Genomic DNA, 57523 nt, shown 5'->3' with positions numbered 1-57523 from the left:
CGCCCCGCTGGTCTATGACCGTCAGCACGTCGCGGCCGCCTCGGTGTCCGAGGCCGCCGCCGACACCGTGATCACGCTGATGTCGGCGTCCAAGGGCTGGAACCTGCCGGGTCTGATGTGCGCGCAGGTGATGCTGTCCAACCAGCGTGACGCCGACGCCTGGGACAAGATCAACATGATGCACACCATGGGTGCGGCGACCGTCGGCATCCGCGCCAACATTGCCGCCTACACCGGCGGCGGCGCCTGGCTGGACCGCCTGCTGGTCTACCTGCGGGGCAACCGTGATCACCTGAGCCGGGCATTGCCCGAGGCGGTGCCGGGTGTGCGGGTCGGCCATCCGCAGGCCACCTACCTGGCGTGGGTGGACTTCCGAGCGCTGGAGCTGCCGGCCGAACCGGCCGATCATCTGCTGGCCCATGCGCGGGTGGCGCTGAGCCCCGGAATCCCGTTCGGCGGTGGCCGGGGCTTTGCGCGGCTGAACTTCGGCACCACCCGGGCGATCCTGGATCGGGCGATCGAGGCGATGGCCTTGGCGCTGCGCTGAACCGCTACCGTGGCGGAATGTCCTGCGTGTTCTGCGCTGTGGTCGCCGGTGAAGCCCCGGCGGAGCGGGTCTTCGAAGACGACGACTACCTGGCGTTCCTCGACATCCGGCCGTTCACCCGCGGCCACACCCTGGTGATTCCCAAGCGGCACACCGTGGATCTGACCGATACCCCGGCGGAGACGTTGGCCGGCATGCTCGCGGTCGGCCAGCGGATCGCCCGAGCGTCGCGGGCCTCCGGATTGCATGCCGACGGCAACAACCTGGCGATCAACGACGGGCGGGCCGCCTTTCAGAGCGTGTTCCACATTCATCTGCACGTGGTGCCGCGCCGCAGCGGCGACAAGCTGTCGTTCGCCAAGGGCGTGCTGCTGCGCCGCGACCCGGACCGGGCGAAGACCGGGCAGATCTTGCGGGCGGCACTGGCGGATGCCGACACCGCGCCGTCAGACTGAAGCCATGGACATTGCCAGCTGGGTCGAACAACGGGTCGGCGCGCGACTGCTGCGTCTGCACGACAAGCTGTACCAAAGCACCAACGGGCGCATCGGCCACCGGTTTCCCGGTGTCCCGCCCAGCCTGCTACTGCACACCGTCGGCGCCAAGACCGGTCAGCCCCGCACGTCGACCCTGTCCTACGCCCGTGACGGCGACACCTACCTGATCGTCGCGTCGATGGGTGGCGCTCCGCGCTCCCCGGGCTGGTACCACAACCTCAAGGCGCGCCCGGATGTCGAGATCAACGTCGGGCCACAACGCGTGCGGGCCACCGCGCGGCCGGTACTTCCCGACGATCCGGACTATGCCCGGCTCTGGCGGATCGTCAACGCCAACAACGCCAACCGCTACGAGGTCTACCAGCGGCGCACTTCCCGGCCGATCCCGGTCGTGGTGCTCACGCCCGAATCGTCCACCTAACCGGCCGACTTTCTTCCTTCGGAAAACACTTATCCGTTGTTAAGTGGTTGCTTCGGTAGTACTTTGACTTGACCAGGCTTCCTGTGTGTCGCCTGCCGAGCAGGGTTCGCCCTCGATCCAGACAAGGTGGGGCGATGAGCCGACGACGAAATCCGCAGCCGACGAGCCGGCGCACGGCACGCGCCGCGTTCGGGGCCGTTGTGGCCGCCGGAACCATCGGCGGGGCATTCGGGCTGAGTCCCCTCGCCCCCGCGCCACCGGCGCATGCCGACGCAGACCTGGACTGGCTGGTCGAACTCTTCGCCCCGGCCGCGGGCTTGGCCGCCGGCTCGGACCCGCTCGACGCCCCCGACCTGTTCGGCCTGGACTTCTATACCGTCCTGCACGACCAGGTTCAGTCCTGGATCACCAGCCCGCTGGGCATTCAGATCGACAACACCATCAACCAGTTCGCCGGTGCGTATCTGATCGGCAACGGGATCGACGGGACCGTGGACAACCCCCACGGCGGCGCGGGCGGCCTGTGGTTCGGCGACGGCGGCGACGGATATGACCAGACGCTGGCCGGGGTCGCCGGCGGCAACGGCGGTGCGGCCGGGATGTTCGGTGACGGCGGGGCCGGCGGCGACGGCGGAGCCGGTGCTGCAGGAGGCATCGGCGGGGCCGGCGGGTCGTTCATGGGCAACGGCGGCGCTGGCGGGACCGGCGGCGAGGGTGTGCTCGGCGGAGTCGGGGCGACCGGCGGGGCCGGCGGCGATGCGCTGGCCTGGTTCTTCGGCAGTGGCGGAGCCGGCGGAGCCGGAGGAGCCGGGGCCGCCGGGGCCGCCGTGGGCGCCACCGGCGGAACTGGTGGTGCCGGCGGCGCCGGCGGAGCAAGCCTGACAGCGCAATTCGGAAATGGCGGCCAGGGCGGGACGGGCGGCATCGGCGGGACCGGCGGAGTGGGCCGCGCCGGATCCGACGGTACCGCCGCCACCATCGCCGGTGGTGCCGGCGACCGCGGAGACGACGGTGGCATCGGCGGCACCGGCGGTTCCGGCGGCGTCGGCGGCGCGGGAGGCGCGTCCGCCCACGGCGCCGCGGGCCTGCAGGGCGTCGGCGGTGCCGGCGGGACCGGCGGCACCGGCGGCGATCCGGGTGACGGCGGCCGGGGCGGCGACGGCGATGCGGCCCATCCCGACGGTGGAGCGGGCGGCAACGGCGGCAATGCCGGGGCCGGCGGCGCAGGTGGCGCCGGCGGGGCGGGCTCGACCGCCGGGGCCACCGGGGCGACCGGAGCGGCGCCCACCGGCGCGGCCGGCAACGGCGGTGACGGCGGCAACGGTTACAACGCGACCGTCGCGGGCGCCGGCGGCGGCAAGGGCGGCGACGGCGGAACCGGCGGCGCGCACGGCAACGGCGGCAACGGCGGTGACGGCGGCGCCGGGGCGACCGGCAAGAACGGTGTTGCCGGCAGCAACGGCGGCAATGCCGGTGCCGGCGGTAACGGCGGGGCCGGCGGCGCGGGCGGCAACTCCCTCGGCGACGGCAACGGCGGCAAGGGCGGCGACGGCGGTGCGGCCGGCGATGGCGGCCGAGGCCTGGACCAATCCCAGCTTCCCCCGAGCGCCACCTTGCCCGGCAGCGGCGGCAACGGCGGGCAGGGCGGAGCCGGTGGTGCGGGCGGCAGCAGCGCCACCGCGCACAGCGCGGGTACCGGTAATGGCGGCGCCGGTGGTAAGGGCGGGGCCGGCGGCAACGGCGGCGGCAACGGCATCGCCACCCTGGACGTGGCCAACAGCGTCCAATACGGCAGTGGCGGCGACGGCGGGGCCGGTGGCGCCGGCGGCAACGGCGGCCTCGGTGATCACGGCGCCGCAGGCCCTCACCGCGGCTTCGACGGCGGCAACGGCGGCGCCGGTGGCCAGGGCGGGGCGGCCGGATCGGCCTACCAGGGCAACGCCGCCCAGGGCGAGCACGGCCGCTTCGGCACCAACGGCAATGGCGGCGACGGCGGCAACGGCGGCACCGGCGGCGGTGGCGGCACCGGCGGCACCGGGGCCGGCAGTGCCGGGGGTGCCGGCGGCAACGGCGGCAGCGGCGGGACGGCCGGAGACGGCGGCGCCCCCGGCAGCGGCAACTACGCACAGCCCGGCATCAACAAGGCGCCAGTCGGGATCGGCGGTAACGGGGGCACCGGTGGTGCCGCGGGGGCCGGCGGTTCCGGTGGCTCCGGGGCTGCCGGTTTCAACGGCGGCACCGGCGGCAACGGCGGTGTGGGAGGTAACGGCGCCCACGGCGGCAACGCGACCGGCAGCTTCTACTCGCAGGGCTCCAGCGGCGGCAACGGTGGATCGGGCGGCGCCGGCGGCAACGCCGGTGCCGGCGGGGCAGGCGGTTCGGGTGCGCAAGCCGGCGCCGGCGGCAATGCCGGTGCGGGCGGCCACGGCGGTGACGGCGGCGACGGTGGCACCGCGACGCTGGCCGGGACGAATGTGCACGGCGGGGCGGCCGGCGATGGCGGCGACGGCGGGGCCGCGGGCCATATCGCCGCGGGCGGTGCCGGGGCCCGCGGCGGCGACGGCGGCGACGGCGGAGTGGGTGGCCACGGCGGAACGGTCGGCAGCACCGGCGCCAACGGCGCCGGGGGTGCCGGCGGCACCGGTTCGGGAGGGGCCGGCACTGGTGCCACCGGCGGCCCGGAAGGTCCGGTCAACGCGTCCATTCCGCTGTATCTGGAAAGCGGCGGGATCAGCCCCATCGTCTACATCTCGATCAACGGCGGTCCACCGGTAGCGGTCCAGATCGACACCGGTTCGACCGGGTTGACCATGCTGGGCAACAGCTCGGGCCTCGGCGACTCGGTCTTCTCCGGCAGCGCAAGCTACGCCGGCCTGAACGGACAGAGTTACAGCTACCACACCTACGACACCACGGTGGGCTTCTGCGACAAGGCAGGTGTATGCCCCGACGGTCTGACCACCGATCCCACCGCGGTCAATATCGTCGACCCGGCATCGAACGCTCTCATGACGAGCTACTTCAACCAGTACGGCATCGTCGGCGTGCTCGGCATCGGGCCGAACAACGGCTTCACTGGAACGTCGACGATCATCTCGGCGCTGCCCGGCGCCCTCAACCAAGGTGTGCTCATCGATGAAGCCCGCGGCGAGGTGGTGTTCGGCCCCAACACCCTGGCCCCGGAGATCTCCGTGCCCGGCTCCCCCTTCGCCGACACCATGGTGTCGATCAACGGTGGCGCTCCGGTGGCGGTATCCACCTCGATCGACTCCGGCGGCATGTTGGGCAGCGTTCCGCAGTGGCTGTTCCCCAGCGCAGGGATCGGTACGCAGGTACCGGTCGGCACGGAGATCTCGGTGTACTCCGCCGACGGCCAGACGGTGCTGTACTCCTTCACCACCACCGCGACCAACAGCCCATACGTCTGGTCGAGCACGTCGATGAACTCCGGGTACTGGCCGTTCGCGGACAACCCGATCTACATTGACTACCGCCCCAGCGGTTTCGGGTCGACGGTCTTCAGCGGCTAGAACAGCTCCTTGGCGAGCAGTTCCAGGGTGTGCTCGCGTCCGGGGGCGGTGGCAGGGTCGGTGCCGCGGCGGGCCGAGGCCACCGGGTTGACCATCACTTCGTCGACGTCGAAGTGTTCGGCCAGCGCTTTGAGCTGGTCGGCGGCTTCGGCGGGCGCGCCGACGACCGCGCGCCGCAGCCCGCCGTCGACGATGCGCTGTTCGGCATCCGACACCTGTGCCAGTTGGGCGTCCTCGACCAGGTCGACGGCCCCCAGCGGCCGTCCGGTCCGCAGCCGGGCCATCATCTGCAGGTTCGGCAGCATCAGCGCCGTTGCCTCCTCGCGGGTTTCGGCGACCGCGGCGTTGACCGTCAGAAAGGTGGTCGGTTCGGGACAGAGCGCACTGGGCACGAAATCCGCCCGGTAGGTGGCCAGCGCCTCCTCGGTGCCGTGCCCGGAGAAGTGGTGCGCGAACACGTACGGCAGGCCTTTGGCCGCGGCCAGCCGCGCCGAATACATGCTCGACCCGAGCAGCCACAGCCGCGGCTCGCCGGCAGCGGCCGGGGTGGCCTTGAGCAGGTAGTCGCCGTCGCGCAGTTGGACCTGCACACCGCGGCTGCTCATCATCGCCCGCACATGGTCGAGGTAGTCGGGGAACTTCGCGATCTCTTCCTCGTTGTGACCGCCGCGCAGCATGAACGAGGTGACCGGGTCCGAACCGGGGGCCCGGCCGATTCCCAGGTCGATGCGGCCCGGCGCGGCGGCCTCCAACAGCGCGAACTGCTCGGCCACGGCCAGCGGGGCGTGGTTGGGCAGCATCACCCCGCCGGACCCGAGCCGCAGCCGCGCGGTCTGGGCGGCCAGGTAGGCGATCAGCACCGGCGGGCTGGTGGCGCCGACCGACGGCATGTTGTGGTGCTCGGCCAGCCAGTAGCGGGTGAAACCGAGCCGGTCGGCGGTCTGGGCCAGCCGCACCGTGGCGGCCAGCGCATCGGCGGTGGACTGGTCGGTACGGACGGGGACGAGATCGAGGACGGAAAGACGCACGTTGCTAGTCAACGTCGCGCCTCAGCCGGATAGTCCCGCCAGCGCCGCCGCCTCGGCGAAGACGTCGTCGAGCATCGCCGGAGTCAGCCGGCCGGTGAACATGTTCTGCTGGCTGGGGTGATAGCAGCCGATCAGCCGCAGGCCGGGCCCGAGTTCGGCGACCGCCCGGTGGCCGAACTTCGGTTTCGGTTTGGGCACCCGCTCGGCCGCCAGCCGCAGTGCGACCTGCCAGGCGAAGCCGCCGAGTGCGACCATCACCCGCACATGCGGGGAAACCAGCCGCCACTCGGCGTCGAGCCACGGCGCGCAGGTATTGCGCTCGGCCGTCGTCGGGGCGTTGGCCGGTGGTGCGCAGCGCACGGGGGCGATGATCCGGACCGTGTCGGTGTCCAGGCCGTCGGCGGCGTCGACACTGGTCGGCTGATTGACCAGGCCGGCGCGGTGCAACGCGGCATACAACTGGTCACCGGAGCGGTCACCGGTGAACATCCGCCCGGTCCGGTTCGCGCCGTTGGCCGCGGGCGCCAACCCGACGATCACGATCCGCGGCGTGGGTGACCCCCATCCCGGTACCGGACGGCCCCAATAGGGTTGGTCGGCAAAGGATTTCCGCTTGGTGACGGCGACCTCTTCGCGCCAGCTGACCAGCCGCGGGCAGGCCCGGCACACGCTGATCAGCGCGTCCAGTTCGGGGATCGATTCGGTCTGGTCGGCCAGTTGCACCACGTTCGCGGCGTCGTCGGCTTGCGGGGTCTTGTGCGTCGCCGGGTCCCCCGGCCAGCCGGTACCGGGGGGCACCGGGGAGCCGAACGGCCGGTCGGTGCGCGGATGCGGATGCATCGCTCTACTGTGCACGCCGCCGCGAACGGCTGCTACTCGACGTGGCTCTTGCCGCCGTTGCGTTCCTGCCACAACCGGTAGACGTCGATCGCGCCGTCGCGGGGCTCGTGTCGCATGGGCAGCCGCCGCTGGTCCCACGGCTTGGCGAACTCGTCGTAGAAGGTGTTGAGCTCGAAGTACTTTCGGTCGTCGACGTAATACGGTTCGTACTCCTCGCGGGTGGCCACGAACACGACCTCGTCCGGCGAGCAGTAATACAGCGCACCCAGGCACATCGGGCAGGGTGAGGCCAGCACATAGATGGTGGTGCCGGTCAGGTGCTCGGTTCCCAGCTCCGTGCACGCCTGCCGGATGGCGAGGATCTCCGCATGGGCGGTGGGGTCGTTGGTCTGGGCGACCAGGTTCGGGCTTTCGGCCAGAATCGCGCCGTCCTTGACGATGACGGTGGCGAAGGGCCGGCCGCCCTCCTCGACGTTGCGGCGCGCGAGATCAATGGTGCGTTGCGCGAAGTCCATGGAATCCAGCCTGCACGAATATGGCCACAGCGTCGAATGGCTGCTTCGCTGACGACTGCGACGCTGTGCAGAACTGCCGCCCGGCCACCGGCGAACCCGCAGCTAGGATCACTGCGTGACCGCCGACGCCCTGGCCCAGTTGATCGCCGACCTGCCCGACGGCATGGTCGTCACCGATCCGACGATCACCGCGGGCTACCGGCAGGACAACGCCCTGGACCCCTTGGCGGGCCAACCCCTGGCGGTGGTGCGTCCGCTGCGCACCGAGGACGTGCAGACCGTCATGCGCTGGGCGAGCACGCACCGGGTGCCGGTGGTGACGCGCGGCGCGGGCACCGGGCTGTCCGGCGGCGCCACCGCGGTCGACGGCGGCATCGTGTTGTGCACCGAGAAGATGCGCGAGATCACCGTGGACCCGGTCACCCGCACCGCGGTGTGCCAGCCCGGCCTGTTCAACGCCGAGGTGAAAAAGGCCGTCGCCGCCCACGGCCTGTGGTACCCGCCGGATCCGTCGTCGTTCGAGATCTGCAGCATCGGCGGCAACATCGCCACCAACGCCGGCGGGCTGTGCTGCGTCAAGTACGGCGTCACCACCGACTACGTGCTGGGCCTCCAGGTGGTGTTGGCCGACGGCACCGCGGTGCGCCTGGGCGGGCCGCGTCTCAAAGACGTCGCCGGGCTGTCGCTGACCAAACTGTTCGTCGGCAGCGAGGGCACCCTCGGGGTGATCACCGAGGTGACCTTGCGGCTGCTGCCGGCTCAACCCAAGTCCGCGGTGGTGGTGGCCACCTTCGACTCGGTGGCCGCCGCGGCCGAGGCAGTGCTCGACGTCTCCGGGCGGCTGCGCCCGTCGATGCTGGAGTTCATGGATGCCGCGGCGATCAACGCCGTCGAGGACCAGCTTCGGATGGGGCTTGATCGTGACGCCGCCGCCATGCTGGTGGCGGCCTCCGATGAGCGGGGCCACGCCGGTGCGGAGGACATCGAGCTGATCGGCCGGGTGTTCACCGAGCACGGCGCCAAGGACGTGTTCTCCACCGACGACCCCATCGAGGCGGAGGGTTTCGTCGCGGCCCGGCGGTTCTGCATCCCGGCTGTTGAGGCCAAGGGGCCGCTATTGCTCGAGGACGTCGGGGTGCCGCTGCCGCGGCTGGGCGAGCTGATCACCGGCATTGAGAAGATCGCCGCCGAACACCGGTTGATGATCGCGGTGATCGCGCACGCCGGCGACGGCAACACCCACCCGCTGATCGTGCACGACCCGAACGATCCCGACGAGGTCCACCGCGCCGAGACCGCATACGGCGAGATCATGGATCTGGCAATCGCTTTGGGCGGGACCATCACCGGCGAGCACGGGGTCGGGCGGCTGAAGCGACCGTGGCTGGCCCAGCAGCTGGGCTCTGACGCGATGGCGCTGAACCAGCGGGTCAAGGCGGCGCTGGACCCGCTGAACATTCTCAATCCGGGCTCGGGGATCTGACCCCTGCCGATCCGGACTCTGGCGACGCCGCCCCGGCGCGCCACGTCGTGAATTTCCGTCTCGGGGATTGACAGACGATCAGCCATGTCGTATTCATGAGACATGACGACTGCTTTGTCTCATCCGAAGTTCGAGCTGTGCAACGCTGACACCTGGCCCAACCCCTGGCCGATGTATGCCGCGCTGCGCGATCACGACCCGGTCCACCACGTGGTCCCGGCCGACAAGCCCGACCACGACTACTACGTGCTGTCCCGGCATGCCGACATCTGGGCGGCCGCCGCCGACCACGAGACCTTCTCCTCCGCGCAGGGGCTGACGATCAACTACGGCGAGCTGGAGATGATCGGCCTGGCCGACAACCCGCCGATGGTGATGCAGGATCCGCCGGTGCACACCGAGTTCCGCAAGCTGGTGGCCCGTGGCTTCATGCCGCGGCAGGTCGAGCTGCTGGAGCCGAAGGTTCGCGAGTTCGTCGTCGAGCGCCTCCAACGGCTGCAGGCCGACGGCGGTGGGGACATCGTCGTCGACCTGTTCAAGCCGTTGCCGTCAATGGTCGTCGCGCACTACCTGGGGGTACCCGAGCAGGACCGCGCCCAGTTCGACCGGTGGACCGACGCGATCGTCGCGGCCACCACCAGCGAGGACGGGGTCGCCTCGGCCGGGGACGCGATCGGCGAGATGATGGGCTACTTCACCGCGCTCATCGAACGCCGGCGATCCGAACCCGAAGACGACACCGTTTCGCATCTGGTGGCGGCCGGCATGGGCGCCGACGGTGACATCAAGGGGCTGCTGGCGGTGCTGGCGTTCACCTTCACCATGGTCACCGGCGGAAACGACACCACGACCGGGATGCTCGGCGGCTCCGTGCAATTGCTGCAACGCCACCGCGACCAGCGCCAGCTGCTGGTGGACCGGCCCGAGCTGATCCGCGATGCCGTCGAGGAGCTACTGCGGTTGACCTCGCCCGTGCAAGGACTGGCCCGCACCACCACCCGGGATGTGACCATCGGCGACACCACCATTCCGGCCGGCCGCAAGGCGCTGCTGCTCTACGGCTCGGCCAACCGCGACGAGCGCCAGTTCGGGCCCAACGCCGCCGAACTCGACGTGCTGCGCAAGCCACACCAGATCCTCACCTTCAGCTACGGCGCACACCACTGCATCGGCAACCAGGCCGCCCGCATGCAGGCTCGGGTGGCGCTGGAGGAGCTGCTCGCCCGCTGCCCGGACTATGCGATCGACGAGGCCGGGATCCGCTGGGCCGGTGGCGGTTACGTGCGCCGGCCGATGTCGATTCCGTTCACCGCCGCCTCATGATGGCCGGGCGGTCCTGGTTGTCGGATCAGCGCGGCGAGCTGGCCGCCGAGAAGATCCTCGACGCAGCCGAGACCCTGTTCGCCCAGCACGACCCCGGCTCGGTCGGCATGAATGAAATCGCCCGCGCCGCAGGGTGTTCGCGCGCCACGCTGTACCGCTACTTCGAGAGCCGCGACGCGCTCTACGGCGCCTACGTACACCGCTGGGCCAACACGCTGTATCAGGAGCTGACCCAGCGGCTGGCCGGTATCGACGATCCGGCCGGGCGGCTGGTCACCGGGATCACCGAGTCGCTGGCGCTGGTGCGGGCCAACCCGGCGCTGGCGTCGTGGTTCGCCGAGACCGGGCCGCCGATCGGTGCCGCGATGGCCGAGCGCTCCGAGGTCATCACCGCGATGGTCACGACATTCCTGTCCGCGCTGGGGACCGACGACAGCGACACCCAGCAGCGCGCCCGCTGGGTGGTGCGGGTGATGACGTCGCTGCTGAGCTTTCCGGGCCGCGACGCCGACGACGAGCGGGCGATGCTGATGCAGTTCGTGGTTCCGGTCGTTGTGGCGCCGGATCGGCTCAGGACCTGACCCGGGTGAACCGGTGCAGCAGCCAGGACACCGGAATGGTGACCGCCATCGTGAGCACGAACAGGTTGAGCATCGACCCGGTATAGACCGGGGCTCGTAGCACCTCCACCATCACCACCTCCATCAGCACCAGGTGGACCAGGAAGATCTCATAGGAGATCTCCCCCAGCCACACCATCGGCCTGCTGGCGAGCAAGCGGGCGTACCGACCCTGGTTGCCCAGCGCCAGCGGCGCCACCGCCAGGGTGGCGATCGCAGCGTAGAAGACCGCCTTGACCAGCGCCTCGGAAAGTTTGGTCGGCGACGTGGTGGGTTCCCCGGCGATCGGAGTGGCCGCGACGAGATAACTGATGAGCGCCAACGGAATCGCCACGAAGCCGTAGCAGCGCACACCCATCGCCTGCAGCACCGCCAGGGCCATGCCCCCGACGAACCAGATCAGGTAGGTCGGCGGCCAGATTCGGGCACCGCCGGGCAACAGATCGGGAAGGTGCGCGAGGGTCAGCCAGATCGGGCTGATCGCCGCCAGTACCGTCAACCCGGCCAGCAGGCGCACCGGCCGCCACTGTCGCCGACACAGCCACACCAGCGTGAGGTAGACCAGCGCCGGCAGCGCCACATAGAAGGCGACCTCCACCGCGAGGCTCCACATCTGGGTCAGCCCCTGATGCAGATACCCGCCGTAGGGGTAGGTGCCGTCATAGATCTGGGTCAACGTGAGGTTGCGCAACAACCCGATCCAGTTGTGGCCGGGATTCGGTCCGGCGGTGCGGTAGTGGTAGATCAGGTAGGCCAGCAGCACGGTGACGACGTAGGCGGGCATGATGCGCCGCACCCGGTGCCAGGCGTAGCGGCGCACCGAGGGGGCGGGACGATCGAATGCGGTGGCGCGCACCCAGGGCCGGAACAACAGGAAACCGGAGAGCACGAAGAAGATCGGCACCCCGATCTCCATCCGGGAACCCAGCAGTCCGGCGTAGCCGTGGGTGTACTTGCCGGTGGTGTAGGCCGCGTGCGTGCCGACGACCAGAATCGCGGCCACCGCGCGCACACCGGTCAGTGAGGCGACCCGATCGACGTGACCGACCTGCTCCAGCCCGCCTTGGGCGACCTCCTCCTGCGGCAGCGTCATCCCATCCGTTTCCGGTGCGTCCCGCCCTCCCCGCGACGCTCGGGCTTACCGGACGGCCGGTCACGCTGCAAGTTGATCAGCTGGCCCTGAATGCGGGTCTGCTCAAGCGCTTTGAACGTCTTGCCGGACAGCTTGGCCGGCAGTTCCACCAGCGAGTGGTCCACCTTGATGGTGATGTTGCCGAAGTCGCTGCGCCGCAAGCCACCCTCGTTGGCCAGCGCGCCGACGATCGCGCCCGGGTTGACCCGGTGGCGTTTGCCGACCGCGACCCGGTAGGTGGCGAATCCCTCTTTGGGGCCCGCCCGTTTCCGGTCGTCCCGACTGCCGTCGCGATCCGGCTTGGCGCGTTCGCGTCGCTTGTCCGGGGGCGGTTCCACCATCAGGAACGCCTCACCGTCGCGGGACTGCAGCGCCAGGGCCGCGGCGATGTCGGCCATCGGCACGTTGTGTTCGCGGCTGTAGTCCTCGACCAGGCGCCGGAACAACTCGATGCCCGACGCGCCGAGGTGATTGGTGATCGCGTCGGCGAATTTGGCCACCCGCTGCGCATTGACGTCGTCGACGCTGGGCAGCTCGGACTCGATCAGCTTCTGCCGGGTCACCTTCTCGATCAGTTTGAGCAGGTGCCGTTCCCGCGGGCTGACGAACAGCAGCGCGGTCCCCGAGCGCCCGGCCCGCCCGGTGCGCCCGATCCGGTGCACGTAGGCCTCGGGGTCGTTGGGAATGTCGTAGTTGACCACGTGGGAAATGCGCTCCACGTCCAGGCCGCGGGCGGCGACATCGGTGGCGACCAGGATGTCGAGGTTGCCGCTCTTGAGCGCGGCGATGGTCCGCTCGCGTTGCGCCTGAGCGATATCACCATTGATCGCCGCCGCGGAAAAGCCTCGGGCGCGCAGCTTTTCGGCGACCTCTTCGGTGGCCTGCTTGGTGCGGACGAACACGATCATCGCCTCGAAAGGCTCGACCTCGAGCACCCGGGTCAAGGCGTCCATCTTGCGCGGGCCGGCGACCTCGATATAGCGCTGGGTGATGTTCTCCGCCGTGGCGGTCTTGGCCTTGACGGTGACTTCGACCGGATCGTGCAGGTATTTGGTGGTGATTCGGCGGATCGCGGGCGGCATGGTGGCCGAGAACAACGCCACCTGCTTGTACTCCGGGGTGTCGGCCAAGATGCGCTCGACATCCTCGGCGAATCCCATCTGCAGCATCTCGTCGGCCTCGTCGAGCACCAGGTAGTCCAGGTGTGACAGGTCCAGGCTGCCGCGTTCCAGGTGGTCGATGACCCGGCCCGGGGTGCCGACCACCACTTGGGCACCGCGTCGCAGCCCTGACAGCTGCACGGTGTAGGAGGCGCCACCGTAGATCGGCAGCACGTTGACCCGCGGCAGGTGCGCGCCGTAGCGCCCGAATGCCTCGGCGACCTGCAAGGCCAGCTCCCGGGTGGGGGCCAGCACCAACGCCTGGGTGGCCTTACTGGCGGTGTCGATGCGCGACAGGATCGGAATGGCGAACGCCGCCGTTTTGCCGGTGCCGGTCTGGGCCAGGCCGACCACATCGGAGCCGGCCAGCAACGCCGGGATGGTGGCGGCCTGAATCGCCGAGGGCGTCTCGTAGCCGACGTCGGCGACGGCCTGCAATACCGACGGGTGGATCTGCAGGTCAGCAAAGGTCGCGGCAGGTGGGTGGGAATCGGACCCGGGAGGGGTATCAAGCGAGGTCATGGCGCTTAGCAGTCTACGGGCAACAACGCCTGCCGATCGCCACAGCGGTTCGTGCCTTGCCCGATGCTCGGCCGCGCCTCCCGGAGTTAACCCCGGCACGACGGTACGGTGCCCGGTGTGTTTGCCGCCGCAAGACCGTTAGCCGTGGTCGGCGCGCTGTCCGTGGCGCTGCTGGCCGGGTGCAGTTCCGGCGATTCCACCGTCGCCAAGACCCCGCAGAACACCAGCCCTCCCGCCGCACCCGACGGTACGGCGGGCCCCACCACCTCGTCTGGGGCGACCGGCAGCACGCCGGCGCCGGCCGACCCGTGCGCGGTCAACCTGGCCGCCCCTGCGATCGCCAAGGCCGTCTCGGAGCTGCCCCACGACCCGCGCAGCGGACAACCCTGGAGCCCGGAACCGCTGGCCGGCAACTACAGCGAGTGCGCGGACCTGTCGGCGGTGATCGTCAAGGCCAACACCAACGCCGACCATCCCGGCACCCGGGCGGTGCTGTTCCATCGGGGAGTGTTCCTTCCGCAGGCCGTGCCGGACACCTACGGGTTCAACGGGATCGACCTTGCGCACTGCACCCCCGACACAGTGGCGTTGAAGAACGCCAGCGGCATCGCCGGGCTGACCGGTCTGGCCAAATTCCGGTGGAACGGCACCGGTGTGGAGATCATCGGCAACACCGCCCGGTAGCCGCAGATCCGGGACTACGTGTCGCGGCCGGAGTGCTGCCCGAGCTCGTCGGTGTCGTCGGGGTCGTCGCGGTAGTGCCGGTTGCGGCGCCCCGAGGCCCTTCCGGTGATGCCGAATTTGGCCAGCACGTCGGGCACCGGTGCCCCGTTGACGATCGGGCGGAAGTGCTGTCCCGTCCCGACATGAAAGCCGTTGCGGCTCACCGGCGGCGGCGGCTCCGGCGCCGAGGGTGCCACCGGCGGAAATTCGACGGTCAGCGGCTCGGTGACGGCATCTTCATGCCGGATCAGTTGACGTGCTTCGTGCCGGGCCGGTCGGCGGAAGTGCCGGGCCGGCCGGTGGGAGTGGCGCCGGACCGGCGCGCGGGGCTCCGGCTGGCTGGGCGGCGCGACGATCGGGATCAGCTCGGTCGGCTCGTCGGCCTCGCGGGCCGCGTGCAGCGCCGCGATGTGGCGCGGCAGACTGACCCGTTCTACGACGCGCGCTTCGGCGAGGTGAATCCCGTCGTCGAGTTCGTCGAGTTCGTCGAGGTCCTCGAAGTCGCCGGCATCGTCGGAGCCGTCGAGCTCGTCGAAGTACCGGGACGTCCGGCGGGCCGGCGGGATGACGATGCCGACCAAAAACAGCGCGGCCGCCACGCCGAACAGGGCGATGAAGGCGGGCAGCAGCGTCGACTCCGACATCGCCGCCGCGAACGGCTCGTGCAGGAACTCGGGCAGCTGCCGGGCCCCCGGGTGCGCGCCGCCCGGTATCGGCGGCAGGTTGGCCGAGATCCGCGACGTCATGAAGGCGGCCATGCCGGCACTGCCCAGCACCGCGCCGACCTGGCGGGTGGCGTTGTAGACCCCGGAGCCGGCGCCGGCCAGATGCGGCGGGAGGTTGCGGGTCGCCGTAGCTGCCAGCGGCGACCAGATGAACGCCATCCCGACGCCGACCGCCGCGAACGGCAACACGAGCCGCCAGATCGCGGTGGTGGGCGTCATCTCGATCGACAGCCACGTCAGCGCGATCGCCAGCACCGAGAAGCCGAACCCGACCATAGAGCGCGGGTGAGCCCGGTCGACGATCTTGCCGACCACCGGGGCCAGGACGCCGCTGGCGATCGCCATCGGCGCGGTCAGCAACGCCGATCGGGTCGGTGACATCCCGCATACCACCTGGGCGTAGAACATCACCGGCAGCACCATCGCGGTGGCGGCGAAGCCGATGACGGCCACCCCGAGGTTGGCCAGCCCGAAGTCGAGGTCGCGGAAGATGTGCAGCGGGACCAGCGGCTCGCCTCCGGTGACCGCCTGCCAGTAGACGAAGACCGCCAGGCAGCCGATGCCCCCGACGATCAGCGCCCAGATCCACGGCGCCCACCCCTGCGACTCGCCCTCCTGCAGAGCGAAGACGACCAGGAACATCCCGATTCCCGACAGCGCCACCCCGACCCAGTCGAACCGATGCCGGTGCACCGGCAGGTCCGGGATCAGCACGAACGCCAGGACCAAGCCCAGGACGCCGACGGGAACGTTGACGAAGAAGATCCACTCCCAGCCGAGCCGGTCCACCAGCACCCCGCCGGCCAGCGGCCCGATCAGCGTCGCGACACCGGCGGTCGCCCCCCACACGCTCATCGCCATCCCCCGACGATCGGCGGGGAAGGTGCGGGTGATCACCGAGAGGGTCTGCGGCGTCAGCAGCGCGGCGCCGACGCCCTGCACCGCACGCGCGGTGACCAGCATCTCGATCCCGCCGGCCAGGCCGCACCACAGCGAGGCGCCGGTGAACACCGCCAGCCCGACCAGGTAGAGGTTCTTCGGGCCGAACCGGTCGCCGAGCCGTCCGGCCACCAGCAGCGGCACCGCGTAACCGAGCAGGTAGGCGCTGGTAACCCAGATCACGGTGTCGTAGCCGACGCCGAGCGCCGCCATGATGCTCGGATTGGCGACCGCCACGATCGTCGAATCCACCAGGATCACGAAGAAGCCGAGCATCATCGCCCAGAGCGCGTTCCACGGGTCGGTCGAATCCACCGGACCGGGTCGAGTCCGGCTGCTCGCGGTGCTCACAAGCGCCGCCCCTCCCCTCGCTGCGCTCTGCGGTTCCGGGCATGAAGCCACTTGATGCGACGCTACGGACAGATGTTGTGTTGAACAACTCGCAGCGCCGACACGGTGATTCGCTGCCGGAGGGCTACTGCGCCGTTGAAGCGGGTAAACCCCCACCGGGGCGTTAGCCTGAACATCACGCGAGCCGAACGGGAGGCACCATGGGCATCTTTCGACGACGGCGGTCGGCGCAGGAACCGGCGCCGGCGGCCGGCGCGGAGAAGCCCAGCATGGCGGCCCGGGTGCTGTCCCGGGTCATCGAGCGCAGTGAGCGGGTACAGGGTCCGGCCGTGCGCGCCTACGTGGAGCGACTGCGCCACAGCGAGCCCGGCACCAGCCCGGCGCAAGTGGTGGCGAAGTTGGAGAAGCGTTACCTGGCGGCGGCCACAGCCAGCGGTGCCGCGGTAGGCGCCACCGCGGCGGTGCCGGCGATCGGCACCCTGCTTGCGCTGTCGGCGGTGGCCGGGGAGACCGCGGTCTTCCTGGAGGCCACCGCGTTCTTCGTGCTGTCCGTCGCCGAGGCGCACGGCATTCCGGTCGACAACAGGGAGCGACGCCGCGCCCTGGTGCTGGCGGTACTGGTCGGCGATCAGGGCAAGGGCGCGATGGCCGAGCTGCTGGGCTCGGGCCGCACCAGCGGCGCTTGGCTTACCGAGGGCACCGCGGCGCTGCCGCTGCCGGCGGTATCGGAGCTGAACTCCCGGTTGCTGCGGTACTCGGTCAAGCGCTTCACCCTGCGACGCGGCGCGTTGGCGTTCGGCAAGCTGTTGCCGGTCGGTCTGGGCGCGCTGATCGGGGCCCTCGGCAACCGCATGATGGGCAAGAAGATCATCAAGAACGCCCGCGCGGCGTTCGGTCCCGCCGCCGACCGCTGGCCGGTCACCTTGCATCTGCTTCCGGCCCTGCACGACGACGATGTCAGTCCCGCCCAACCGTCGGCCTGATCAGGGCCGACATTCGGCGGCGAGCCTGGCGGAATAACGGGGAGGGGCTAGCCTTTATGAGGCAGGCGGGCGCGGCGCACATGCCTCGCCGGACGACCAGGAATCGAGGCGAGTAACAGACGTGAGCGGTATGAGTTCACCCTTCGGTCAGAACGAGTGGCTAGTCGAGGAGATGTACCGCAAATTCCGCGACGATCCGTCATCGGTGGATCCGAGCTGGCACGAGTTCCTGTCCGACTACAAGCCCGGCGGTTCAGTGAGCCTCGACGGAGGAGAGGCGAAGCTGGAACCGCCGCATGAACACAGCGGTGACGGCTCGTCCGCAGCGCCGTCCGCACCGACTCCCGCCGCCCCGCCCGCTAAGTCCACGCCGCCGCCCGCCCAACCTGCACCGGCCGCCCAGGCGAAGCCGGCCGCCGCGCCGAAGCCCGCCCCGACCAAGCCTGCACCCGCCAAGGCCACCAAGCCGGCCCAGTCCCAGTCCCCCGCTCCGGCCGACGACGCCGAGGTGCAGGTGCTGCGCGGAGCAGCCGCAGCGGTGGTCAAGAACATGTCCTCCTCGCTGGAGGTGCCGACGGCCACCAGCGTGCGCGCCGTGCCGGCCAAGCTGATGATCGACAACCGCATCGTCATCAACAATCAGCTCAAGCGGACCCGTGGCGGCAAGATCTCGTTCACCCACCTACTGGGCTACGCGATCGTGCAGGCGGTCAAGCAGTTCCCGAACATGAACCGGCATTTCGCCGAGATCGACGGCAAACCCAACGCCGTCACCCCGGCGCACACCAACCTGGGGCTCGCCATCGACCTGCAGGGCGCCGGCGGCAAGCGCTCCCTGGTGGTGGCGGCCATCAAGGGCGCCGAATCGCTGCGGTTCGCCCAATTCGTCGCCGCCTACGAAGACATCGTGCGGCGCGCCCGGGACGGCAAGCTGACCGCCGAGGACTTCGCCGGCGTGACGATCTCGCTGACCAACCCCGGAACCATCGGCACCGTGCACTCGGTGCCGCGGCTGATGGCCGGCCAGGGCGCCATCATCGGCGTCGGCGCGATGGAGTACCCCGCCGAGTTCCAGGGCGCCAGCGAGCAGCGCATCGCCGAGCTCGGGGTGGGCAAACTGATCACGTTGACCTCGACGTATGACCACCGGATCATCCAAGGTGCGGAATCGGGCGACTTCCTGCGCACGGTGCACGAGTTGCTGCTGTCCGACGCCTTCTGGGACGAGATCTTCTTCGAGCTGTCCATCCCCTATGAGCCGGTGCGCTGGCGCATCGACAACCCCGACTCCGTCGTGGACAAGAACGCCCGGGTCGTCGAGTTGATCGCCGCCTACCGCAACCGCGGTCACCTGATGGCCGACGTCGACCCGCTGCGACTGGACAACACCCGCTTCCGCAGCCACCCCGACCTCGACGTGCTGACCCACGGTCTGACGCTGTGGGACCTGGACCGGGAGTTCAAAGTCGAGGGACTGCCCGGTGGCGACATCCGCAAGCTGCGCGAGATCCTCTCGGTGCTGCGCGACGCCTACTGCCGCCACGTCGGCGTGGAGTACACCCACATCCTCGAGCCCGAGCAGCAGCAGTGGCTGCAGGAGCGCATCGAGGTCAAGCACATCAAACCCACTGTGGCGCAGCAGAAATACATTCTGAGCAAGCTCAACGCCGCCGAGGCGTTCGAGAGCTTTCTGCAGACCAAGTACGTCGGGCAGAAGCGGTTCTCGCTGGAAGGCGCCGAGTCGGTCATCCCGATGATGGACGCCGCGATCGACCAGTGCGCCGAGTACGGGCTCGACGAGGTCGTCATCGGCATGCCGCACCGCGGCCGGCTCAACGTGCTGGCCAACATCGTCGGCAAGCCCTATTCGCAGATCTTCACCGAGTTCGAGGGCAACCTCAACCCGGCCGAGGCGCACGGCTCCGGCGACGTCAAGTACCACCTCGGCTCCACCGGGGTGTATCTGCAGATGTTCGGCGACAACGACATTCAGGTGTCGCTGACTGCCAACCCGTCGCACCTGGAAGCGGTGGACCCGGTGCTCGAGGGACTGGTCCGGGCCCGCCAGGACCTGCTGGACAAGGGCGCCTCGGATGGCAGCGGGCAGCCGGCATTCTCCGTCGTGCCGATGATGCTGCACGGCGACGCGGCGTTCGCCGGCCAGGGCGTGGTGGCCGAGACGCTGAACATGGCACTGCTGCCCGGCTACCGGGTCGGCGGCACCATCCACATCATCGTCAACAACCAGATCGGGTTCACCACGGCGCCGGACCACTCCCGCTCCAGCGAATACTGCACCGATGTCGCCAAGATGATCGGCGCGCCGATCTTCCACGTCAACGGCGACGACCCGGAGGCGTGCGACTGGGTGGCCCGGCTGGCGGTGGACTTCCGGCAGAAGTTCCAGAAGGACGTCGTCATCGACATGCTGTGCTACCGCCGGCGCGGGCACAACGAGGGCGATGACCCGTCGATGACCAACCCGTCCATGTACGACGTGATCGGCACCAAGCGCGGCGTCCGCAAGAGCTACACCGAAGACCTGATCGGTCGCGGCGACATCTCGATGAAAGAGGCCGAGGACGCCCTGCGCGACTACCACGGTCAGCTGGAGCGGGTGTTCAACGAGATCCGCGAACTCGAGAAGCACGCCGCGCTGCCCAGCGAGTCGGTGGAATCCGAGCAACAGGTCCCCCGCGGCCTGAACACCGCGGTGGACAAGGCGACGCTGGCCCGCATCGGTGATGCGTTCATGACGATTCCCGACGGCTTCACCGTGCACCCGCGGGTGCTGCCGGTGCTCGAGCGGCGCCGGGAGATGGCCTATGAGGGCAAGGTGGACTGGGCGTTCGCCGAACTGCTGGCGCTGGGTTCGCTGGTCGCCGACGGCAAGCTGATCCGGCTGTCCGGGCAGGACACCCGCCGCGGCACCTTCTCGCAGCGGCACTCGGTGATCATCGACCAGTCCAACGGCGCGGAGTTGTGCCCGCTGCAGCTGCTGGCCACCAACCCTGACGGCACCCCGAGCGGCGGCAAGTTCCTGGTCTACGACTCACCGCTGTCCGAATTCGCCGCGGTCGGCTTCGAGTACGGCTACACCGTCGGCAACCCCGAGGCGCTCGTGCTGTGGGAGGCGCAGTTCGGCGACTTCGTCAACGGCGCCCAGTCGATCATCGACGAGTTCATCAGCTCCGGTGAGGCCAAGTGGGGCCAGCTGTCCACCGTGGTGCTGCTGCTGCCGCACGGCCATGAGGGCCAGGGCCCCGATCACACCTCCGGGCGCATCGAACGTTTCCTGCAGTTGTGGGCGGAGGGCTCGATGACGATCGCGATGCCGTCGACTCCGTCGAACTACTTCCATCTGCTGCGCCGGCACGCCCTCGACGGGATCCAGCGGCCGCTTATCGTGTTCACCCCGAAGTCGATGCTGCGCAACAAGGCGGTCGTCAGCGACCTGAAGGACTTCACCGACGTCAAGTTCCGCTCGGTGCTCGAAGAGCCCACCTACGGCGACGGCGACGGCGACCGCAACAAAGTCACCCGGGTGCTGTTGACCAGCGGCAAGATCTACTACGAGCTGGCCGCACGCAAGGCCAAGGACGGCCGCGACGACGTGGCGATCGTGCGGGTCGAGCAACTGGCGCCCCTGCCCAAGCGCAGGCTGGGCGCAACCCTGGACCGCTATCCGAATGCAGAGCAGTTCTTCTGGGTGCAGGAGGAGCCGGCCAACCAGGGGGCGTGGCCGCGGTTCGGCCTGGAGCTGCCGGAGCTGTTGCCCGACAAGCTGAGCGGGATCAAGCGGATCTCGCGGCGGGCCATGTCGGCGCCGTCGTCGGGTTCGTCGAAGGTGCACGCCGTCGAGCAGCAGGAGATCATCGACGAGGCGTTCGGCTGAGGAACGAAGCCGAACGCTCGAGGAGCATCAGGCACCCACGAGGCGTTCGGTTGAGGAACGAAGCCGAACGCTCGAGGAGCATCGGGCACCGACGAGGCGTTCGGCTGAGGAGGCGCTGGCACGCGCAACTGTGCGCGCTCGCCAGGGCTACCGGACTGCGTGAACACGGTACCGGCGGTACCGGATAGGCTCTAATGGTCAACCGACCGCTGGGAGAGCACATGCAGGGATTTGCCGGGAAAGTCGCCGTTGTCACCGGAGCCGGGTCGGGCATCGGCCAGGCGCTGGCCGTCGAACTGGCCCGCGCGGGCGCGCAGCTGGCGATCAGCGACGTCGACACCGAGGGTCTTGCGCAGACCGAGCAGCGGTTGGCCGCGCTGGGCGTGCGGGTCAAGGCCGACCGCCTCGACGTCACCGAGCGGGAAGCGTTCATCGCCTACGCCGACGAGGTCAAGGAGCACTTCGGCAAGGTCAACCAGATCTACAACAACGCCGGCATCGCGTTCAGCGGCGACGTGGAAGACAGCCAGTTCAAGGACATCGAGCGGGTGATGGACGTCGACTTCTGGGGCGTGGTCAACGGCACCAAGGCCTTCCTGCCACACCTGATCGACTCCGGGGACGGCCACGTCATCAACATCTCCAGCTTGTTCGGGCTGCTGTCGATGCCCGGCCAGGCCGCCTACAACGCGGCCAAGTTCGCCGTCCGCGGGTTCACCGAGGCCTTGCACCAGGAGATGGCCATTGCCAAGCATCCGGTCAAGGTCACCACGGTGCATCCGGGCGGCATCAAGACCGCGATCGCCCGTAACGCGACCACCGCGGAGGGGGTGGATGCCGCGGCGATGGCCGACTTCTTCGATCGGCGACTGGCCTCCACCACCGCAGAGGAAGCCGCCAGGGTGATCCTCGACGGGGTCAGCAAGAGCCGGGCCCGCGTGCTGATCGGAAACGACGCGCGGGCCCTCGATCTGCTCGTGCGCCTCACCGGCTCGCGATACCAGCGACTGTTCGCCTACGTCATCCCCCGGTTCGGACCCCGCTAGCCGCGCTACCGCCCCAGCGGGTGTTCGTCCAAGAAGGCGTCCACCACCGCCTGGGGGTCGACGCCAGCCTCGACTTGGCGGCGCATGTCGGTCAGGGCAGCGGTGTCCAGCACACCGGCCACCTGGTTGATCGCCAGCAGTTGTGATTCGTTCAGCGCATTGCGCCGATACAGCGGGACGACGTTCTCCGCGCGCACCAGCGCCGGCCGGCCGTCGGCGAGCAGCACGACGTCGTCGGGAACGCCGGGATCGGCGGTGCTGGTCCACGCCGCAGTGATCTGGCGGCTACGTAATGCCGCGAATAACGCTGCGTCATCGGGGAATTCGCGTGACTTCGCCGGTGTACACCGGCCCACCGCGGCCGGTGGCCGCCGGCCCGCGACAGCGCCGACGGTCAGCGCGGCGCAGTGTCGTACCAGCGCGCGCAGATCGGTGCCTCCCCAGGCCGTCGCCGTGGCTTTCGTCACGGCCACCGCGGGCTTGTCGGTGGCGGTCATGGCGTAGTCACCGACTGCGATGCCCTCCGGCAGCGCTCCGGCCAGTGCCCAGTAGACCTGCCGGTCCGAGCGCGCGGTGGAATCCGGAGCGAATCCCGCCAGCAAGCGGCCGGTGTAGCCCGGTACGACGGTGAGATCTCCGGTGTCGAGCCCGGCGACCGGGTCGGCGACCGGTGCGACGCGCACCGCGGCGCCGGCGCCGCGCAAAGCACTGGCGTACAGATGGGCGAGAACCTGCGATTGCGGGTCCGGTGAGGTTCCGACACTCAAGGCCGCGGGTTGCGAGTGGCCACCACAACCTGCGATCAGCAGCGCCACCCATGCCAGCACCAGTCGGCGCAGGTGCTGTCTGTGCGGCCGGGGCACCGCGGGCTCAGGACGCTGAGCCGGCGGCAGCCGCGACCGCCGCGGCAACGGCCGGTTCGACCCGGGGGTCCAGTGGGCTCGGCACCACCCGGTCCGGCGCCAGGTCGTCGGCGACGACGGAGAAAATCGCCTCGGCGGCAGCCAATTTCATCGCCTCGGTGATCCGCTGCGCGCCGGCGTCCAGCGCGCCGCGGAACACGCCCGGGAAGGCCAGCACGTTGTTGATCTGGTTGGGGAAATCGCTGCGGCCGGTCGCCACCACCGCGGCATACTTGGCCGCCAACTCCGGGTGGATCTCCGGGTCGGGATTGGACAGCGCGAACACCACACCGCCGGGGTTCATCGACGCGATCAACTCCTCGGGCACCACTCCTCCCGAGGCGCCCAGGAATACGTCGGCGCCGGCGAGAGCCTCGGTCAATCCGCCGGTGCGGCCGTCGGGGTTGGTGCGCTGGGCGAGCTCGGCCTTGACGTTGTTCATGTCGGTGCGCTCGGGGTGCAATACACCCTGCGAATCCAGCACGATCATCTCCGAGATGCCCACCGAGAGCAGGATGTTGGCGCAGGCCACACCGGCCGCGCCCGCGCCGGACACCACCACCCGAAGCGACGTGATGTCCCGGCCCAGCACCTTGGCCGCACCCATCAGCGCCGCCAGCGCCACGATCGCGGTGCCGTGCTGGTCGTCGTGCATCACCGGGCAGTCCAGTGCCTCGATCGCGCGGCGCTCGATCTCGAAGCACCGCGGGGCGGAGATGTCCTCCAGGTTGACCGCACCGAACGTCGGCCGCAGCCGCACCAGGGTCTCCACAATCTCGTCGGGATCCTTGGTGTCCAGCACGATCGGGATGGAGTCCAGGTTGGCGAATGTCTTGAACAGGGCGGCCTTGCCCTCCATCACCGGCAGTGACGCGGCCGGACCGAGGTCACCCAGCCCCAGCACCGCGGTGCCGTCGCTGACCACCGCCACCAGCCGGTGCGCCCAGGTGTAGCGGGCTGCCAACGTGTGATCTGCCGCGATGGCGCGGCTGACCTGCGCCACCCCGGGGGTGTAGGCGATCGACAGCGCGCGCTGGGTGTCCAGTGGGCTCTTCAGGTCCACCGCGATCTTCCCGCCCAGGTGGGCCTCGAAGATCTCTTCATCGCCGATGACCATCGGGGCGTTCTGCGTCGCAGACGAGTTCTCAGACATCGTCAGCAAGGGTACTGCGCCGGTCCTCTGGCGCTTCGGTCGGCCGCATCCGACGAGGCGGGATGAGGTTCCAACGAGCACGGCCGGTCCGTCCAGGAGACGAACCGGCCGCGTCGGCAGACGTTGTGGGCTAAATCAATCCCAGCCCGGTGACCGCTTCGCGCTCCTCGGCCAACTCCGCGGTCGAGGCATCGATCCGGCCGCGGGAGAAGTCGTCGATCTCCAGGCCCTGCACGATGCTCCAGTCGCCGTTCTTCGTGGTGACCGGAAACGAGGAGATCAGGCCCTCGGGCACACCGTAGGAACCGTCGGAGACCACCGCCATCGACACCCAGTCCCCGTCCGGGCTGCCCAGCAGCCAGTCCCGGGCGGCGTCGACGGTGGCCGAGGCCGCCGAGGCGGCAGAGGAGGCACCGCGGGCGTCGATGATCGCCGCACCACGCTTGGCGACGGTCGGGATGAAGTCGTTCTCGATCCAGGCCTGGTCACCGACGACCTCGGCGGCGTTACGCCCGCCGACCTCGGCGTGGAAGATGTCGGGGTACTGGCTGGCCGAGTGGTTGCCCCAGATCGTCATCTTCTTGACGTCGGTGACCTTGGCGCCGGTCTTGGCTGCCAGCTGCGAGATCGCCCGGTTGTGGTCCAGGCGGGTCAGCGCCGAGAAGCGCTCCTTGGGGATGTCGGGGGCGTTGGTCATCGCGATCAGCGCGTTGGTGTTGGCCGGGTTACCGGTCACACCCACGCGGATGTCGGAGGCCGCGACCGAGTTGAGCGCCTTGCCCTGCGCGGTGAAGATCGCGCCGTTGGCCTCAAGTAGGTCGCTGCGCTCCATGCCGGGACCGCGCGGGCGGGCGCCGACCAGCAGCGCCAGGTTCACCCCGTCGAAGATCTTGTTCGCGTCCGAGCCGATCTGCACGCCCGACAGCAGCGGGAAGGCACAGTCGTCGAGCTCCATCACCACGCCCTCGAGCGCCTTGAGCGCGGGCTCGATCTCCAGCAGACGCAGTTCGATCGGCCGGTCGGGGCCCAGCAGCGAGCCACTGGCCAGGCGGAACAGCAGGCTGTAGCCGATCTGGCCGGCGGCGCCGGTGACGGCCACCTTCAGTGGGGTTGTGCTCACGTCAAGTGCTCCTCGAACGGGGTCGGCTTGGCTGGGATTGGTCCGGGTCGAAACTAGCGCACCGCCGGCGGCACGGAAACTCCGGACCCCGACCGAACCGCGCTGACCGGTCACTTTGGCTCTGGGCGCGTAGCATTTCACCGGCACATGTGCCGGGAGGGAGGGCGCCATGACCGCGTTGCGCGACCCGGTTCCCCGGGTGTTGATCGACTGCGGCGTCTATGCCGACGGCGACCGGATTGCCGGCGACTTCACCCCGGCCGGGGCGATGGCCAAGGTGCGCGACGTCGAGGCGAGCGGCCGCAATGCCTTCGTCTGGGTGGGACTGCACGAGCCCGACGAGCGCCAGATGCAGGCGGTGGCGGCGACATTCGACCTGCACGAACTGACCGTCGAGGACGCCGTGCATGCCCACCAGCGGCCCAAGCTGGAGCGCTACGACGAGACGCTGTTCCTGGTGCTCAAAACCGTCAACTACGTCCCGCACGAATCAGTGGTGCTCCCCCGCCAGATCGTCGAGACCGGCGAGATCATGATCTTCGTCGGCAAGAACTTCGTCGTCACCGTGCGCCACGGCGAACACAGCGGCCTGTCCAATGTCCGCAAACGAATGGACGCCGACCCCGAGCATCTTCGCTTGGGCCCGTACGCGGTGATGCATGCCATCGCCGACTACGTGGTCGACCGCTACGTCGAGGTCACCAACCTGATGGAAAGCGACATCGACACCATTGAGGAGGTGGCGTTCGCGCCGGGCACCCGCACCGACGTCGAACCGATCTACCAGATCAAACGCGAAGTCGTGGAACTGCGACGCGCGGTGGCGCCGCTGTCGATTCCGTTTCAGCGGATGCAGACCGACTATAAGGATCTGATCTCCAAGGAGGTGCGGCGCTACCTGCGCGACGTCGGGGACCACCAGACCCGCGCCGCCGAGCAGATCGCCAGCTACGACGAGATGCTCAGCTCGCTGGTGCAGGCGGCGCTCGCGCGAGTGGGAATGCAGCAGAACACCGATATGCGCAAGATGTCGGCCTGGGCGGGCATCATCGCCGTTCCCACCATGATCGCCGGGATCTACGGAATGAACTTCGACCACATGCCCGCCCTGCACTGGACGTTCAGTTACCCGGTGGTATTGGTGGCGATGGTGAGCATCTGCACCCTGCTGTATCGCGCGTTCCGCCGCAACGGCTGGCTCTAAGCGCCCCGGTCTCCCTCGCGAGCAGACATGAAAGCCCCCAATTTGCGCGGCCCAAGGGCGCTTTCGTGTCTGCTCGCGGTTAGGGTTCAGAGGCCCGGCGGTCGGGGTCGAACACGTCCACCCCGTCGGTCCGCCAGGCCTCCCGCATCGCGTCGGCGCCCTTGAGCCGCACCCAGGCCGCCTCGGTCGCGGTGATCGGGGTGGCCGAGAAGAACCGCACCGGTTCGCGCGGCTGCGCCAGCGGCAACTCGGCGATATCGCTGTCGCCCAGCAGCATCGCGGTGAACGGCACCGCCCCCGACTGCCGGGTCCACAGCGGCCCGCCGAGGTCCATCAACGCGTCGGGCGCCAGCACCACGCCCTCCACCACCGGAGCGGCCGCCACCGCGGCGAGGCTGCGGGCCAGCCCGACATCAGAACCCGAAACCCGCAGGCGCAGAACCACTTCAGCGCGCGGGCCGTGCACCGGGTCGGCCAGGATCTGGCCCGGATCGCCCATCGGATGCCGCGAGCAACCCACCGAGACGTAGTGCACCATCCGGTCGGGTCCGGGACCGAACCGCAACACCTCGATGGGCTCGACACCCAGGAACGTCACGCGCGCGGCGTCGGGCTGCGAGGTGATGCCCGCGGCGGTGAAATGCGCCCGCAGGTGTTCGCGCACCCGCTCCAGCTCGTCGCTCACCGGCGGTTCACCGTCCGGCCGGTGCGACGCTGAGGTTCACCCCGGACTTGGCGTCGAACACCACCACCTTGCCGGCGTCGAGGGCCAGCTCGATGGGCTGCCCACCGGCCGCCTTGGATGCGGCGGGAACCCGTGCCACCAGTTCGGTTTCACCGGACGTCCCGGCCGGCTCGTTCGGGGTGAAGTACAGGTACTTGTCGGCGCCCAGCGATTCGACGAGGTCGACGCGGGCCCCGAACGTGACCGCCCGCCCGCGCTGGGCATCATCGAGCAGTCCGGCATCGCCGAGATGTTCGGGACGCACCCCGATGACCACGTCGCCGCCGGCCGGCGCCGGATGCTTGCCGATCGCGTCGCGAGTCGCCGCGTCGAGCGGGACCTCACCGAACGGCAGTCGCGCGCCGGCCGCGGTCAGGGTGCCGGGGAAGAAGTTCATCGCCGGCGAGCCGACGAACCCGGCGACGAACAGGTTGGCGGGCCGCTCATAGAGCTCGTCGGGAGTGCCGATCTGCTGCGCGATTCCGCCATGCATCACCACCACCCGGTCTCCGAGCGTCATCGCCTCGGTCTGGTCGTGGGTGACGTAGACGGTGGTGGTGCCCAGCCGCCGCTGCAGCCGGGCGATTTCGCTGCGCATCTGCACCCGCAGCTTGGCGTCCAGGTTCGACAGCGGCTCGTCCATCAGGAATGCCTTGGGGTGCCGCACGATCGCTCGCCCCATGGCCACGCGCTGACGCTGCCCGCCGGACAGCTGCGACGGCTTGCGGTCCAGAAAGTCGGTCAGGTCAAGGATTTTGGCGACTTCGGCCACCTTCTCGGCGATCTGCGCCTTCTTCATCTTGGCCAGGGTCAACGGGAACGCGATGTTGCCCCGCACCGTCATGTGCGGGTAAAGGGCGTAGGACTGGAACACCATGGCGATGTCGCGGTCCTTGGGGGCGCGCTCGTTGACGCGTTCGCCGCCGATCCGCAACTCCCCCGACGAGATCTCCTCCAGGCCGGCGATCATGTTCAGCGTGGTGGATTTTCCGCAGCCCGACGGACCCACCAGGATGATGAACTCGCCGTCGGCGATGCTCAGCGACAGATCGTTGACCGCCACGGCGCCGTCGGGGTAGCTCTTGGTGACGTGCGAGAGTTCGATCTCTGCCATCGGCCTATCCCTTCACCGCACCGGAGGTCAGTCCGGCCACGATCCGTCGCTGGAAGATTAGAACAAAGATGATGATCGGCACCGTGATCACCATCGCGCCCGCGGCGATGGAGCCGGTCGGCTCCTCGAATTGCGAACTGCCGGTGAAGTTGGCGATCGCCACCGGCGCCGTGACCGAGGCTTTGGTCGCCGTCAGCGACAACGCCAGCAGCAGGTCGTTCCAGGCGAAGATGAACACCAGGATCGCCGCGGTGACGATGCCCGGCGCCGCCAGCGGCGCGATCACCTTGCGGAACGCCTGGCCGGGGGTGGCGCCGTCCATCTTGGCGGCCTTCTCCAGGTCCCACGGAATCTCTTGGAAGAACGCCGACAGGGTGTAGATCGCCAACGGAAGCGCGAAGGTGATGTAGGGGATGATCAGCCCCGACCAGGTGTCGAATAGCCCGGTCGCCCGCTCGATGTTGAAAATCGGTGTGACCAGCGATATCTGGGGGAACATCGCGATCAGCAGTGCGGCCCCGACCAGCAGCCGCTTGCCGGGGAAGTCCAGCCGCGCCACCGCGTAGGCGGCCATTGCGCCGATCACCACCGCGATCACCGTGGTGATCAGCCCGATGCCCACCGAGTTGACCAGCGCCGAGCCGAACACGTCCCCGGCGAAGATGCCGCGGTAGTTGTCCAAGGTCACCGACGACGGAATCAGTTTGCCGTCCTTCACCGTCGAAGTCGGCTTGAGCGACAGCGACAGGATCCACAACACCGGCACCAGTGCGTAGACCACCACCGCCACATCGATGATCAGCCAGGCCGCGCGGCGGCGAACATCGGTCATTTCTGGTCCGATCCCGGCGCCGCGGCGCCGAACACCTTGACGAACACCCAAGCGATCAGCGCGACGCAGACGAAGATCAGCACCGAGATCGCCGAACCCAACCCCACATTGAAGCCCTTGAACAGGTTGTCGTAGCCCAGGATCGACACCGAACCGGTGTTGTTGGAGCCGTTGGTGAGCACGTAGATGTTGTCGAAGATCCGGAACGCGTCCAGGGTGCGGAACAACAAGGCCACCAGTATGGCGGGTTTCATCATCGGCAGGATGACCTTGACCAGTCGCCGCCAGGCTCCGGCGCCGTCGACCTGCGCCGCCTTGAGCAGGTCCTCGGGCACCAACGCCAACCCGGCCAACAGCAGCAACGCCATGAACGGCGTCGTCTTCCACACCTCGGCCAGCACCACGATGCCCAGCGACGGGAGCTGATGGGTCAGCGGCGCGCTGCCGGCCGGCAGCAGGTTCGCCAGGTAGCCGGTGCCCGGAGTCCAGGCGTAGTACCAGCTGTAGGCGGCGGCCACCGTGACGATGCCGTAGGGCACCAGCACCGCGGTGCGCACCATCCCCTTGGCGAACAGGCTGCGGTGCATCACCAGCGCCAGCCCCAGACCCAGCACGAATTCGATGGCCACCGAGACGACGGTGATACCCAGCGTCACCGCGAAGGCGGTCCACCAGTAGGAGTCGGTCAAGGTGGTCTGGTAGTTGGCCAAGCCGACGAACGCGGTGTCATCCGGCGTGGCCAGGTTGTAGCGCAGCAGGCTCAACCAGATCGCGTAGCCGATCGGGTAGGCCGTCACCGCCAGCATCAGGATCACCGCCGGGGCGACGAGCACGAGGGCCAGCCGGCGCTGTGACCTCTCGTCGGCGTGCGCGGTCACGGGATTAATCCTTTGCCGTCGATGGCCTTTTGCACCTGCACGGCAAGCTCGTCGGCGGTGCGCTCCGGGTCGATCGCGGTGATCGGTGCCAGCGTCGCCGAGATGCGGGTGGACACCGCCTGATAGACCGGTGTGGCCGGGCGCACCGCGGCGTGGGTGAGTTGGTCGCGAATCAGGTTGTGGTGCGGGTACTTCTGCTGAAATTGCGGGTCGGAGTACACCGAGGCGCGCACCGCGGGCAGGCCGCCCTCGATCGCGACATATTTCTGGTTGGCCGCGTCGCGCAGGCAACGCACCGCCTCGAACGCCTCCGCGCGATGACGGCTGGTCCTGGCCACCGCCAGGTTCAGCCCGCCCAGGGTCACCTTGGCCGGATGGCCCGGCGAGACTGCGGGATACGGCGCGAATCCGAGCACCTGGCGGCTGGCCTCGTAGGCGATCCGGTACTGCTCGTCGCTGGGCGCGAACGAGCCCACACCGTTGATGCTGCCGGCCAGATCCGGCCGCCGGTCCAGCGGCAGGAACCCCACGCCGCCCTTGACCGCGTTCTCCAGCATGGACGGCAGCACGAACGGCCAGTTGACCTCCAGTGCCGCCTTGCCCTGCTCGAACGCCAGCCGGGCGGTGCCCTCGTCACTCTGGGTGATCGACGGATCAGCACCCGGCGCCCTCGCCACCGCCTGCATGATCCGCAGTGCGGCGACGGTGGCGGCCCGGTGTTCGGCGGTGTCGGTCAGGGTGACCGTCTTGCCGTCGTCGTCGAGCACGCGGCCCCCGGCGCTGGCCAGCAGGGTGTTGAACCACACCACCAGGCCCTCATATTGCTTGGCCTGCACCGCGATCCAGCTCGGCTCGCCGGCGGTGTGCAACCGCACCGCCTCGGCGACCATCCCGTCCCAGGTCGCCGGGGCAGTGCTCATCAGATCTGGTCGGTACCAGAGCAATTGGGTATTGGTGATGAGCGGGGCGGCATAGAGCCGGTCTCGCCAGCGGGCGGTCGCCAGCGGCCCCGGCAGGGTGTCGTCTGCGACATCGGCTTCGGCTTTTCCGGCCGGGTCGGCCGACAGCGGCAGCGCCCAGCCGGCCTCGGCGAACTCGGCGGTCCACACCACATCCAGGCCCATCACGTCCAGCGTGCGGTCGTTCCCGGTGAGCCGACGGGCCAATTGCAGGCGCTGGTCGTCGGCGGCTCTCGGCAGGCTGAACTGCTGAATCCGGTAGCGTCCACCGGTCTGTTCGGTACAGCGCGCGGCGATGGCCCGGAAGGTGGCCGTGTCGTTGGCCGGGGTGTACACACTGATCACCAGGCCGTCACCGGCGTGTCCGGCCGAGCCGCAGGCCGCTCCCGCCGAGGCGACGCTCAGCGCCGCCAGCGCGGCCGCGCCCAGCCGCCGTACGCGACCGCGCCGACTCGCCACCCCACCCGCCTCCCGTTGCCGCTTCGTGCCACGACGGTAAGGCCGCCCGGCCGCGCTACGCAACAACGCGAAGTCAGAGCGTCAGCTTCGCCAACAGATCCCGGCCCTGCTCGGCGCTCTGCGGGTCACACAGCACGTCGTAGCGCCCCGCCACCAATTGCATGGTCGAGCTGAAATCCCTTGTGCCGCGGGCCATCGCGTAGGGCACCGACGAGGTGATCAGACCGAAGAAGACGCCGGCGATCAAACCGGTCACCAGTGCCTGGGTGGGGTTGGCGCTGAAGATGCCCAGCACCAGGCCGATGAACAGGCCTAGCCACGCCCCGGTCAGCACCCCGCCGCCGAGCACCTTGGGCCAGGTGAGCCGACCGGTGACCCGTTCGACCTGCATCAGGTCGACACCGACGATGGTCACCTGGTGCACCGGAAACTGTTGATCGGACAGGTAGTCCACCGCGCGCTGCGCCTCGGCGTAGGTGGGATATGCCCCGATCGGCCAGCCTTTGGGCGGCGTGGGCAGTCGGGCCGCGTCACGCCGGCCCGAGGCTGCCGCCCCGCCGAGCGGATCGGGGGTCTGTCCGGACTGAAAAGGGCTGGTCATGGGACTTCTCTCTCCTCGCACCGGGAAGCGACTGTCGGACAACAGGCCGGTCCCGGCGAATCCGCTAGGTTGAACAGCATGACAGCTCCCGGCGAGGATTCTGGCGAGAATCCACGAGCCAATGCCGATCAACCCTGGGCTGAGCCGGGCCCGTCCGGGCCTGAACAGGGCGGCTGGCCCTATCCGTCGGGCTTCGATGGTTATTCTCCTCCGCCGCCGAATTACCCGCCGAGCGGCTACCCTCCGCCTCCACCGCCGGGCGGCTACCCACCGCCCCCGCCGGCAGGCGGCTACCCGGCTCAGCCGCGCTACGACGCACCGCCCGGCGGCTATCCGCCGCCGCCGGGTTACGGCGCACCGGGCGACTACCCGGGCTTCGGCGCACCCGGCTACCCCACCGGCTACGGCACACCACCGGGCTACCCGCCGGGCGGCTACGGCACGCCCTATCCGGGCGGCTACTTCAATCCGGGCCAGCCGCAGAAGACCAACGTCTTGGCGGTCAGCTCCCTGGTGGTCGCCTTGCTCGGCCTGCTGTTCTGGCCGCTGGGGATCGTCGGCGTGGTGCTGGGTGTCGTCGCGCTCAGCCAGATCAAGCGGACCGGTGAGGCCGGCCACGGCATGGCGGTGGCCGGCACCGCCGTCGGCGCTGTCGCGGTCGTGCTCTCGTTCATCCTCGCGATGGTCGCGCTGCACTGACGGCCTTGGTGCCGGCCGTCCTTCAGGCTGGCGGCTCGAACGGCGGTGCCTCCCGGCGCATTCCGGCCGCGCGGCCCTTGCCGGCCACCACCAATGCCATCTTGCGGCTGGCCTCGTCGAGCATCTCGTCGCCGAGCATCACCGCGCCGCGGGCGCCGCCGGCGTGCGAGGTGTGCCAAGCGTAGGCCTCCAGGATCAGCTCGGCATGGTCATACTCGGCCTGCCTGGGACTGAAGATCTCGTTGCCCGCCGCGATCTGGTCGGGGTGCAGCACCCATTTGCCGTCGAACCCGAGGGCGGCCGAACGCCCGGCCACCCGCCGGAACGCCTCGACGTCGCGGACCTTCAGATAGGGGCCGTCGACGGCGGCGATCCCGTGGGCGCGCGCGGCGACCAGGATCGTCATCAGCACATGGTGGTAGGCGTCGCCTTCGGTGTAACCCTCGGGCTGCTCGCCGACCTCCAGGGTGCGGGTGTTGAGGCTGGCCATCAGGTCGGCCGGACCGAGCACCAGCGCCTGCACCCGGGGCGCGGCGGCGATGGCGTTGATGTTGGTCAGGCCGCGGGCGTCCTCGATCTGGGCGTCGATGCCGATCTGCCCGACCGGCAGGCCGTGCACCGTCTCCAACTGGGTCAACAGCAGGTCGAGGGCCTGCACGTGGGAGGCGTCGGACACCTTGGGCAACACCACCACATCCAGGCGGGACCCGGCGGCGCCGACGGCCGAGACCACCTCGATCAGATCCGCGTGGGTCCACGGCGTGGTCCAGTCGTTGACCCGCACGCCCAGCAACGGCGCCGTCCAGCCCGGTGCGGTGAGCGCTTCGGCCACTCGGGTCCGAGCCTGCTCCTTGGCAGCCGGGGCGACGGCGTCCTCCAAATCGAGGAAGATCTCGTCGGCGGGCAGACCCTTGGCCTTGTCGATCATCTTCTGGCTGCTGCCGGGCACCGACAGGCAGGTACGGCGGGGGCGATATGCGTTGGTCACCTAAACACTCCTACCCTTTCAACCATGGCGTCGAGCAACAGGGTTTACGCAGCGCGGCTCGCGCGGATGCTGGTGCTGGGCCCGTTCGGCGAATCCGTTGGCCGGGTGCGCGATGTGGTGCTCAGTCTCAGCATCGTGCGTCAGCAGCCGCGTGTGCTGGGACTCGTCGTCGAATTGCCCACCCGCAGACGCATTTTCGTCCCGATTCTGCGGGTCGCGGCGATCGAGCCCAACGCGGTGACGCTCAACACCGGAACGGTGTCACTGCGCAAGTTCGATCAGCGGCCCGGTGAGGTGCTGGCGCTGGGGCAGGTTCTCGACACCAAGGTCCGCGTCACCGATCCCGAGCTGCCGGAGTTGGCCGACGTCGACGTGACGATCACCGACCTGGCCATCGAGCAGAGCCGCACGCGCGACTGGCTGGTGACGCGGATCGCGGTGCGGCACTCCCGACGGCTGGGCCGGCGCGCCGCCGTACACATCGTGGACTGGCGCAACGTGCAGGGCCTGACCCCCTCCGCTCTGGCCATGCCCGGACAGGGCGTGGCCCAGCTGCTGCAGCAATTCGAGGGCTGGCGGCCGATCGAGGTGGCCGACGCGATCCGCGAGCTGCCGCCCAAGCGCCGCTACGAGGTGATCAACGCCCTGGACAACGCGCGACTGGCCGACATCCTGCAGGAACTCCCGGAAGAGCGCCAGACCGTCGTGCTGGGTCAGCTGGGCACCGAACGCGCCGCCGACGTCCTGGAGGAAATGGATCCCGACGACGCCGCCGACCTGCTGGGGGCGATGAACCCGACCGAGGCCGAGGCACTGCTGGCGCGGATGGACCCCGACGACTCCGATCCGGTGCGCCGCCTGCTGGAGCACTCCCCCGACACCGCGGGCGGGTTGATGACCTCCAACCCGGTGGTGCTGACCGCCGACACCTCGGTCGCCGAGGCGCTGGCCCGGGTCCGGGACCCCGACCTGACCCCGGCGCTGTCGTCGCTGGTGTTCGTCACCCGGGCGCCTACGGCCACGCCGACCGGCCACTACCTGGGCTGTGTTCCGCTGCAGCGGTTGCTGCGGGTGCCACCGGCCGAACTCATCGGCGGATTCGTCGACTCCGACCTGCCGGTGCTGAACCCGGAGGTGTCGCTGGCGGAGCTGACCCGCTACTTCGCCGCCTACAATCTGGTCTGCGGGCCGGTGCTCGACGAACAGAATCACCTGCTGGGCGCGGTGACGGTCGACGACGTGCTGGACCACCTGCTGCCGCGCGACTGGCGCGAAACCCCCGAGCCGGACCTGGGGCCGAAACTCGCCGGGAGGCCGTCATGACCGACCGCTCGTCATCGCAGCGGCTCTCCACCCCGCGCACCTCACGGCTGCCCGGCCTGCGGATGGACCCGGATGCGCTGGGCCGGTTCACCGAGGGGGTGGCACGGTTCTTCGGCACCGGGCGCTACCTGGCCATTCAGACCGTGCTGGTGGTGGGCTGGATTCTGCTGAACGTCTACGCGGTCAGTCTGAAGTGGGACCCCTACCCGTTCATCCTGCTCAACCTGGCGTTCTCCACCCAGGCCGCCTACGCCGCACCGCTGATCCTGCTGGCCCAGAACCGGCAGGAGAACCGTGACCGGGTCAGCCTCGACGAAGACCGCCGCCGCGCCGCGCAGACCAAGGCCGACACCGAGTACCTGGCCCGCGAACTGGCGTCGTTGCGGTTGGCGGTCGGCGAGGTCGCCACCCGCGATTACCTGCACCACGAGCTCGAGCGGGTCCGGGAATTGCTCGAGGAGATGCGGCCCGAGTCCGACCTGGCCGGCCCGGAGTCCGCACCCGCCCGCTCGGCTCTACCGCGTGACGAACGGGCATAACCGACACCAGCGAGACCGGTGTTAGGTATGGTGACCTAGTTCACGAAGCGGAAGCGGCTTCACCCAGGCGTTTCCGAGGCTTTTCCAACGCCTTTCCGAGGCGGACAAGGGGCGGTCGAGTGCCTACAGGGGGCGGTGCAGCCGAGCACCTGTCCCGCGCGGCCAGATGGCGGCGGGCAGCCCGTGCTGCGCTGCGCCCCGCGTTCGGCCTGGCGTTCATCACCCCGTTGGTGTTCGCCGGTGCCGTGGGTGCAACGCCTCGCTCCCCGTCGAGCTCGCTCCCCCTGCGCAACGCCGCGGTGACCCCGCTGGCGGCGGTGCACACTTCATCCCCCGGGTCCTCCGGGCGCTCGTCGGGTCCCGCCGTCGTCGCGGTGCAGCGTGCCCAGCCGAACGTGCGCGTGGCGGCGGGCGCCGCGGCGGCGCCGCCGGCGGCCGTCGTCTACGCGCCGGGCACCCTGGGCATCCCCAAGACGGCGCTGGCGGCCTACCGCAACGCCGAAAATCAGATGTCGGTCGCCGCCCCCGAATGTGGGATCAGCTGGAATCTGCTGGCCGGGATCGGCCGCATCGAGTCGGCGCATGCCAACGGCGGCGCCACCGACGCGCGCGGCACCGCGCTGCAGCCGATCTACGGACCGGCGCTGGACGGGACGCTGCCGGGCAACGAGGTCATCGTGGCCAGCAGTGCTCCCGGACGAGTCGTCTACGCCCGCGCCATGGGGCCGATGCAGTTTCTGCCGGGAACCTGGTCGCGCTACGCCGCCGACGGTGACGGCGACGGCCGCGCCGACCCGCAGAACGTCTACGACGCGACGCTGGCGGCAGCGCGGTACCTGTGCAGCGGCGGACTCAACCTGCGCGAGCAGTCGCATGTCCTGACCGCGATCCTGCGCTACAACAACTCGATGGCTTATGCCGAGAACGTGATGGGCTGGGCGGCGGCCTACGCCACCGGGGTGGCGCCGGTGGATCTGCCGCCGATCATCGGTCCGGCGCCGCCGATCGCGGACCTGCACCTCGAGCACCTGGGACACCCGGAGGGCCTCGGGCCCGAATCGTTCAGCATGCACGGGATGTCGCCGATCCAGCAGACCGCCGGATCCTCCCTGATCGACCTGGGTCAGCCGAGCATGGAGAACCAGCTGGCCAACGTGCCCTGGCTCCCGCCGTGGATGGCCTCCCCCGAGCAGCGGCAGCAACAACAGCTGCCGCGTCCCTCGGCGGCGTGCCGGATGATCTGCCTGGAGCCGCAGGCCGGGACCGCCCCGGCGGGTCCTCCCCCTGCCGTCCCGCCGGCACCTTTCGGTGCCCCCGACGCGCCGCAGCCGGCGCCCGCGCCGACGCCGGCCGACGCCGTCCCGCCCGCCCCGATGGCCGCCGACGAACCACCCGCACCCGGCGCCCAGGCCCCCGCGATCGCGGCTCCGCCCATTCCCGCGGGCACGCCACCGGAAGCGCCGCAGGCCGTCCCGCCGGCCTGACCGAGATCGCGGTGGGGGGCTGTCGCCCACTGGCCTAGACTCGTCTTCGATGTCCAAGACACAAGACGACACCGCCGCCCTGCACGACGCGATCTACGCCGCACTGGGCACCGTGTTGGACCCCGACATTCAGCGCCCGATCACCGACCTGGGCATGGTCAAGAGCATCGAGATCGCTGACGACCACAGCGTGCACGTCACGATCTACCTGACGATCGCCGGCTGCCCGATGAAGACCGAGATCACCAACATGGTGACCCGGGCGGTCAGCGACGTTCCCGGCACCGGCCCGGTCAAGGTCACGCTGGACGTGTTCAGCGACGAGCAGCGCGCCGAGCTGCGCAAACAGCTGCGCGGCGACGCCAAGGAGCCGGTCATCCCGTTCGCCCAACCGGGCTCGCTGACCAAGGTGTACGCGATCGCCTCGGGCAAGGGCGGGGTCGGAAAGTCCAGTGTCACGGTCAATCTCGCCGTGGCGCTGGCCGAGCGCGGCCTGTCGGTCGGGGTGCTCGACGCCGACATCTACGGCCACTCGGTGCCGCGGATGATGGGCGTCACGGCGCTGCCCACGCAGGTCGACTCGATGATCATGCCGCCGATCGGCTACGGCGTGAAGGTGATCTCGATCGCGATGTTCACCAAGGGCAACACCCCGGTGGTCTGGCGCGGCCCGATGCTGCACCGCGCGTTGCAGCAGTTCCTGGCCGACGTCTACTGGGGCGACCTGGATGTGCTGCTGCTCGACCTGCCGCCGGGCACCGGCGACATCGCGATCTCGGTGGCCCAGTTGGTCCCGCCGGCCGAGATTCTGGTGGTGACCACTCCGCAGCAGGCGGCCGCCGAGGTGGCCGAGCGTGCCGGGGCGATCGCCCTGCAGACCCGCCAGCAGGTCGTCGGCGTGGTGGAGAACATGGCCGGGCTGGCGCTGCCCGACGGATCCACCATGCACCTGTTCGGCGAGGGCGGCGGCGAGCGGGTCGCCGAGCGGCTGACCCGGGCGATGGGCCGCGACGTGCCGCTGCTGGGTCAGGTGCCGATCGACAGTGAGATGGTGACCGGCGGCGACTCCGGCTCCCCGGTGGTACTCCAGCCGGACTCGGTAGCCGGCAAGGAGCTGCGCCGGATCGCCGATCAGCTGGCCACCCGCGGACGCGGGCTGGTCGGGATGTCGCTGGGACTGAACACCGGCAACACCCAGCGCTGAAGGGCTACCGCCAGCGGGTCAGGTGGCGTCGGCGTCGAACGGTGCCCCGGATGTCCCGGAAACCGGTCCGGGAGCCGCGATCGGCGCGGGTATCGCGGCGCGCGGATCCTCGGCCAAGGAACCGACCGCGGTGAACAGCGAATCATCCCCGTCGAGCAGATGCTTGGTCAGCGCGGCCTGCGGGGTCATCCCGCGGAGCTTCTGCAGTTCGCTCAGCGGCGCGCGCAGGTCGTCGAACTCCGGGCCGATCTCGTCGCGCAGCTGATCGGTGGCGTTGGTGACGTACTCGCGGGCCTGACGCAACGCGTTCGCGGTCCAGCGGATCGCCCCCGGGAGCCGCTCCGGGCCCAGGATCACCAACCCGACCACCACGAGGACCAGCATCTCCCCCCAGCCGACATTGGCGAACATCAGCCGAACATCTAGCCGTCGCCGGTGGGGGTCACGTTCAACGTGACATTGCGCCCGTCGCGGACCACCTCGACGGGCGCTTCCTTGCCGATGGTCAACTGACGCACCGCAACGACGAATTCGTCGGCGTTCGCGACGGTGCGGTCACCGATCTTGACCACCACGTCGTTCTCCAGGATGCCGCCCTTCTCCGCGGGGCTGCCCACCTTGACGTTGGCGATCTGCGCGCCCGAGGCGATCGCGTTGCTGACCGACCGCGCGCTCACCCCCAGCGAGGGGTGCACGATCTTGCCGTCTTTGATCAGCGCTTCGGCGACCGTCTTCATCTCATTGACCGGAATCGCGAATCCCAGGCCACTGGCGCTGTCGGACAACGACTTTCCGGCGGTGTTGATCCCGACCAGCTGCGCGTCCATGTCGATCAGCGCGCCACCGGAGTTGCCGTGGTTGATCGAGGCGTCGGTCTGCACCGCGTCGATGACGGTGTCGGTGTCGGAGTCCTCGCCCGACAGCGGCACCGGCCGGTGGACGGCACTGATGATGCCGTGGGTGACGGTGCTGCGCAGGCCCAGCGGGGCACCGGCGGCGATCACCTCGTCGCCGACCCGGATCTTGTCGGAGTCGCCGAGACGGGCCACGGACAGGTTGTCGACGTTGTCCACCTTGAGCACGGCCAGGTCGGTCTTGGGGTCGCGGCCCACCAGGTTGGCCAGCACCTCTTTGCCGTCGTTGAACACCACGGTGGTCTTGAACTTGCTGGGGTTGTTGGCCGCTTCGGAGATGACGTGGTTGTTGGTGACGATGTAGCCCTTGCCGTCGATGACCACCCCGGAGCCCTGCATGCCCTGATCGTCGCTGACCGATTCGACGGTCACCACGGAATTGGCGATGGCTTCAGCGACCTTGGCGAACCGGCCGGCCGGCTCCTCGGCGTTGCCCTTGGTCGACAAGGTCACCTTCGAGGTGGTGAACGCCTCGACGACCTGCGCGGTGGTACGCCCGACCCAGCCGCCGACCAGCCCGATGGCCAGCGCGATCGCGGCCAGGACGCCCAGCGCGCGGTAGGAGACGCGGTCACCGAACAGCACGTCGCGCACGCCGAGCCGCCCGCCCAGGTCCCCCGACGCCCGCGGCGGCGGCGCGACAATGGCGGGCGCACCCAGCCCGGCGCCCGCGGCGGGGTCACGCCACGGGTCGTCGGTCTCTTCGAACTCGTCCGGCTTGCCGTTGCGTCCCAGCGCGCCGGCGTCGGCCGGATGACGCTGCAACGAGGGACCGGCACCGAAGGGACGGCCGAACGCCTCCTTGAGCACCGGGTCAGGCGGCAGGTCGCGCGGGGCGTACTCGCCCTGATCGCGGTATTTCTTGGGCCGCACGTCGGCGGGGATGAACGATCCGGGCACCCCGTCGGGCCGGCCGAAGGCCTTTTGGGACGCGTTGTCCACGGGAGGCCGGTAGACAGGCCGCGGCGCCAGGCGGTTACCGCCGGCGTTCTCGTTGTTGGAGCTCACCTATTCCTCTTCCGGTCCCCGTCGGCTTCCAGGCGCCGCAAGCGAAGCGCTACTGGCGCGCTGGCGCCGCATCGCATCCACCTTACCGACGTTTGCGGCGATCCTGCGGCTTGCCGTCGGCGAACCGGTTGGGCATCGGCGTCGTGGGCTCATCGGGTGGAGAGTCGGCGGGACAGTCGGGGATCTGGGACAGCAGGCCGAGCAGCGAGGAGGGAATCCGGATCGGATGCGAATCCCGCAGCGCCGACCGGGCCCGGCCCTGATACTCCACTTCGGCTGCGCAGTCGGGGCACAACGACAGGTGGTGAGCGGCGCGCAGGTGGGCGTTCATCCGCAACTCGCCGTCGACGTAGGCGGCGATCGCTTCGCTGCACAGGTGCTCGGTGGATCCGAACTGGCGTGGGGCGCCGACCGGGGCGTCACTCTGCGAGGCGAATTGCGCGGGAAGCCAGGAGAACGCGCGACGGAAGACACCTCCGCGTTCCGTCACCTCCGGACTCCTTCCGTCACACGGCGATACGCCTGGCGTTCACACCGAAAATTTCCCTATAAGAATCGTCCTTATAAGAATGTAGCGCGATACGGCGCGTCCACGCGGCAACCCGAGGTGGCGGCGGCGTGACTCAGCCTGCCGCGACACCGCCGAAAGCGGCCCCGTCGCGCTGGCCGGGACGGTCGGCGAGGTAGTCGCGCAGCGCCTGGCGACCCCGGTGAATGCGGCTGCGCACGGTGCCCAGCTTCACCCCCAGGGTGGCGCCGACCTCTTCGTAGGACAGCCCTTCGATGTCACACAGCACCACGGCCGCCCGGAACTCCGGGGCCAACGAGTCCAGCGCCGCCTGCAGGTCAGGATCCAGCCGTGCATCGTGGTAGATCTGCTCGGGGTCGGGCTCGTCGGCCGGGACCCGGTCGTAATCCTCGGGCAGCGCCTCCATCCGCACCCGCCCACGCCTGCGCACCATGTCCAGGAACAGGTTGGTGGTGATCCGGTGCAGCCAGCCCTCGAATGTCCCGGGCTGGTAGTTGTGCAGCGAGCGGAACACCCGGATGAAGGTCTCCTGGGTCAGATCCTCCGCGTCCTGCTGGTTACCCGACAGTCGGTAGGCCAGCCGGTACACCCGGTCGGCGTGCTGCCGCACCAATTCGTCCCACGACGGCATGGCCGCCACGTCCCCGGTGGCGTCGAACACCGCGGTGCCCTGCGGCTCCTCCGAAGGCTCCACCCATTCGGCGTCGGCGTAGCGGTCCGAGTGGGTGGTCGGGTGCGACATGGCGACCGGGGGCAGCAAAGTGGTTATGGCGACGTCCTCCGTATCCGGGCAGCCGTCAGGCGACGACAGCGTGTTATCGCGGTCAACGTGCGCCGGGCCCCTCGTATTCCGAGCGTCTCGAGGCCGGTTCCTACCTCGTTCCATGCCGCTACCGTTGCCTATCGCGGTATGTCGGCTCTGTGTCGGCCCTGAACGCCGACTGTGAACTTGTGTTCGAATACGCCGCAGGGTGCGTCGATGGATCCGGATAACAGTTCGGACACGGACTGCGTCCCGGGCGTGTCGCGCAGGCGAGCCGCTACCCCGGCGTCCCCGGGTGTGTCCTACGCTGCGCACATGGCCAGCACCGACGACACTTCCGGGCCGCAGCCGCCGCAAAGCCGCGCGGACGCCCTCCTGGCGCACGCCGAGGCCTCGATGTCCGAAGACGCGGTCCTGGCCGCCGCCCGCGACCGGGCCGGCGAGATCGGCGTCGCCTCGATCAGCGCGGCGGTGGGCGCGCTGCTGGCCCTGTTGACCAAGCTCAGTGGCGGCAAGGCCGTGGTCGAGGTCGGCACCGGGGCCGGCGTCAGCGGGCTGTGGCTGCTGTCGGGCATGGGCGAAGACGGTGTTCTGACCACCATCGACATCGAGCCCGAGCACCAGCGCACCGCCAAGCAGGCGTTCGGCGACGCCGGTATCGGGCCGTCGCGGACCCGGTTCATCAGCGGCCGCGCCCAAGAAGTCCTGACCCGTCTCGCCGACGAGTCCTACGACCTGGTTTTCGTCGACGCCGACCCGATCGACCAGCCCGGATACGTGCTGGAGGCGGTGCGGTTGCTGCGGGCCGGCGGGGTGGTGGTGCTGCACCGAGCGGCACTCGGTGGCCGGGCGGGCGACCCGACGGCCAACGACGCCGAGGTGATCGCGGTGCGCGAGGCGGCGCGGTTGATCGCCGAGGATGAGCGACTGACCCCGGCTCTGATTCCGCTGGGCGACGGGCTGTTGGCCGCGGTCCGCGACTAGTTCCCCTCTTTTTCCGCCGAGCAGTCACGAAAGCCCCCATTCCGGGCCTGAAATAGGGGCTTTCGCGACTGCTCGCGCCAAGGTGCTTGACCGAGGACTGAACACGCGTTTAGCATATTGAACATGCGTTCAGTCGATCTGACGGCCAGCGCGAAGATCCGTGACGCGGCGATCGAGCAGTTCGGTCGGCATGGCTTCGGGGTGAGCGTGCGGGCGATCGCCGAAGCGGCCGGGGTCAGCGCCGCCCTGGTCATTCACCACTTCGGCTCCAAAGAAGGACTGCGCAGGGCCTGTGACGAGTTCGTCGCCGAGGAGATCCGCAGCGGAAAATCCGAGGCGATGCGCTCGACGGATCCGGCGACCTGGTTCGCCGCAATGGCCGAAATCGAGTCCTACGCACCAATGATGGCGTACGTGGTCCGCACCATGCAGTCCGGCGGCGAACTGGCAAATACCTTGTGGCGGCGGATGATCGACAACGCCGAGGGGTACCTCGACGAGGGTGTGCGCGCCGGCACCCTCAAACCCAGCCGCAACCCCCAGGCCAGGGCGAGATACCTGGCCATCACCAGCGGAGGCGGATTCCTCCTGTATCTGCAGATGCACGAGAACCCCACCGATCTGCGCGCCGTGTTGCGCGACTACGCCCAAGACATGGTGCTGCCCGCACTCGAGGTCTACACCGAGGGCCTGATGACCGACCGCACCATGTACGACGCCTTCCTGAAAGAACAAGGGGGACCCGATGCGATCTGACAACCGTTGGCCGGCGATCGAAATCCGCGGACTGGAAAAGAATTTCGGTGCGGTCAAGGCACTCGACGGCCTGGATATGACCGTGCACGCCGGCGAGGTCCACGGCTTTCTCGGGCCCAACGGCGCCGGCAAGTCCACCACTATCCGGATCCTGCTGGGCCTGGTCCGGGCCGATAGTGGGACGGTGCGCCTGCTCGGCGGCAACCCCTGGACCGACGCGGTCGATCTGCACCGGGAGATCGCCTACGTGCCAGGCGATGTCACATTGTGGCCGTCCCTGACCGGCGGCGAGATCATCGACCTGCTGGCCCGGATGCGCGGCGGAATCGACGAACGGCGGCGTGACGAGTTGATCGAACGCTTCGACTTGGACCCCAGCAAGAAGGCCCGCACCTACTCGAAAGGCAACCGCCAGAAGGTCTCGCTGATCTCGGCGTTCTCCTCCCACGCCCGGCTGCTTTTGCTCGACGAGCCCAGCAGCGGACTGGATCCGTTGATGGAGAATGTATTCCAGCAGTGCGTCGCCGAGGCGAGCCGGCGCGGGGCCACCGTCCTGCTGTCCAGCCATATCCTGGCCGAGACCGAGAAACTGTGTCAGCGGGTGACGATCATCCGGGCCGGGCGCGTCATCGAGAGCGGCTCGCTGGATTCGCTGCGCCACCTGCACCGCACCTCGATTCAAGCCGACTTGGCGAGCGACCCCGGCGATCTCACCCGAATCCCGGGCGTGTCGGACGTGCACTACAACGGCACCGTGCTGCACGCGCAGGTCGACAGCGCCAGCCTCGGCGAGCTCATCGCCGCGCTCGGTGCCGCCGGCGTGCGCAGCCTCACCAGCCGCCCGCCGACCCTGGAAGAGTTGTTCTTGCGGCACTACGACACGGTGCGAGCATGACCACCGCTGTTGCCCACCAAGCACATCCGGGCTTTCGGCCGTCCGGGAACACTTCAGAGCTCTCCGGCACCGTCGGCTTGCTTCGGCTCTATCTGCGCCGCGACCGCGTCGTCCTGCCACTCTGGGTGCTGCTGCTCTCATTGCCGCTGGCCGGCGTCTACATCGGCAGCATCCAGGCCATTTACCCCACCGCAGCCGACCGCGCCGGCCTGGCCGCGACAATCATGGCCAGCCCGGCCCAGCGCGCCATGTACGGGCAGGTCTACAACGACAGTCTCGGCGCGGTGGGCATCTGGAAGGCCGGGATCTTCCACCTGCTGATCGCGGTGGCGGTGATACTGACCGTCATAAGGCACACCCGCGCCGACGAGGAGACCGGCCGCACCGAGTTGATCGACTCGACCGCGGTGGGCCGCTATGCCGGGCTGACCGGCGCACTGCTGCTGGCGTCCGGCGCCTCGGTGGCCACCGGCATCATCGGCGCGGCAGGGCTGCTCACCACCGAGGTGCCGGCAGCCGGATCGTTCGCGTTCGGGGCGGCGCTGGCCTGTTCCGGGCTGGTGTTCACCGCGGTGGCGGCGGTGGCAGCGCAGCTGTCTCCGGGCGCCCGGTTCGCCCGCGGCGCCGCGTTCGGCGTGCTGGCCGCCGCCTTCACGCTGCGCGCGGTCGGTGACGCCGGCTCCGGCGCGCTGTCGTGGCTCTCACCGCTCGGCTGGTCACTACAGGTCCGGCCCTACGCGGGTGAGCGCTGGTGGGTGCTGCTGCTGCATCTGACGGCGGCGGCCGCCCTCACCGGGTTGGCCTACCGGCTCGCCGCCCGTCGCGATGTCGGCGCCGGGCTGCTGGCCGATCGTCCCGGTCCGCGCCGGGCGGCGCCGGCGCTGGCCGGGGCCTTCGGTTTGGCGTGGCGGCTGGATCGCGGCGCACTGCTGCTGTGGACGACGGGCTTGGTGCTCTACGGGTTGCTGGTCGGCAGCGTGGTTCACGGCATCGGCGACGAGGTCGGCAGTGACAGCGCTCGCGAGATCGTCGTCCGGTTGGGCGGGACCGCGGCACTGGAGCAGGCTTTCGTCGCGGTGGCGTTCACCATGCTGGGCATGGTCGCAGCCGCCTTCGCGGTGTCGCTGGTGTTGCGGCTGCACCAGGAGGAAGCCGCAGCGCGCGCCGAGACCCTGTTCGCCGGTTCGCTCGGGCGTGACCGTTGGCTGGCAAGCCATCTGGTGATCGCGCTGGCCGGATCGGCGCTCGCGATGCTGGCCGCCGGAGTGGTGGCCGGCACCGTCTACGGGGCTGCGGTCGGCGACGTCGGCGGAGAGCTGGCCACGGTGGTCGCCAGCGCCGCGGTGCAGTTGCCCGCGGTCTGGTTGCCCGCGGCGGTAGTGGTGGCGCTGTTCGGTCTGGCCCCGCGGTTTGCTCCCGCCGGGTGGACGGTGCTGATCGGGTTCGTCGCGCTGTATCTGCTCGGCTCGATCTCCGGCCTGCCGCAGTGGCTGCTGGACCTCGAGCCGTTCGCCCACGTCCCGTTAGTCGGCACCGGTGACTTCAGCGTCGTGCCGCTGGTGATGCTGCTGGTGCTCGACGCCGCACTGATCACCCTCGGCGGCTGGGCATTCCGCCGCCGAGACCTGAAGGCCTGAGGAGGCAGAGGTGAAAACTGTTGGCAAAGGTCTCCTTTCAGCTGCGTTAGGCCTGATCGCGTTCGGGCTGCTGCTGTTCGTGCCGGCCGGAACACTGCACTACTGGCAAGCCTGGGTGTTCCTGGCGGTGTTCGCGGTGTCCACCTGGATTCCCAGCATCTACTTGTTACGTACCAATCCGGCCGCGCTGGATCGGCGGATGCGCGTCGGACCGCTGGCGGAGACGCGGACCTTGCAGCGGGTCGTCATCACCGTCATATTCATCTGCTTCCCGGCGATGTTCGTACTGAGCGCGCTGGATCACCGACTCGGATGGTCGACGGTACCGACGCCGGTCTGCCTCTTCGGCGATGTCCTGGTGGCGACCGGGCTTGGCGTCGCGATGTTGGTGGTCGCTCAAAACGGTTATGCGGCCGCTAATGTCACTGTGGAGTCTGGCCAGACGCTGGTCTCGACAGGCTTGTACGGACTGGTGCGCCACCCGATGTACACCGGCAACGTCTTCCTGATGGTCGGCGTCCCACTCGCGCTCGACTCCTACTGGGGGCTGGTCGTCCTGCCGGTTGGACTTATCGTGCTGGTGCTGCGCATCCGGGACGAGGAGCGGTTGCTCACCGAAGAGCTCAGCGGCTACCGCGAGTACACCCGGCGGGTTCGGTACCGCTTGGTCCCCTATCTCTGGTAAACCCCGATCGGAGGACGGCTGATCGGTAACCAGTTCTGGTTCGTCTCCGGTCACGGCGAAGCATCGAACTACGTGACTACCCGTTACGAGACGTCGGCTGGCGCGGCTCCCTGCAATCCGACAAGCCGGAGATCGTCGCCGCCCTCGCCGAATTGAACCGCTGACCGCGAACACCGGAAGTACTTCCACCGTCCGACCTTCATAGGCGCCAGAAGTGGCTTACAGTCTCCTGAACATCACCTGTTAGTTCGACAGGTGTCTTCCGGGAGGACGTTCGAGTCATGCGCACACCACGGCGGAGCATCGCCACCGTCCGGCCTTCCCGCGGCGTCCGGGCGGCCGGTTTCGGCGCCGCACTGAGCGCCTCGCTGCTGGCAACCACACCGGTGCTCACCGCCGCACCCGCGCAGGCGGACTGGGACTGGGCAATCGATTTCGCCGAGCCGATGGCGGCCGCACCGGCGGCGGGCACCGACCTGGGCAGCCTGATGACGATTGCCCAGGCCTGGGTGGACCAACTCGATCCGTCGACCCACACGCTGTTGTCCGGCGTGATCGACGCGGTGTCGGGGTGGGCGGGGCCGGGCCAGGCCTTCGACCTTGCCGCCTGGTTCGACCAACTCTTCTACGCCCCGCTGCACGCCGGCCTGCAGGAGTGGCTCGCCGGCCCGTTCGGAGAGTTCAGCGCCGTCCTGATCAACGCACCGTTCGTCATGCTGTTCGGCCGCGACCTGATCGGCGACGGCATCGACGGCTTCGACGGCGCCAACACCAGCGTGTTCGGACAGTGGGGCGGGTTCGGCGACGCCGGCGACGGCGGATTCCTGTTCGGCAATGGCGGAGCCGGTGTCGACGGGGCGGGCGGTGCCGGCGGCCCCGGTGGTCAGGCCGGGTTCTTCGGCCACGGCGGGGCAGGCGGCCTCGGCGCTGACGGCGGCGCCGGCGGTGACGGCGGGGCCGGCGGCTGGTTCATGGGAATCGGGGGCAGCGGCGGTACCGGCGGGGCGGGCGGCGCCGGCGGCGACGGCGGCGTGGGCGGGTTGTTGTTCGGCCGCGGCGGCGACGGCGGATTCGGCGGCGAGGGCGGTGCCGGCGGCTTCGGCGGCGCGGGTGGCTGGCTGGGCGCCGCGGGCATCAGCGCGTCGCCCTACGTCGAGGACACCCGGTGGGTGACCTACGAGGACGGGACCAGCCTGCGGGTCTATCCGACCGACACCGGCCGAGCCCAGGCCGGTGAGCCCGGCACCATGCGCCAGGGCGAGCAGGCCTGGTCGGAGGTGGTCAAACGCGACCCGGACGCCAATACGCCCGGGATGCGGGAACAGTTCCTGTGCCACTGGCAGTTTGCCGAGTTCATCCAGCCCGGCAAGACCAGTTGGAACCTGGAGCCGTGGCGCCCGGTGGTCAGCACCTTGAGCCTGTTGGCCAACGGCTGCAATGCCGGCGGCGCCGAGGAACCGTTCTAGCCCTGGCGGCGATCGTCTAGATCCAGACGCCCTTGCCGACCGCGACCACGCCGCCGGCGCTGATCGAGAACCGCTCGCGGTCCTTCTCCAAGTCGACGCCGATCATCTCACCGGGGCCGACCACCACGTTCTTGTCCAAGATCGCGTGCCGTACCACCGCGCCGCGCCCGACCCGCGTCCCGGGCATGATGACGCTGTCCTCCACGATCGCGCCGTCGTCGATCACGACGTTCGACGACAGCACCGAATTGCGCACCGAGCCGGCCGAGATGACACTGCCCGCGCCCACCACCGACTCCTGCGCCGTCCCACCGTTGACGAACTTCGCCGGCGCCAGGTTCTCCGTCGCGCCGCGGATCGGCCAGCGATTGTTGTACAGGTTGAAGATCGGATGCGCCGACACCAGGTCCATGTGGGCGTCGTAGAACGCGTCCAGGGTTCCGACGTCGCGCCAGTAGCCGCGGTCGCGTTCGGTGGCTCCGGGCACCTCGTTGACGGAGAAGTCGTAGACCGCGGCCATCCCGTCGGCGACCAAGCGCGGGATGATGTCGCCGCCCATGTCGTGGTCGGAGTGGTCATCGTCGGCGTCGGCACGGATCGCGTCGATCAGCACCTTGGTGGTGAAGATGTAGTTGCCCATCGAGACATAGGTGCTCTCCGGATCGTCGGGCGTGCCGGGCGGATTCGCCGGCTTCTCCAGAAAACCCCGGATCCACCCGGAGTCGTCGGCGTCGATGCAGCCGAACGATGACGCCTCGGCCCGCGGCACCCGGACCCCGGCGACCGTGGCGCCGGCCCCGCTGTCGATGTGGAAGCGCACCATCTGTTCGGGGTCCATCCGGTACACGTGGTCCGCCCCGAAAACCACGATGTAGTCCGGGTCTTCGTCGAAGATCAGGTTCAGCGACTGGTAGATGGCATCCGCGGAGCCGGTGTACCAGCGCGGCCCGAGCCGCTGCTGGGCGGGCACCGGGGTGATGTACTCCCCGGCCAGGCCGCTCAGGCGCCAGTTCTGCGAGATGTGCCGGTCCAGCGAATGCGACTTGTACTGTGTCAGAACACAGATCCGCAGGTAGCGCGCGTTGACCAGATTCGACAGCACGAAATCGATCAGCCGGTAGGCGCCCCCGAAGGGAACCGCCGGCTTGGCGCGGTCCGCGGTCAGCGGGTGTAGCCGCTTGCCTTCCCCCCCGGCCAGGACGATGCCCAGCACGTGCGGCAATTCCCTCATGCCACCAAACCTATCGGCCGCTTCGGCACCCTGCCAGCCGGACAGCACGATTGGCGAAGCTTCTCACAGGTTGCCGGTCGTTCGCCGCGCGTCCGGCCGCCCGCGACCGCTACCGTGCGGGTTATGCGGGTAGCGATGCTGACCCGGGAATATCCCCCGGAGATCTACGGTGGCGCGGGCGTGCATGTCACGAACCTGGTCGAAGCGCTGCGGCGGTTGTGTCACGTCGACGTGCATTGCATGGGGGCGCCGCGGCCGGGCGCGCAGGCGCATCAGCCGGATCCGGCGCTGCGCGATGCGAATCCGGCACTGGGGACACTGTCGGCCGACCTGACGATGGCCGACGCCGTGGGCACGGCCGACGTCGCGCACTCGCACACCTGGTACACCGCCTTGGCGGGCCGTCTGGCGGCCTTGCTGCACGACATCCCGCATGTGCTGACCGCGCATTCGCTGGAGCCGCTGCGGCCCTGGAAAGCCGAGCAGCTGGGCGCCGGCTACCGGGTGTCGTCGTGGGCCGAACAGCTGGGAACCACGGCCGCCGACGCCGTGATCGCCGTCAGTTCGGCGATGCGCGAGGACCTGCTGCGGGTCTATCCGGAGCTGCGACCCGACCGGGTGCATGTCGTCTACAGCGGCATCGACACCGACGTGTGGTGTCCGCAGCAGGCCGGATCCGACTCCTCGATGCTGGCTGATCTCGGCGTCGATCCGGACCGGCCCATGGTGGCGTTCGTCGGACGGATCACCCGGCAGAAGGGGGTGGCTCATCTGGTGGCCGCCGCGCACCGGTTTCACCCGGAAGCCCAGCTGGTGTTGTGTGCCGGCGCTCCCGACACACCGGAGATCGCCGCCGAGATGAGCGCCGCGGTCAGCGAGCTCGCCGCGGCCCGCAGCGGGGTGTTCTGGATCCAGGAAACCCCGCCCGCGCGGCAGATCCGCGAATTACTTTCGGCAGCAACGGTGTTCGTCTGCCCGTCGATCTATGAGCCGTTGGGCATCGTCAACCTCGAGGCGATGGCCTGCGCCACGGCGGTGGTGGCCTCCGACGTTGGCGGCATACCGGAGGTGGTGCGCGACGGCGTCACCGGTTCGCTGGTGCACTACGACGCCGCCGAGCCCGCGGGTTTCCGCAACGGCCTCGCCGAGGCGGTCAACGCGCTGATCAGCGACCCGGGGCGGGCACGGCGCTACGGCGACGCGGGTCGACTCCGCTGCGTCGAGGTCTTTTCGTGGTCGCGAGTGGCCGAGCAGACCCTGGCGATCTATCGACAGGTGGGCGGCTAGCCGGCCCGAAGTCAGCTCGTGACGGCCTTGAGCTCGTCGCCCAGTGCAGCGGCCTCGTCCGGAGTCAACTCGACGACCAGTCGCCCGCCACCTTCGAGGGGTACCCGCATCACGATGCCGCGCCCCTCTTTGGTCGCTTCCAGTGGACCGTCACCGGTCCGGGGCTTCATCGCCGCCATCGAGTGCTCCCTCCAGGTACCAGCCCACCGGCCGTGCCCTTGATCTGCGCCGGTTGTGCACCGCGGTCGCAGCGTCCGGCATCGAACTGCAAATTCACTCGCCCATTCTCCCCTATCGGCGACGCCGCGTGCACAAGACCCGATTCCGGAGTTGTATTTTAGTGCATCTGTGCGGTTACCGGCGGTACCCAACACGTCTGTAGATGGTCGTCAACCATGCCCGTGGCCTGCATCAATGCGTAAGCGGTGGTGGGTCCGACGAATCGGAACCCGCGACGCTTCAATTCGCGCGCCATGGCCGTCGATTCCGGCGTGACGGCCGGAATTGCCGACAGCTGCACCGGTCGGGGACGCGGCGGCGGGGCGAACGACCACAACAGCTCCGCCAAATCGGTGGATCCCAAGTCCACGGTCGCGCGCGCGTTGGCGATCGTCGCCTCGATCTTGGCCCGGTTGCGCACGATGCCGGCGTCGTCCAGCAGTCGTGCCACGTCGGCGTCGGTGTAGCGCGCGACGGTCTCGACATCGAAACCGGCGAAGGCGCGCCGGAAATTCTCCCGCTTGCGCAGAATCACCAGCCACGACAGCCCGCTCTGAAATGCCTCCAGGCTGATCCGCTCGAACAGCGCGGTGGTCTCGCGGACCGGACGCCCCCACTCCTGGTCGTGGTAGTCGCGATACAGCGCCGAGCCGTCCGACCAGCCGCACCGGACCAGGCCGTCGTCGGGCGGGCCGTCGTCGGGCGGGCCGGTCAACTCGGCCCCGAGGGGTTCCCGGCAAGGGCCTGCGCCGCGGCGAGCTGCCCGCGCAGTTGGTCGAGCTCGGCGCCGAGCCGCTCCAGCACCCAGTCGACCTCGCCGGTGTGGTAGCCGCGCAGTACCTGCGAGAACTTGACCGCCTCGACGTCGGCGCCGGTTACCCCGGAGGCCGGAAGCATGGTCGCAGTCGTCCCCCGGGGCAGCGGCGGTAGTTGCTCACCCCGGCCGAACAGCACGCTGGCCACCCCGAACAGCAGCAGCGCGGTCAGGACGAGCACGACGAGATACAGCAACACCAGTGTCACGGCATCGATAGTGCCTCATTCAGTGGCGCAGGGTGTTCATCGGCGGCCGATCCACCAGCGACAGCGGCGTGGTGCGCGGCAGGTAGTCCAATCCCTCTGGACCGTCGGCGAAGAACTGGGTGAGCCCGACGCCGGAGTCCGGAACCCCGCAACGCGACAGCAGGGTGGCCACCACCTGCCGGCTCATCACGGCCAACTCGGCCAGCGGGCGGTTGCGGTGGGCCCGCACACCCAGGTTGACCTGAGCGATCGCTTCCAGCCCCAACCGGTCGTAGGTGTCGATCAGCAATCCGATCTCCACCCCGTAGCCCGGCGCGAACGGCACCGACGCCAGCAGCTCGCGACTGCCCGCGTATTCACCGCCCAGCGGCTGCAGCACGGCGCCCAGTTCGGGGCGCAGCGCGGTCAGCAGCGGCCGGGCGACCAGCTCGGTCACCCGGCCGCCCCCGTTGGCGTCCTCGGTGCCGTTGACCTTCAGCGGCCGCCGGTAGAAGCCCTTGACCAGGTGGACACCGTCGCCGGTGAGCAGGGGCCCGACCAGCTTGGGGACGAACATCGGGTCGGGGTTGATCAGGTCGGAGTCGACGAAGACCACGATGTCGCCGCTGGTCGCCGCCAGGGAGCGCCACAGGGCTTCGCCCTTGCCGGGCTGCGGTGCGACCTCCGGGACCGCTTGCTCCCGGCTGACCACCCGCGCGCCGGCGGCGATGGAGCGGATCTCGGTGTCGTCGGTGGAGCCGGAGTCCAGCACGATCAATTCGTCGACCAGGTTGTCGACCAGCGGGGTGATGCTGTCGATGACCGATTCGATGGTGGCCTGCTCGTTCAATGCGGGCAGCACCACCGAGATGGTGCGGCCGGTCTTGGCCTTAGCCGTCAGCAGTTCGGCAACCGTCCAGTCCGGACGGCTCCAGGTGCGCCCGGCCAGCCGGGTGTCACCCAGCCCCGCGACCAGGTCGGTCATGCAAGTCCCCTTACTGTGCGGGTCGGGGCCCGCACGCCCTGGATGGATGCCACCATCTCCAGCACGCGCCGGGTCGGCCCGACCTCGTGTACCCGAAACATCCGGGCACCGGCGGCTGCCGCCAACGCGGTGGCCGCCAACGTTCCTTCCAGCCGTTCGGTCAGACCCACGCCGAGGGTCTCACCGATGAAGTCTTTGTTGGAGAGCGCCATCAGCACCGGCCATCCGGTACCGACCAGCTTCTCCGTGTGTCGCAACAACGCTAGCCCGTGGAAGGTGTTCTTGCCGAAATCATGGGTGGGATCGATCAGCACCCGGTCGGCCATGACCCCGGCCGCCACCGCCCGTTGCGCAGCCGCGGTGACCTCATTGATCACTGCCTCCACCACCCCGTCGACGCTGTTGCCGTAGTTCACCCGGAACGGTCGGGTGCGCGGTTGGGCGCCCCCGGTATGCGAACAGACCAGGCCCGCCCCGAATTCCGCGGCAACCGCCGGCAGGTCCGGGTCGACTCCGCCCCAGGTGTCGTTGATCAGGTCGGCGCCGGCCGCGCAGGCGCGTTTGGCCACCTCCGCACGCCAGGTGTCGACGCTGATCAGCTGGTTCGGATAGGCGCTGCGCAGCCATTCGATGAAGGGAACCACCCGGGCGGTCTCGGTGTCGGCGTCGACGGTCTGTCCCGGCCCGGCCTTGACCCCTCCGACGTCGATGACGTCGGCACCGTCGGCCACCGCGGCATGCACCGCGGACTTGGCCGCCTCGTCGCTGAAGGTGGCGCCCGCGTCGTAGAAGGAGTCGGGGGTGCGGTTGACGATCGCCATGATCAGCGCGCGATCGGCCGCCACCGGACGACCGCAGAGGGTGGACTGCACGGTTCTATGGTGCCTGGTGACGTGTAGGCGTCAGCCTCGCGGTCGTTTGCCGGCCGCCACTTCGCCGGGATAGCCCTCGTAGAAGGGCACGTAGCCCTCGTCGCAGCCGGCCAGCACATACAGCGGGTCCTCGACGCCGCCGCCGTAGCCCTGCTCGCGCAACTCCACCTTGCGGCTCTTGAACGTGGTGGTGTGCGACATGGACTCCACCAGCCGCACGAACAGCGGGACCGCATACAGCGGCAGCCGGTCGCAGACCACCGCGGCCAGACCGCGCCCGTCGAACGTCGCGCCGTCGCGCAGCTTGACCGCGGCCATCCCGGCCCGGCCCCCGGTGTCGGGCACTTCGACGCCGTAGACCGCGCACTCCTCGACCGACTCGTCGGCACTCAAGGCGGCTTCGACCTGCGTGGTGGCGACGTTCTCGCCCTTCCACCGGAAGGTGTCGCCGAGCCGGTCGGCGAACGCGGCGTGCCCCAGGCCCTGCGGGGTCATCAGGTCGCCGGTGTTGAACCAGCAGTCGCCATCCTTGAACGCGTTGCGCACCAGCTTCTTCTCGGTGGCTTCCGGGTCGGTGTAGCCGTCGAACGGCGACATCTTGTTCACCGGGGACAGCAGCAGGCCGGGCTGCCCGGGCGGTACCCGGCGCACCCAGCCGTCGTCGCCGCGCTGCGGCTGGCCGGTGTCGGGGTCGTAGTGCACGTAGGCCAGCGGCAACGGGTAGATGCCGGCACTGCGGGGCATGTTGAACACGTTGAGGAACGCGGCGTTGCCCTCGCTGGCTCCGTAGAACTCGCAGATCCGGTTGATTCCGAACCGGCGGGCGAACTCGTCCCAGATCTCGGGTCGCAGGCCGTTGCCACAGATCACCCGGACCCGGTGGCTGCGGTCGGTCGGCTTGGGCGGCTGGTTGAGCAGGTAGCGGCAGACTTCGCCGATGTAGACGAAGGCGGTGGCCTGGTAGTCGATCACCTCGTCCCAGAACCGCGACGCCGAGAACGAGCGGCCCAGCGCCAGTGTCGCTCCGGCGTTGAGCACCGACGACACCGCGACCGTCAGCGCGTTGTTGTGGTACAGCGGCAGGCAGCAGTACAGGGTGTCATTGCCGCGCAGGCGCAGTCCGAGTCCGCCGAACGCCGCCAGCGCCCGCAACCACCGGTAATGGGTCATCACGCTGGCCTTGGGGTAGCCGGTGGTGCCCGAGGTGAAGATGTAGAAGGCGGTGTCCTTGGCCAGCACCGCCGCCACCGAGGCCGGGTTGCCGGCGGGCGCGGTGGCGGCCAGCCGCTCCAGCTCCTCGATGGTCTCCGGCCGGTCCGGCGCGCCGCTGTCGTGCACGGCATCGACCAGATCCGATTCCGCGACAAGGAGTTTGGCGTCCAGCAGGCCCAGGCTGTGCGCCAATACGTCGCCGCGCTGGTGATAGTTGACCATGCCGGCGACCGCGCCGCATTTGGCGACGGCCAGCATCATCAACACCGCGTTGGGTGAGTTGCGCAGCATGATCCCGACGACGTCGCCGTGGCCGATACCGCGGGCGGCCAGCACCGCGGCGTAGCGGTTGACGGTCTCGTTGGCCTCGCGGTAGGTCAGCCGCTGCTCGCCGAATCGGAGGAAGACCCGGTCGCCGAACTTCGCGGCGCGCTCCTGAAAGACCTTGCCGATCGACGCCTTGGAGGTGGGCCGGGCCAGCAGGCCGGTCCGCACTCCCCGCAGGATCGACGGGGCGTCGGCAACCAGCCCCGGCAACCGGGCCGCGATCTCGGTGAGTCCTACCCGGGTGACCGCGCCGGAGTTGTGATCGGACACGCTGTTCTCCCGTTTCGCCAACTCAAGGACGACTCAGCTTAGTCGACACCAGCGGTATCGGGTGCGCAGGCGGCCAACGCCGCCTCCAGCTCGTCGACCACCAGCAGCCGGTCCATCGCGCGCCGGGACACGAAGCCCGCCTCGATCAGCCCCGACAGCCAGGTCCACAGCCCGTCGTAGTGGCCGTCGGGATCCAACAGCACCACCGGTTTGTCGTGCATGCCCAGGTACCCGCCGGTCCAGGTCTCGAACAGCTCCTCCAGCGTGCCGATCCCGCCGGGCAGGGTCAGGAACGCGTCGGCACGCTCGTCCATGACCTGCTTGCGCTCCCGCATGGTGTCGGTGACGATCAGCTCGTCGGACTCCACGTCGGCCACCTCGCGGTGCAGCAGGGCCTTGGGGATCACCCCGACGGTGCGGCCGCCGTGCTGCCGGACCGCCACCGCCAGCGCTCCCATCGCCGAGACGTTGCCGCCGCCCCACACCAGCGTCCAACCCCGTTCGGCGATGGCCGCACCGACCTTGGCGGCCAGCGCCAGCAGGCCCGGATCAGTGGGGCCCGACGCGCAGTAGACGCACACCGCCCATTCGCTCGACCGCACATCCGAAAGGCTAACCGGCGACTGGCGCAGACCGTAAAATCTCCGCGATGCCGATCCGGTGGAACGTCCCCGAGCACTCGGCCGCCCTGCGTCGGCTCACCGAAGCGCTCGACGCTGACCGAAAGCGCGCCGGCGCGGTGGTGCTCGGCCCCGACGGCTGCGGAAAGTCCACCCTGGCCCGGCTGGCCGCCGAAGACCGTGCCCGGCGGCACCCGCAGACCCGCATCCGCTGGGTGATCGGCACCCCCGCGGAGCGCACCGTGCCGTTCGGCGCACTGAGCCACCTGGTCCAGGTCGCCGAGATCGGCAAGCCCGCCGCGCTGCTGCGGGCGGCGCGGGAATCGCTGGTCGCAGGCCTTGACGACGGCGAGTTGCTGCTGGTTGTCGACGACGCCCATCAGCTCGACATCCTCTCGGCGACGCTGGTCTACCAGCTGGCGCTGACCGGTGCGGCCCGGATGATCATCACCGGATGCGCCGACGGTGCGCCGGTGGCCCCGCCGCCCATCGCCGCGCTGTGGGGCGATGACCTGCTGGACCGTATCGACATCGCGGCACCAGACGAGGCGACCCACGCCGGCCACGACGTCGCTGATATCGAAGCCTTCCTGGCCGCGTTGCCGGGCCCCGCCCGCGCGGCGCTGGACTACCTGGCCGTTCTCGAGCCGCTGGCCTTGGCCGACCTGACCCGGCTGGCCGGTGCCGAAGCGGTCGGGCAGGCCGAGGAGCTCGGGGTACTGGAGACCCGCACCCGCGGCGGCCACGGCCCGGACCCGGTCGTCTACACCGCCCACCCGCTGTTCGCCGAGCGGGCCCTGCAGGCCCTGGGCGGCCGCGACGGTCAAGCCGCCCGCCGGCTGCGCACCGAAGTGGTCGCCGTGCTGGCGGAGCGGCCGTGCGAGCACGTCGGCGAGCAGCTGCGGCTGGCGGCGCTGACCGCCGCCAGCGACGCACCGCAGCCCGCTGCGGACCTGGTCGACGCGGCGCAGCAGGCGCTGCGGCTGGGCGATCTGGAACTGGGTGAGCGGCTGGCGCGCAGCGCCTTGGACCGCTCCGATCACCTGCCGGCCCGGCTGGCGCTGGCGCACGCGCTGGGCTGGCAGGGCCGCGGACGCGAGGCCGACGCGGTGCTGTCGGCGGTCGACCCGGCCGGATTGACCGAACCGGAGCTGATGGCCTGGGCGTTGCCGCGGGCCGCGAACCAGTTCTTCATGCTGGGCGAACCCGAACGCGCCACCGCGTTTTTGGCCGCCACCCGTGGCCGCGTCACCGGGGCGAGCCCGCGCATCACCTTGGATGCGCTCGGCGCGACGTTCGCGATGAACGCCGGCAATATCGGCCGCGCCGCACACAGCGCCGCGGCGCTGCCGGCCCAGGCCACCGCCATGTCGTCGGCGGCCGGATCGGCCAGCACCG

At 69.5% G+C, this 57523-nt stretch carries 51 protein-coding genes and 2 pseudogenes (1 of these 53 cut by a window edge); 25 read left to right on the top strand and 28 right to left on the bottom strand.

Going from position 1 to position 57523, the window contains the following annotated elements; all coding sequences use genetic code 11:
* The 4 genes from A5648_RS00285 to A5648_RS23865 form a co-directional block, all read left to right on the top strand.
* Positions 1-547 carry the final stretch of a MalY/PatB family protein gene (locus tag A5648_RS00285; RefSeq protein WP_065022620.1) on the top strand. It extends 605 nt beyond the left edge of the window, so 547 of the gene's 1152 nt are visible here — the last part of the coding sequence; its start codon lies off the left edge, out of view; the stop codon is at positions 545-547.
* Positions 548-564: 17 nt separating this feature from the next.
* Positions 565-1002: an HIT family protein gene (locus A5648_RS00280; protein WP_065022619.1), complete on the top strand. Its 438-nt coding sequence runs from the start codon at positions 565-567 to the stop codon at positions 1000-1002.
* Positions 1003-1006: 4 nt separating this feature from the next.
* Positions 1007-1465: a nitroreductase family deazaflavin-dependent oxidoreductase gene (locus tag A5648_RS00275; protein WP_065022618.1), complete on the top strand. Its 459-nt coding sequence runs from the start codon at positions 1007-1009 to the stop codon at positions 1463-1465.
* A gap of 134 nt (positions 1466-1599) precedes the next feature.
* Entirely contained in the window at positions 1600-4995 is a 3396-nt protein-coding gene (locus A5648_RS23865; RefSeq protein ID WP_165607278.1) for a PecA family PE domain-processing aspartic protease, read from the top strand.
* Here the strand turns inward: A5648_RS23865 and A5648_RS00265 are convergent.
* From A5648_RS00265 to A5648_RS00255, 3 genes are read right to left on the bottom strand one after another with little or no spacing between them, the layout of a single operon-like run.
* On the bottom strand, positions 4992-6023 hold the full coding sequence (locus A5648_RS00265; protein WP_065022616.1) for an LLM class flavin-dependent oxidoreductase: 1032 nt from the start codon (positions 6021-6023) through the stop codon (positions 4992-4994). The genes A5648_RS23865 and A5648_RS00265 overlap by 4 nt on opposite strands.
* Positions 6024-6044: 21 nt before the next feature.
* Positions 6045-6863: a uracil-DNA glycosylase gene (locus A5648_RS00260; RefSeq protein ID WP_065022615.1), complete on the bottom strand. Its 819-nt coding sequence runs from the start codon at positions 6861-6863 to the stop codon at positions 6045-6047.
* Between the two features lie 32 nt (positions 6864-6895).
* Positions 6896-7378, bottom strand: coding sequence for a nucleoside deaminase (locus A5648_RS00255; RefSeq protein ID WP_065022614.1), 483 nt, complete (start codon positions 7376-7378; stop codon positions 6896-6898).
* A 115-nt stretch (positions 7379-7493) separates the two neighbouring features.
* Between A5648_RS00255 and A5648_RS00250 the strand changes: the two genes are divergently transcribed.
* The 3 genes from A5648_RS00250 to A5648_RS00240 all read left to right on the top strand — a co-directional run bounded on the left by A5648_RS00250 (position 7494) and on the right by A5648_RS00240 (position 10765).
* Complete coding sequence (locus A5648_RS00250) at positions 7494-8861, top strand: FAD-binding oxidoreductase (RefSeq protein ID WP_065022613.1); 1368 nt, start codon at positions 7494-7496, stop codon at positions 8859-8861.
* Positions 8862-8963: 102 nt separating this feature from the next.
* The gene (locus A5648_RS00245; protein ID WP_065022612.1) at positions 8964-10184 is read left to right on the top strand and encodes a cytochrome P450; all 1221 of its coding nucleotides are present in this window, start codon (positions 8964-8966) and stop codon (positions 10182-10184) included.
* Positions 10184-10765: a TetR/AcrR family transcriptional regulator gene (locus A5648_RS00240; RefSeq protein ID WP_065022682.1), complete on the top strand. Its 582-nt coding sequence runs from the start codon at positions 10184-10186 to the stop codon at positions 10763-10765. Before A5648_RS00245 ends, A5648_RS00240 begins: the two co-directional genes overlap by 1 nt.
* Here A5648_RS00240 and A5648_RS00235 read toward each other — a convergent pair.
* On the bottom strand, positions 10755-11897 hold the full coding sequence (locus A5648_RS00235) for an acyltransferase family protein (RefSeq protein WP_065022611.1): 1143 nt from the start codon (positions 11895-11897) through the stop codon (positions 10755-10757). The two genes, A5648_RS00240 and A5648_RS00235, sit on opposite strands and share 11 nt — an antisense overlap.
* Positions 11894-13618, bottom strand: a complete 1725-nt coding sequence (locus A5648_RS00230; RefSeq protein ID WP_065022610.1) for a DEAD/DEAH box helicase — start codon at positions 13616-13618, stop codon at positions 11894-11896. The genes A5648_RS00235 and A5648_RS00230 overlap by 4 nt, the downstream gene beginning before the upstream one ends.
* Before the next feature lie 108 nt (positions 13619-13726).
* Between A5648_RS00230 and A5648_RS00225 the strand changes: the two genes are divergently transcribed.
* Entirely contained in the window at positions 13727-14302 is a 576-nt protein-coding gene (locus A5648_RS00225; protein ID WP_065022609.1) for an LppP/LprE family lipoprotein, read from the top strand.
* A 14-nt stretch (positions 14303-14316) separates the two neighbouring features.
* On the opposite strand, the gene A5648_RS00220 is transcribed toward A5648_RS00225, so the two are convergent.
* Positions 14317-16284 carry a DHA2 family efflux MFS transporter permease subunit gene (locus A5648_RS00220; protein ID WP_065022681.1) on the bottom strand — a complete coding sequence of 656 codons (1968 nt, stop codon included), beginning with the start codon at positions 16282-16284 and terminating at the stop codon, positions 14317-14319.
* 272 nt (positions 16285-16556) lie between these two features.
* Here A5648_RS00220 and A5648_RS00215 point away from each other — a divergent pair, with 272 nt between their 5' ends.
* From A5648_RS00215 to A5648_RS00205, 3 genes are all read left to right on the top strand, one after another.
* Complete coding sequence (locus tag A5648_RS00215; protein WP_065022608.1) at positions 16557-17339, top strand: hypothetical protein; 783 nt, start codon at positions 16557-16559, stop codon at positions 17337-17339.
* A gap of 121 nt (positions 17340-17460) precedes the next feature.
* Complete coding sequence (locus A5648_RS00210; RefSeq protein ID WP_065022607.1) at positions 17461-21234, top strand: multifunctional oxoglutarate decarboxylase/oxoglutarate dehydrogenase thiamine pyrophosphate-binding subunit/dihydrolipoyllysine-residue succinyltransferase subunit; 3774 nt, start codon at positions 17461-17463, stop codon at positions 21232-21234.
* A 221-nt stretch (positions 21235-21455) separates the two neighbouring features.
* Complete coding sequence (locus tag A5648_RS00205) at positions 21456-22280, top strand: SDR family NAD(P)-dependent oxidoreductase (protein ID WP_065022680.1); 825 nt, start codon at positions 21456-21458, stop codon at positions 22278-22280.
* Positions 22281-22285: 5 nt separating this feature from the next.
* Here A5648_RS00205 and A5648_RS00200 read toward each other — a convergent pair whose 3' ends face one another.
* From A5648_RS00200 to A5648_RS00190, 3 genes are all read right to left on the bottom strand, one after another.
* Entirely contained in the window at positions 22286-23143 is an 858-nt protein-coding gene (locus A5648_RS00200; RefSeq protein WP_082966255.1) for a glycine betaine ABC transporter substrate-binding protein, read from the bottom strand.
* A 7-nt stretch (positions 23144-23150) separates the two neighbouring features.
* Positions 23151-24335: an NAD(P)-dependent malic enzyme gene (locus A5648_RS00195; RefSeq protein WP_065022606.1), complete on the bottom strand. Its 1185-nt coding sequence runs from the start codon at positions 24333-24335 to the stop codon at positions 23151-23153.
* 130 nt (positions 24336-24465) lie between these two features.
* On the bottom strand, positions 24466-25455 hold the full coding sequence (locus tag A5648_RS00190) for a malate dehydrogenase (RefSeq protein ID WP_065022605.1): 990 nt from the start codon (positions 25453-25455) through the stop codon (positions 24466-24468).
* A 187-nt stretch (positions 25456-25642) separates the two neighbouring features.
* On the opposite strand from A5648_RS00190, the pseudogene corA reads away from it, so the two are divergent.
* Positions 25643-26659 (top strand): annotated as a pseudogene (gene corA, locus A5648_RS00185) (magnesium/cobalt transporter CorA); the annotation flags it as partial.
* Between the two features lie 79 nt (positions 26660-26738).
* On the opposite strand, the gene A5648_RS00180 reads toward corA, so the two are convergent.
* The 6 genes from A5648_RS00180 to A5648_RS00155 all read right to left on the bottom strand — a co-directional run bounded on the left by A5648_RS00180 (position 26739) and on the right by A5648_RS00155 (position 32226).
* On the bottom strand, positions 26739-27344 hold the full coding sequence (locus A5648_RS00180; protein ID WP_065022603.1) for a suppressor of fused domain protein: 606 nt from the start codon (positions 27342-27344) through the stop codon (positions 26739-26741).
* Between the two features lie 7 nt (positions 27345-27351).
* A complete protein-coding gene (locus tag A5648_RS00175; protein WP_065022602.1) occupies positions 27352-28497 on the bottom strand; it encodes an ABC transporter ATP-binding protein in 1146 nt (381 codons plus the stop codon).
* 4 nt (positions 28498-28501) lie between these two features.
* The gene (locus A5648_RS00170) at positions 28502-29329 is read right to left on the bottom strand and encodes a carbohydrate ABC transporter permease (RefSeq protein WP_065022601.1); all 828 of its coding nucleotides are present in this window, start codon (positions 29327-29329) and stop codon (positions 28502-28504) included.
* Entirely contained in the window at positions 29326-30207 is an 882-nt protein-coding gene (locus A5648_RS00165; RefSeq protein ID WP_207511543.1) for a carbohydrate ABC transporter permease, read from the bottom strand. The genes A5648_RS00170 and A5648_RS00165 overlap by 4 nt, the downstream gene beginning before the upstream one ends.
* The gene (locus tag A5648_RS00160) at positions 30204-31625 is read right to left on the bottom strand and encodes an ABC transporter substrate-binding protein (protein WP_065022600.1); all 1422 of its coding nucleotides are present in this window, start codon (positions 31623-31625) and stop codon (positions 30204-30206) included. Before A5648_RS00160 ends, A5648_RS00165 begins: the two co-directional genes overlap by 4 nt.
* A gap of 73 nt (positions 31626-31698) precedes the next feature.
* Complete coding sequence (locus A5648_RS00155) at positions 31699-32226, bottom strand: general stress protein (protein WP_065022599.1); 528 nt, start codon at positions 32224-32226, stop codon at positions 31699-31701.
* A gap of 78 nt (positions 32227-32304) precedes the next feature.
* Between A5648_RS00155 and A5648_RS00150 the strand changes: the two genes are divergently transcribed.
* Positions 32305-32925, top strand: a complete 621-nt coding sequence (locus A5648_RS00150; RefSeq protein WP_065022598.1) for a DUF4190 domain-containing protein — start codon at positions 32305-32307, stop codon at positions 32923-32925.
* A gap of 22 nt (positions 32926-32947) precedes the next feature.
* Here A5648_RS00150 and A5648_RS00145 read toward each other — a convergent pair whose 3' ends face one another.
* Entirely contained in the window at positions 32948-33913 is a 966-nt protein-coding gene (locus A5648_RS00145; protein ID WP_065022597.1) for an HpcH/HpaI aldolase/citrate lyase family protein, read from the bottom strand.
* A gap of 24 nt (positions 33914-33937) precedes the next feature.
* Here A5648_RS00145 and A5648_RS00140 point away from each other — a divergent pair, with 24 nt between their 5' ends.
* The 4 genes from A5648_RS00140 to A5648_RS00125 all read left to right on the top strand — a co-directional run bounded on the left by A5648_RS00140 (position 33938) and on the right by A5648_RS00125 (position 38463).
* Complete coding sequence (locus tag A5648_RS00140; protein ID WP_065022596.1) at positions 33938-35236, top strand: magnesium transporter MgtE N-terminal domain-containing protein; 1299 nt, start codon at positions 33938-33940, stop codon at positions 35234-35236.
* On the top strand, positions 35233-35775 hold the full coding sequence (locus tag A5648_RS00135) for a DUF1003 domain-containing protein (protein WP_065022595.1): 543 nt from the start codon (positions 35233-35235) through the stop codon (positions 35773-35775). The genes A5648_RS00140 and A5648_RS00135 overlap by 4 nt, the downstream gene beginning before the upstream one ends.
* A gap of 119 nt (positions 35776-35894) precedes the next feature.
* Entirely contained in the window at positions 35895-37259 is a 1365-nt protein-coding gene (locus A5648_RS00130) for a lytic transglycosylase domain-containing protein (protein WP_065022594.1), read from the top strand.
* 49 nt (positions 37260-37308) lie between these two features.
* Positions 37309-38463, top strand: coding sequence for an Mrp/NBP35 family ATP-binding protein (locus A5648_RS00125; protein WP_065022593.1), 1155 nt, complete (start codon positions 37309-37311; stop codon positions 38461-38463).
* Between the two features lie 18 nt (positions 38464-38481).
* Here the strand turns inward: A5648_RS00125 and tatB are convergent, their stop codons facing one another.
* From tatB to sigE, 4 genes are all read right to left on the bottom strand, one after another.
* Positions 38482-38874 (bottom strand): Sec-independent protein translocase protein TatB, encoded by a 393-nt coding sequence (tatB, locus tag A5648_RS00120; RefSeq protein ID WP_065022592.1) that lies wholly within the window; start codon positions 38872-38874, stop codon positions 38482-38484.
* Between the two features lie 11 nt (positions 38875-38885).
* Complete coding sequence (htrA, locus tag A5648_RS00115) at positions 38886-40385, bottom strand: serine protease HtrA (protein ID WP_065022591.1); 1500 nt, start codon at positions 40383-40385, stop codon at positions 38886-38888.
* An 82-nt stretch (positions 40386-40467) separates the two neighbouring features.
* Entirely contained in the window at positions 40468-40875 is a 408-nt protein-coding gene (gene rseA, locus A5648_RS00110) for an anti-sigma E factor RseA (RefSeq protein ID WP_065022590.1), read from the bottom strand.
* 133 nt (positions 40876-41008) lie between these two features.
* On the bottom strand, positions 41009-41800 hold the full coding sequence (gene sigE / locus A5648_RS00105; protein WP_065022589.1) for an RNA polymerase sigma factor SigE: 792 nt from the start codon (positions 41798-41800) through the stop codon (positions 41009-41011).
* Between the two features lie 192 nt (positions 41801-41992).
* Here sigE and A5648_RS00100 point away from each other — a divergent pair, with 192 nt between their 5' ends.
* From A5648_RS00100 to A5648_RS24770, 6 genes are all read left to right on the top strand, one after another.
* The gene (locus tag A5648_RS00100) at positions 41993-42661 is read left to right on the top strand and encodes an O-methyltransferase (protein WP_065022588.1); all 669 of its coding nucleotides are present in this window, start codon (positions 41993-41995) and stop codon (positions 42659-42661) included.
* A gap of 123 nt (positions 42662-42784) precedes the next feature.
* Complete coding sequence (locus A5648_RS00095) at positions 42785-43417, top strand: TetR/AcrR family transcriptional regulator (RefSeq protein ID WP_065022587.1); 633 nt, start codon at positions 42785-42787, stop codon at positions 43415-43417.
* Positions 43407-44312 carry an ABC transporter ATP-binding protein gene (locus A5648_RS00090; RefSeq protein ID WP_065022586.1) on the top strand — a complete coding sequence of 302 codons (906 nt, stop codon included), beginning with the start codon at positions 43407-43409 and terminating at the stop codon, positions 44310-44312. Before A5648_RS00095 ends, A5648_RS00090 begins: the two co-directional genes overlap by 11 nt.
* On the top strand, positions 44309-45949 hold the full coding sequence (locus A5648_RS00085; protein ID WP_207511541.1) for an ABC transporter permease: 1641 nt from the start codon (positions 44309-44311) through the stop codon (positions 45947-45949). The genes A5648_RS00090 and A5648_RS00085 overlap by 4 nt, the downstream gene beginning before the upstream one ends.
* Before the next feature lie 10 nt (positions 45950-45959).
* Positions 45960-46634 (top strand): methyltransferase family protein, encoded by a 675-nt coding sequence (locus A5648_RS00080; RefSeq protein ID WP_065022585.1) that lies wholly within the window; start codon positions 45960-45962, stop codon positions 46632-46634.
* A 281-nt stretch (positions 46635-46915) separates the two neighbouring features.
* A complete protein-coding gene (locus A5648_RS24770; protein ID WP_065022584.1) occupies positions 46916-48100 on the top strand; it encodes a DUF2599 domain-containing protein in 1185 nt (394 codons plus the stop codon).
* A 16-nt stretch (positions 48101-48116) separates the two neighbouring features.
* Here A5648_RS24770 and glgC read toward each other — a convergent pair whose 3' ends face one another.
* Positions 48117-49331 carry a glucose-1-phosphate adenylyltransferase gene (gene glgC, locus A5648_RS00070; RefSeq protein WP_065022583.1) on the bottom strand — a complete coding sequence of 405 codons (1215 nt, stop codon included), beginning with the start codon at positions 49329-49331 and terminating at the stop codon, positions 48117-48119.
* Positions 49332-49454: 123 nt separating this feature from the next.
* Between glgC and glgA the strand changes: the two genes are divergently transcribed.
* Positions 49455-50618 (top strand): glycogen synthase, encoded by a 1164-nt coding sequence (gene glgA, locus A5648_RS00065; protein WP_065022582.1) that lies wholly within the window; start codon positions 49455-49457, stop codon positions 50616-50618.
* 11 nt (positions 50619-50629) lie between these two features.
* Here the strand turns inward: glgA and A5648_RS00060 are convergent, their stop codons facing one another.
* The 7 genes and pseudogenes from A5648_RS00060 to A5648_RS00030 all read right to left on the bottom strand — a co-directional run bounded on the left by A5648_RS00060 (position 50630) and on the right by A5648_RS00030 (position 56107).
* Positions 50630-50797 carry a DUF3117 domain-containing protein gene (locus A5648_RS00060; protein WP_003885506.1) on the bottom strand — a complete coding sequence of 56 codons (168 nt, stop codon included), beginning with the start codon at positions 50795-50797 and terminating at the stop codon, positions 50630-50632.
* A gap of 158 nt (positions 50798-50955) precedes the next feature.
* Entirely contained in the window at positions 50956-51552 is a 597-nt protein-coding gene (locus tag A5648_RS00055) for a DNA-3-methyladenine glycosylase I (protein ID WP_065022581.1), read from the bottom strand.
* Positions 51549-51860, bottom strand: coding sequence for a DivIVA domain-containing protein (locus A5648_RS00050; protein ID WP_065022580.1), 312 nt, complete (start codon positions 51858-51860; stop codon positions 51549-51551). Before A5648_RS00050 ends, A5648_RS00055 begins: the two co-directional genes overlap by 4 nt.
* A gap of 19 nt (positions 51861-51879) precedes the next feature.
* A complete protein-coding gene (locus tag A5648_RS00045) occupies positions 51880-52824 on the bottom strand; it encodes a glucosyl-3-phosphoglycerate synthase (RefSeq protein WP_065022579.1) in 945 nt (314 codons plus the stop codon).
* Positions 52821-53802: pseudogene (gene folP / locus A5648_RS00040) on the bottom strand (dihydropteroate synthase). Before folP ends, A5648_RS00045 begins: the two are co-directional and overlap by 4 nt.
* Complete coding sequence (gene fadD6, locus A5648_RS00035; RefSeq protein ID WP_065022676.1) at positions 53727-55505, bottom strand: long-chain-acyl-CoA synthetase FadD6; 1779 nt, start codon at positions 55503-55505, stop codon at positions 53727-53729. The pseudogene folP and the gene fadD6 overlap by 76 nt, the downstream one beginning before the upstream one ends.
* A 38-nt stretch (positions 55506-55543) precedes the next feature.
* Positions 55544-56107 carry a TIGR00730 family Rossman fold protein gene (locus A5648_RS00030; protein WP_082966250.1) on the bottom strand — a complete coding sequence of 188 codons (564 nt, stop codon included), beginning with the start codon at positions 56105-56107 and terminating at the stop codon, positions 55544-55546.
* Positions 56108-56154: 47 nt separating this feature from the next.
* Between A5648_RS00030 and A5648_RS00025 the strand changes: the two genes are divergently transcribed.
* The coding region (locus tag A5648_RS00025; protein ID WP_065022576.1) for an AAA family ATPase at positions 56155-57523 on the top strand (1369 nt) is incomplete at its 3' end.

The organism is Mycolicibacter sinensis, from assembly GCF_001673565.1.
In the GTDB taxonomy this organism is placed as follows: Bacteria; Actinomycetota; Actinomycetes; order Mycobacteriales; family Mycobacteriaceae; genus Mycobacterium; species Mycobacterium sinense_C.
Note: the sequence above shows the minus strand (reverse complement) of the source record. Positions and strands in the feature narration are given on the sequence as shown.

What these genes read in the sequence shown, in the direction of transcription:
- A5648_RS00140 (WP_065022596.1), top strand. Translation starts at nt 33,938, where the DNA reads ATGGCGTCGAGCAACAGGGTTTACGCAGCGCGGCTCGCGCGGATGCTG.
- A5648_RS00155 (WP_065022599.1), bottom strand. Translation starts at nt 32,226, where the DNA reads ATGACCAGCCCTTTTCAGTCCGGACAGACCCCCGATCCGCTCGGCGGG.
- A5648_RS23865 (WP_165607278.1), top strand. Translation starts at nt 1,600, where the DNA reads ATGAGCCGACGACGAAATCCGCAGCCGACGAGCCGGCGCACGGCACGC.
- A5648_RS00245 (WP_065022612.1), top strand. Translation starts at nt 8,964, where the DNA reads ATGACGACTGCTTTGTCTCATCCGAAGTTCGAGCTGTGCAACGCTGAC.
- A5648_RS00095 (WP_065022587.1), top strand. Translation starts at nt 42,785, where the DNA reads ATGCGTTCAGTCGATCTGACGGCCAGCGCGAAGATCCGTGACGCGGCG.
- A5648_RS00150 (WP_065022598.1), top strand. Translation starts at nt 32,305, where the DNA reads ATGACAGCTCCCGGCGAGGATTCTGGCGAGAATCCACGAGCCAATGCC.
- A5648_RS00220 (WP_065022681.1), bottom strand. Translation starts at nt 16,284, where the DNA reads ATGATGCTCGGCTTCTTCGTGATCCTGGTGGATTCGACGATCGTGGCG.
- A5648_RS00280 (WP_065022619.1), top strand. Translation starts at nt 565, where the DNA reads ATGTCCTGCGTGTTCTGCGCTGTGGTCGCCGGTGAAGCCCCGGCGGAG.
- A5648_RS00260 (WP_065022615.1), bottom strand. Translation starts at nt 6,863, where the DNA reads ATGCATCCGCATCCGCGCACCGACCGGCCGTTCGGCTCCCCGGTGCCC.
- A5648_RS00135 (WP_065022595.1), top strand. Translation starts at nt 35,233, where the DNA reads ATGACCGACCGCTCGTCATCGCAGCGGCTCTCCACCCCGCGCACCTCA.
- A5648_RS00230 (WP_065022610.1), bottom strand. Translation starts at nt 13,618, where the DNA reads ATGACCTCGCTTGATACCCCTCCCGGGTCCGATTCCCACCCACCTGCC.
- A5648_RS00240 (WP_065022682.1), top strand. Translation starts at nt 10,184, where the DNA reads ATGGCCGGGCGGTCCTGGTTGTCGGATCAGCGCGGCGAGCTGGCCGCC.
- tatB (WP_065022592.1), bottom strand. Translation starts at nt 38,874, where the DNA reads ATGTTCGCCAATGTCGGCTGGGGGGAGATGCTGGTCCTCGTGGTGGTC.
- A5648_RS00045 (WP_065022579.1), bottom strand. Translation starts at nt 52,824, where the DNA reads ATGACCGACCTGGTCGCGGGGCTGGGTGACACCCGGCTGGCCGGGCGC.
- glgC (WP_065022583.1), bottom strand. Translation starts at nt 49,331, where the DNA reads ATGAGGGAATTGCCGCACGTGCTGGGCATCGTCCTGGCCGGGGGGGAA.
- A5648_RS00125 (WP_065022593.1), top strand. Translation starts at nt 37,309, where the DNA reads ATGTCCAAGACACAAGACGACACCGCCGCCCTGCACGACGCGATCTAC.
- A5648_RS00215 (WP_065022608.1), top strand. Translation starts at nt 16,557, where the DNA reads ATGGGCATCTTTCGACGACGGCGGTCGGCGCAGGAACCGGCGCCGGCG.
- A5648_RS00090 (WP_065022586.1), top strand. Translation starts at nt 43,407, where the DNA reads ATGCGATCTGACAACCGTTGGCCGGCGATCGAAATCCGCGGACTGGAA.
- A5648_RS00235 (WP_065022611.1), bottom strand. Translation starts at nt 11,897, where the DNA reads ATGACGCTGCCGCAGGAGGAGGTCGCCCAAGGCGGGCTGGAGCAGGTC.
- A5648_RS00060 (WP_003885506.1), bottom strand. Translation starts at nt 50,797, where the DNA reads ATGGCGGCGATGAAGCCCCGGACCGGTGACGGTCCACTGGAAGCGACC.
- A5648_RS00170 (WP_065022601.1), bottom strand. Translation starts at nt 29,329, where the DNA reads ATGACCGATGTTCGCCGCCGCGCGGCCTGGCTGATCATCGATGTGGCG.
- A5648_RS00205 (WP_065022680.1), top strand. Translation starts at nt 21,456, where the DNA reads ATGCAGGGATTTGCCGGGAAAGTCGCCGTTGTCACCGGAGCCGGGTCG.
- A5648_RS00275 (WP_065022618.1), top strand. Translation starts at nt 1,007, where the DNA reads ATGGACATTGCCAGCTGGGTCGAACAACGGGTCGGCGCGCGACTGCTG.
- A5648_RS00100 (WP_065022588.1), top strand. Translation starts at nt 41,993, where the DNA reads ATGGCCAGCACCGACGACACTTCCGGGCCGCAGCCGCCGCAAAGCCGC.
- A5648_RS00195 (WP_065022606.1), bottom strand. Translation starts at nt 24,335, where the DNA reads ATGTCTGAGAACTCGTCTGCGACGCAGAACGCCCCGATGGTCATCGGC.
- sigE (WP_065022589.1), bottom strand. Translation starts at nt 41,800, where the DNA reads ATGGAACGAGGTAGGAACCGGCCTCGAGACGCTCGGAATACGAGGGGC.
- A5648_RS00175 (WP_065022602.1), bottom strand. Translation starts at nt 28,497, where the DNA reads ATGGCAGAGATCGAACTCTCGCACGTCACCAAGAGCTACCCCGACGGC.
- glgA (WP_065022582.1), top strand. Translation starts at nt 49,455, where the DNA reads ATGCGGGTAGCGATGCTGACCCGGGAATATCCCCCGGAGATCTACGGT.
- A5648_RS00255 (WP_065022614.1), bottom strand. Translation starts at nt 7,378, where the DNA reads ATGGACTTCGCGCAACGCACCATTGATCTCGCGCGCCGCAACGTCGAG.
- A5648_RS00085 (WP_207511541.1), top strand. Translation starts at nt 44,309, where the DNA reads ATGACCACCGCTGTTGCCCACCAAGCACATCCGGGCTTTCGGCCGTCC.
- A5648_RS24770 (WP_065022584.1), top strand. Translation starts at nt 46,916, where the DNA reads ATGCGCACACCACGGCGGAGCATCGCCACCGTCCGGCCTTCCCGCGGC.